Raw genomic sequence first — 56851 nt, 5'->3', positions numbered from 1 at the left:
ACGACGACGTCCCCGTGCTGCCCACCCACGGCTTCGGCAGCTTCTGCTCCTCCGCGCAGGCCGAAGGGCAGACGACCACGATCGGCAAGGAACGCGCCGGCAACGACGCGCTGACTCTGGACGTGGACGCCTTCGTCGCGCGGCTGCTCGCCGGACTGCACGACGTTCCCTCCTACTACACGCACATGGGCCCGGCCAACGCGGCAGGCCCCGCCCCGATCGACCTCACCCCGCCGCGGCTCGCGGACGCCGAGGAGATCGCCGCCCGGCTGGCCGCGGGGGAATGGGTGGTGGACCTGCGCAACCGGGTCGCCTTCGCCCAGGGACACGTCGCGGGGGCGTTCAACTTCGAGGGCGAGGGCCGGCTCGCCACTCACCTGGCGTGGCTCATCCCCTGGGGGAAGCCGGTGACGCTCCTGGCCGAGACGCCCGAGCAGGTCGCCGACGCTCAGCGGGAGCTGGCCAGGGTCGGCATCGACCGCCCCGCGGCGGCCGCCACCGGCGATGCGGCGGGCTGGGTCCGTGAGGGCGAACGGCTCGCCTCGTTCCCGCGCGCACGCTTCGCCGACCTCGCCGAGGAGCGGGCGCGCGGCGAGCGGATCGTGGTGCTGGACGTGCGGCGCGAGACCGAGCGGGCGCGCGGGTTCGTCGACGGCTCCGTCCATATCCCGCTCCACGAGCTGCCCGGCCGTATCGATGAGGTGCCGGGCGGGGTGGTGTGGGTGCACTGCGCCGGCGGCACGCGCGCGGCGATCGCCGCCTCCCTGCTCGATGCGGCCGGACGTGACGTGGTCGCCGTCGACGACGCCTTCGACGCCGCCGCCGAGGCGGGCCTGCCCGTCGTCGACGGCAGCGGCGCCAGGGGCGTGGTGGTGTGAGTGCCCTGCTCCTGGCCCTGATCGCCGGCGCGGTCGTCGGGCTCGCACTGGGCGCACTGGGCGGGGGCGGCAGCGTCCTGGCGGTGCCCGCGCTGATCTACCTGCTCGGCTTCACGCCGGCCGCCGCCACCACCGGGGGCCTGATCATCGTCACCGCCACCTCACTCACCGCCCTGTACGCCCACGCCCGAGCACGGCACGTGCGGTGGAAAGCCGGTGGCCTGTTCGCCGCGGCCGGGCTTCTGCCCGCCGCCGTGGCCGGAACCGTCGCCGCACGGCTGCCGCAGCCCGTGCTGACCGCGGCGTTCGCACTCGTCGCCGCGCTCGCCGCCGTGAGAATGCTCCGCCCCGGTCGGACGAGCGCCGAGCGGACGACGGCGGTGCGGCCGGCGAAGGCGGCGGGAGCCGGCGCGGGACTGGGCGCCCTGACCGGACTGCTCGGGGTGGGCGGAGGCTTTCTCGCCGTCCCCGCCCTCGTCACGGTGCTGGCGTTCGAGATGCAGTCCGCCGTCGGCACCAGTCTGCTGGTCATCTCGGCCAACTCGGTGGCCTCGCTCGCCACCCGCGGCGCCACCACGACCGGTGTCGACTGGGCGGTGATCGCGCCGTTCACCGGGGCGGCGATCCTCGGCGCCTGGGACGGCAGACGCCTGGCCACCAAAGTCACCGGCACCCGGCTGCAGCGGACGTTCGCCGTCGTCCTGCTCGCCGTGGCCGCGTTCATGCTCCTCGACGCACTGACCTGACCACCGCCGGGCCGAGGTGTTCATCATCCGAATCACGCCGGACCGAAGCACAGGTCTCGTCCGACCACCGCCGGACCGAGGCACGGGTCTCGTCCGACCACCGCCGGACCGGGAGCGCGGCGCCCAGCCGCCTCAGGCCAGGGACAGGAACAGCTTCTCCAACCGGGCCCGCATCTGTTCCCGGTCCTCCGGGGCGGCCATGTCCGCATCGGTCAGGCAGTGCTGCAGGCCGGTGGCGATGATGGCGAAACCCGCGCGGTCCAGCGCACGGGAGGCGGCGGCGAGCTGCGTGACCACGTCCTCGCAGTCCCTGCCTTCCTCGATCATCCTGATCACACCGGCGATCTGTCCCTGTGCCCGGCGCAGCCGGTTGACCACCGTCTTCAGTTCCTCGGCCGCCATCGCCAGTTCCACGACCCACACTCCTTCTCGATACCCCTGCGGGTATCGTAGCGAAGGGGCAACCCCTGAAGAGCAAAGGAAGGTCCCCCGTGGCACCCACCACTTCCCTCACCGCCGACGAGGCACACGCCCGTCACCGGGAGCTGACCGTCATCGACGTCCGTACCCCAGGTGAATACGCCTCCGGCCACGTGCCCGGCGCCCACAACATCCCCCTCGACCACCTGGACCGGGCCCTGCCCGCCCTGAGGGCAGCCTCCGGCCGGGCGGATCTGCTCCTCGTGTGCGCCTCGGGCGCCCGGTCCGCGACAGCCGCCCGGCGTCTGGCCCAGGAGGGCATCGCCGCAGCCACCCTCGTCGGCGGCACCACCGCCTGGCAGCAGCTCGGCCACGACCTCGACCGCCCCGCAGGCACCCGCGCCCCCTGGGCCATGGACCGCCAGGTCCGCCTCGCCGCCGGCTCCCTCGTCCTGACCGGGCTGGTCCTCGGACAGCGCCGGCCCAAGGCCCGGCTGCTCTCCGCCGGCATCGCCGCCGGCCTGGTGTTCTCTGCCGTGACCAACACCTGCGGAATGGCCAAGATCCTCGCCGCGCTCCCCTACAACCGGCCCGCGTCCACCGACCTCGACGCCACGCTCGCGGCCCTCACCGGCTGACACCGCGGCCCTCACGGGGCACCGTGCGCGGTGCCCCGTCCGTGGGCCGCGTGTGTGGGTCCCGTGTGTGGGCCCCGTGCGTGGTGCCCCGCGAGCGTCGACGCGACCGTCGGTCCACGTGCGGCCCGTCGTCCGTCCCCGTCCCACGGCGCCTCACTCCGGTACGGGGCACGCGTCTCACTGCTGCCACTCCTGCGAACGGCCCGACTGCTGTCCCCCGCCCGCCCGGGCGTCGTCCAGTCCAGGCGCTCCCGGCACACGAAGGACCCCCTGCGACCTGCCCGACCGGGCGTCTTGCCGTCCAGGCGCTCCCGCCGCACGAAGGGACCCCGCCGGCCGTTCCGCCGCACGGACGGCCACGGTGGCTCCCCACCGATGTGCGCCCTTCGGCTGCGCACCGGGCCAAGGCCTCTCTCGGCGGTGAACGCCCGTGCCGCACGCGCCCCGGACGAGGCCTGTGGCCCGAACGGCCCTTTCGGGTACCCGCCGGGTCGGCGGAGGGTGAACGTGGCATCGACCGCCCTGCCCCGCCCCCGGTGCACCGGCACGGAAAGGAACCCGGATGTCCCTCGACACGCAGCAGGCGCCCGCCCCGCTGACCGACGACGAGCTGAGGTCGCTGGACGCGCACTGGCGCGCCGCGAACTACCTCGCGGTCGGCCAGATCTATCTCATGGACAACCCGCTGCTGACCGAGCCGCTGCGCCCGGAGCACGTCAAGCCGCGCCTGCTCGGCCACTGGGGCACCTCACCGGGCCTCAACCTGGTCCACACCCACCTCAACCGCCTCATCAAGAGCCGTGATCTGGACGCCCTGTGCGTCTGGGGCCCCGGGCACGGCGGGCCCGCCGTGCTGGCCAACTCCTGGCTGGAGGGCTCGTACACCGAGACCTATCCGGACGTCACGCGCGACGCGGCCGGCATGGCGCGGCTCTTCCGGCAGTTCTCCTTCCCCGGCGGGGTGCCCAGTCACGTGGCCCCCGAGACGCCGGGGTCGATCCACGAGGGCGGCGAACTCGGCTACGCGCTCTCGCACGCCTACGGCGCCGCGCTGGACAACCCCGGCCTGCTGGTGGCCTGGGTGATCGGTGACGGGGAGGCGGAGACCGGACCGCTGGCCGCGTCCTGGCACTCCAACAAGTTCCTCGACCCGGTCCACGACGGGGCGGTGCTGCCGATCCTCCACCTCAACGGGTACAAGATCGCCAACCCGACCGTGCTCGCCCGGCTGCCCGAGGCCGAGCTCGACGACCTCCTCAGGGGCTACGGCCACGACCCGCTGCACGTCACCGGGGACGAACCGGCGGCCGTCCACCGCGCCCTGGCCGCCGCCCTGGACACCGCGGTCGACCGCATCACCGCGATCCGGCGCGCCGCCCGCGAGGACGGCGTCACCGAGCGGCCCCGCTGGCCGATGATCGTGCTGCGCACGCCCAAGGGCTGGACCGGCCCGGCAGAGGTCGACGGCCTGCCCGTGGAAGGCACCTGGCGCGCACACCAGGTGCCGTTGGCCGCCGTGCGGGACAACCCCGAGCACCTGCGGCAGCTGGAGGCGTGGCTGCGCTCGTACCGGCCCGAGGAACTCTTCGACCCGCACGGCGCTCCGCGCCCGGATGTGCTGGCCTGTGTCCCGGCCGGCTCCCGCCGGCTCGGCGCCACCCCGTACGCCAACGGCGGACTGCTGCTGCGCGAGCTGCCGCTGCCGCCGCTGGAGAAGTACGCCGTCGAGGTCGACAAGCCCGGGGCGACGCTGCACGAACCCACCCGCGTTCTCGGCGCGCTGCTTCAGGACGTCATGGCCGCGACCGCCGACCGGCGCGACTTCCGTCTCGTCGGGCCCGACGAGACGGCCTCCAACCGTCTGGAGGCCGTCTACGCGGCCAGCGGCAAGGCCTGGCAGGGCAGGACGCTGGAGGTGGACGAACATCTCGACCGGCACGGCCGGGTCATGGAGATCCTCTCCGAGCACACCTGCCAGGGCTGGCTGGAGGGCTATCTCCTCACCGGGCGGCACGGCCTGTTCTCCTGCTACGAGGCCTTCGTGCACATCGTGGACTCGATGGTCAACCAGCACATCAAGTGGCTGCGCACCACCCGCCGCCTGCCCTGGCGCGCGCCCATCGCCTCCCTGAACTATCTGCTGACCTCCCATGTGTGGCGTCAGGACCACAACGGGTTCTCGCACCAGGACCCCGGGTTCGTCGACCATGTTCTCAACAAGAGCCCCGAGGCGGTCCGCGTGTACTTCCCGCCGGACGCCAACACGCTGTTGTCGGTGGCCGACCACGCGCTGCGCAGCCGCGACTACGTCAACGTGATCGTCGCCGGGAAGCAGCCCTGCTTCGACTGGCTCTCCCTGGAGGACGCGAAGGTGCACTGCGCGCGCGGCGCGAGTGTGTGGGAGTGGGCGGGCACCGAGGACGGCGGCCGGGAACCCGACGTCGTCCTGGCCTGTGCGGGAGATGTGCCCACCCAGGAGGTGCTGGCGGCGGCCCAGCTGCTGCGCCGGCACCTGCCCGAGCTGGCCGTGCGCGTCGTCAACGTCGTGGACATCGCCCGGCTGATGCCCGCCGAGGAACACCCGCACGGCATGAGCGACTTCGAGTACGACGGGCTGTTCACCACCGACAAGCCGGTGATCTTCGCCTATCACGGCTACCCGTGGCTGATCCACCGCCTGGCCTACCGCCGCACCGGCCACCGGCACCTGCACGTGCGCGGTTACAAGGAGATCGGCACCACGACCACTCCGTTCGACATGGTGGTCAGCAATGACCTGGACCGGTACCGCCTCGTCATGGACGTCATCGACCGCGTCCCCGGCCTCGCCGTGCGCGCCGCGGCCGTACGCCAGCGCATGGAAGACGTGCGGCTGCGCCACCACTCCTGGATCCGCGCCCACGGCAAGGACCTGCCGGAGGTCGCCGACTGGTCCTGGGAGAGCTGACCGGCCTTGCCCGGACGGACGACCGGCCGCTCGGCCCGGCCCCCGACGGCCGGCCGGGCCGAAGCGGGTCGGTGTCCGCGACGGCGGCCCGGCTCACCGGTGACGCCCGTCCATCACTCGATCGCCCCCCGGTGGGCGAGGCCCGGCACCTTCATCGGACGGAGCCGGGCCGCGACGGCGCCGTCGCCCCGCGCGGCGCCTCGCGCACCACCTTGACGTGCATCTCGGGGGGCCGCGCCAGTGTGCTGCTCACCGTGCAGTGGGAGATCACCGCGCGCAGCGCGGCAAGACGCTCCTCGGGCAGGGCCGGGGCCTGCACCGTGAGGGAGATTTCGGACACTCGGGCCGGGCGGTCGTCGGCCATGCGGAAGGTTCCCTGGACGCGAAGTCCGTCACGGCTGACGCAGTGCCAGTCGAGGAAGTGGCCCGCGTGCTGGGCCGCGCAGGCGGCGACGGAGGACACGAACAGTTCCACGGGTGTGGGCGCGGTGTCCCCGGCCGCGTCGGAGTGCGGCCGGCCGACCGTGACGACATGACCGCGGACGTGCACCTCGTAGGCGTCGCCGACGACCGGAACCACCTCCACCTGTCCGGATGCGCCGCAGGGCACGGGATCCACGGCGGCCGCCTGGACCAGCAGCAGGGCCGCCAGGCTCCTGGCCTCCTCCGGCGTCATCGACACCCACAGTCCGCCCTCGTCCCGGGGTGTGCAGGCGGTCTCCAGGACGACGCGCCCCATGGAGGCCGGCATCCCTGGCGGGGCGAATCGCGTGACCTCGATGCTCCGCCCGCACCGGGTCTGGATCTTCATGTCGGCTTCCTCCCGACTTCGTCCCGGCTTCCTCCCGGCCGTCGTGCCCGCATCGTCGACGGCCGACCGCACGGCTCTGCCTTGTCAGGGCCGCCTCGACGCGGCAGGCGAGCATGCCCTGCCCGGTGGCGGTTCCCGGTCGCCGTCGCCGGGCTCGGCCCGTCGACCGGGGCTCCTTCGTGTCCGAGGTGCCGGGCCTGTCCGTCCGATCCGAGGCGGACCAGCGTCCTCTCGCCCGTGTCCGACCGGTGCGCGTCGCAGGGCGGCGTGCCGTCGTGCTGCACGAGGATCCGGTGCCCCTGGGGGTGGGGTAGAAACCCACGGTGACTTCGAACTCGGCGACCTCCTGCGCGACGACTCCGACGGCAGCGTGGCCGTGACCGGACCCGGCTCGGTGCCGCCCACGACGGCCCGGAGCCGGTCGAGCACGGCCACCGGACACCGACCCGCCTGCGCGCCGAACACGACACCGACCCGCCTGGGGGGAGAATTTTCATGAACCGCGACACGACACCCGCACCGACCGCCGGGGCGCCGGGCACCGGGCGACCACCGGTGGCCCGCGTGGCGACGCCCGCAGACGCCGAGGGCATCGTGCGGATGCACTCCGCGTACGTCCTGTCCGAGCCGTTGAGCGAGGAGTGGATCCGGCGGTGCACCACCCAGCTGGCACCCCGGCTGACCACGACGGGGGATGCGCGGGCGTACGTCATCGACGCGCCGAACGGCTCGATGGCCGCCTGCGCCCTGGGCCTGATCCACTCGATGCTCCCGGCGCCGGCCTACCCCGAGGGGCTGGCCGCGCGCGTGCACGTCGTCGCCACGCGCCCCGGGTTCCGGCGCCGCGGGTACGCCCGGGCGGTGGTGACCGCCCTCCTCGCGCGACTGCGCACCGAGCACGTCACGCTGTTCGAGCTGCACGCCAGCGAGGAGGCCGCACCGCTGTACCGCGAGCTGGGGTTCGCCGGCAGTGCGGCCCTGATGCGGATGACGCGCCTGGAGGTGCCGGCCACCCTCGGCGAGCAGGCGACCGGACCCGGCCTGCGGGACGGAAGTGAGGGATCCGGTCGGATGCCGACCGAGGTCTACGCCGAGACGGTGCCGAAGGCGACCTGTTTCGCCTGCGTGTACTTCACCGACGAGGAAGACCGGCCCCTGCAGTTGCACTCCGTCTATTCGCCCGCCCGCCCCTGGCAGTTGGCGGGCGGCACGATGGATCCCGGCGAACGCCCCTGGGAGACGGCGGTGCGTGAGTGCCGGGAGGAGACCGGACTGACGGTGCCCGGCCCGCCACGTCTGCTGGCGACGGTGTACGGGCTGCCCGGCGCCGCGTGGCCCTACAGCACGCTCGGCCTGGTCTTCGACGGCGGCCGGCTCACCGCGGAGCAGATCCGCGGCATCGCGTTGGACCCCCGTGAGCACGACGAGGCCCGCGTGCTTCCCCTGGGCGCATGGGAAGCGCTGATGCCGCCTCGGGACTTCGCGCGGCTGCGCGCCCTCGCGGAGGCCCGCCGCAGCGGGGTGGCCGCCTACTTCGACGCCTGGGACTGGGAAACCGAGTGAGCGGCCTGGTACCGACGCCCGAGCAGGAGATATCCGCGATTTCTGCCCCCCCGGATGTGCGGAGGCGAACGGGATGTACGGAGGGCGCCGAACGCCGGGAATGCGGCGGCAGGTGGTGGTGTTGTGAAGGCTGTCTGACATGCCCGAGTCATTCAAGGCTCGGGTGGTCACGGAAGGAGCCTCATGGCACGCAGCACCACACGACCCGTCGTCAAGCTGAAGTCGACGGCGGGCACCGGAGTCACCTATGTGACCCGCAAGAACCGTCTGAACGACCCCGACCGGCTCGTCCTGCGCAAGTACGACCCGGTGGCCGGCGCCCACGTCCTGTTCCGGGAAGAGCGCTGACCTGGGCGAACAGCCCATCCCGTCGTCGCCGTCGAGGCTCGTCGGCAGCCACTCCTTGTGCACCGGCACCTCACGCGTCGTGGACACCGCAGGCCGGATGGAACGCGTCGACACGGCGCCACGGCCGTAGCACCGCCGCCCGTCCGTGACGGCAAGACCCGTCCGCTCACCCCGGAGGAGATCGTGATGAAGGTACGCAAGTCCTTGCGCTCGTTGAAGGCCAAGCCGGGCGCCCAGGTGGTGAGCCGGCGGGGCGTGACCTTCGTGATCAACAGGAAGAACCCCCGGTTCAAGGCCCGTCAGGGCTGACGGACCCACGCCGTACCGCGCACCGCACGGCCCGGCACCGCGCCGACGGTGCCGGGCCGTTCCCGTGCCCGGTCCGAGGCCGCGTGGGCGGCGTGTGTGCCGGCCCCAGCACGGCACGCCACCGGTCAGCGACCCGAGCGGACGAACGTGGCGGCGAGGCCGGAGTCACGCGCCGCGCCTGCTCGCCGGTGACGCCGATCCGGAGACGACCGGCTCGGTTACCGGTCGGCGCACGGAGCCTTGCCCGGAGATGCGCCGCCCGTCCCTGCGTGCACGGTGAGGTCAGAGTCGGTGCACAGAGGTGCAAGGGACGCCGTTCAGCCGGTTCTAGCGTGTCCCTGGACGGCCCGGCGCACCTCCAAATCCTCCCTACCCTCTGGATCCTCCGGATCATCCAGATCTTCTGGATTCTCCGGATCTGGTACGGGCCGCCCCGTCGGCAACACCGTCACGCGCATGAGTCCCAGGAGTCCGTATGTCCCACACGTTCGAGCCGGTTCAGCCGGTGCTGGAGCCGGCGGCGGCCGCTTTCGCAGAGGCCACCGCCAACCCGCCCTATCTGTTCGACCTGCCGCCGGCCGAGGGCCGCAAGGCCGTCGACCAGGTGCAGTCGGGCGACATCGCCAAGCCGGACGTCGACGAGGAGTGGGTCACCGTTTCCGGCGGCCCGACGGGCACTGTGCGCGCCCGTGTCGTCAAGCCCGCCGGGACCGAGGGCACCCTGCCCGTGATCCTGTACATCCACGGCGCCGGCTGGGTCTTCGGCAATGCCCACACCCACGACCGTCTCGTTCGCGAACTCGCCGTCGGGGCGGGCGCCGCCGTGGTCTTCCCCGAGTACGATCTCTCCCCCGAGGCCCGTTACCCGGTCGCCATCGAGCAGAACTACGCCGTAGCCCGCTGGATCGTCACCGACGGCGCCGCGAAGGGGCTGGACGCCGGCCGGATCGCGGTGGCCGGCGACTCCGTCGGCGGCAACATGACCGCCGCGCTCACCTTGATGGCCAAGGAGCGGGGGGACGTACCCCTGGTCCAGCAGGTCCTGTTCTACCCGGTCACCGACGCGTCGTTCGACACCGGCTCCTACCACCGGTTCGCGGAGGGCTACTTCCTGCGCCGCGACGGTATGCAGTGGTTCTGGGACCAGTACACCACCGACGAGAAGCAGCGCGCGGAGATCACCGCCTCCCCGCTGCGCGCCACCACGGACCAGCTCACCGGCCTCCCTCCGGCCCTCGTCATCACCGCCGAGGCGGACGTGCTGCGCGACGAGGGCGAGGCCTACGCCAACAAGCTCCGTGCGGCCGGCGTCCCCGTCACCGCCGTGCGCTACCAGGGTGTCATCCATGACTTCGTGATGCTCAACGCCCTGCGCGAGACCCACGCCGCCGAGGCGGCGATCACCATGGCGGCCGGCACCCTCCGCGCCGCGCTGCACACCCGCTGACGCGGCGCGCCACGACCCGGAGCGACCTGGCTCGTTCACCTGTGCCAGGTGTGCGCCGTCCTGATGACGGGACGGCGCACACCCTCACGCATGGGGGCCTTTGCCTCTCCGGCTCGGGCCACCCGGCGTGCGCTGACGGAGACAGACCATCCTCGTGGCGGCTCACGACACATCCGCCCGCACCGCCGAGCTGGGCGACGAGGGCCGGCGCCCTGGACGTCGTCGACACCACCCCACCCGCGCGGGCCGCCTCGACGGCCGGCGGCCCCAGCATCCCCCCTCTGCCCTCGCGAAGGCCGCCACCGGGCGGTGATCCGCACGGGTTACTGTACAGGTAACCTGTACAGCTCAGCCTGAAGGAATTATCGTCGCGGGTATGAGCGAGAATCCGCCGCTGTCACCTTCGGCACTCCACGCCTCGCAAGCGGTCCGCACGGTCATCGGCCGCCTCAGGCGCCGTATCCGCAGCGCCGCCGACGCCGGCGACCTCACCCTCCCCCAGGCGTCCGTGCTGGCCCGCTTGATCGGCAACGACGGCCTCACGACGAGCGACCTCGCAGCCGTCGAAGGGGCACGGCACCAGTCGATGACGGCGACCGTCGCCTCGCTGGTCGGGCTGGGGCTGGTGGAGCGGCGGCCGGATCCGGACGACCGGCGCCGGCTGCTGATCGCGCTGACCGCCGAAGGACGCCGACGGGCCGAGGACGACCGCCAGGCCCGGCGTGAGTGGCTCGCCGGCCAGTTGCAGGAGAAGTGCACGGAGGAGGAGCGGCAGACCGTGATCGCGGCCATGGCCGTGCTGGGGCGGCTCATCCATGACTGACCAGCGCACAGCCGCCCACGAGCGCACGACGGCCACGGGCTTCGACCGCCGGCTGATCCCGCCGGTCATGCTGGGTTCGGTCCTCAACCCGATCAACTCCACCATCATCGCGGTCGCGCTGGTGCCCATCGGTGCGGCTCTGGGCGCACCGCCTGCGCAGACCGCCTGGCTGGTCTCGGCCCTGTACCTGGCCACCGCCCTCGGGCAGCCGATCGTGGGCCGGCTGATCGACATCTTCGGACCCCGCCGGCTCTTCCTGGTCAGCACGAGCCTCGTCGGCGTCGCCGGCATCGGCGGCGCCCTGGCCCCCGGCCTGGGGACGCTCATCGCGGCACGGGTACTGCTCGGCTTCGGCACCTGCGCCGGGTATCCCGCCGCGATGGCTCTGCTGCGCAGCGAGGCCCGGCGCACGGGGCAGGACAGTCCGGCGGGTGTGCTGACCGCCCTGGCCGTCGCCGGCCAGACCATCGCCGTCGTCGGCCCTCTGCTGGGCGGTGTGCTGATCGGCGTGGGCGGCTGGCGCTCCACCTTCGCGCTCAACGTGCCCCTGGCCGCGGTGGCGGTCGCGCTGGGGCTGCGGCTGCCCAAGCAGCCCCGGAGGCAAGAGTCCGCCCGGCAGGGAAGCCTGGCCGGACGGCTCGACCTGCCGGGCATGGCCCTGTTCGCCGCCATGCTGGTGGCGCTGCTGCTGTTCCTGATGAACCTGCGCCCGGGAAGCTGGTACCTGCTGGTGCTCGCCGTCGTGGCCGCGGCCGGGTTCGCGGTGCGGGAACTCAGGGCCGCGACACCGTTCATCGACCTGCGGGTGCTGGGCGGCAACCCGCCCCTGCTGGCCACCTACGGCCGCGCGCTGGTCGCCTACGTCGTCGCGTACGCCTTTCTCTACGGCTTCACCCAGTGGACCGAGGAGGGGTTCGGACTCTCCGCCTTCCACGCCGGCCTGGTACAGATCCCCATGTTCCTCGTGGCGATCGCCGTCTCGGTCACCACCGGCAGGCGCACCGGGGTGCGCGGCAAGCTCCTGGTCGGGGCCGCCGGGCAGATCGCCGGCTGCCTGCTGATGCTGACGCTCACCACCGCCAGCCCCCTGTGGATGCTCCTCGCCCTCTCACTGGTCTTCGGCATACCGCAGGGGTCGAACAATCTGGCTCTGCAGAACTCCGTCTACCACCAGGCCGATCCGGAGCGCATCGGCTCCTCGGCCGGGCTGCTGCGCACCTTCGCCTACCTGGGGTCGATGATCGCCTCGGCGACGTCCGCCGCGTCCTTCGGTCAGCACGCCGGCACGTCGGGCATGCACCACCTGGCCTGGGTCATGCTCGGCGCCGCCGTCCTGTACCTGCTGCTCACCGTCTTCGACCGCGGCCTGCGACACCTCGGGCAGCAACCGACCGAGCCGCCCGGAGCCAAATGACCACCCGCCCCCTACGGGGCAACGTGCCCCGCCGCCAGGACCTCGCCCTGGTCGGCCCCCAGCCCTCGCAGAGACCGTGGCCGGCTACCGGGTGCGGGGCGAGCCTGTGGACCCGGGCCTTTCCGACCACGCCGCGGTCGGCACGACCACGCTCCCGATGCCGGTGGCGGCAGGTCGTACTTCGCCCCCTGCTCCCGCGCTCGCATCGCGTACCCTGCGTTTTCATCGACCGGGGCCCGGATCACCGGGGCCGGGAAACCCAGAGCCGTAGAGAGGGACACCGTGGAGAACGGGTACGACGTGATCGTCGTCGGCCTCGGAGGCATGGGCAGTGCCGCAGCCCACCATCTGGCCCGGCGGGGCCGACGGGTGCTGGGGCTGGAGCGGTTCGGTCCCGCGCACGCCCAGGGCTCCAGCCACGGCGGCTCCCGCATCTACCGGCAGGCCTACGCGGAGGACCCCGCGTATGTGCCGCTGCTGCTCAGGGCGCGCGAGCTGTGGGAGGAGGCGGCCGCGAACAGCGGGCAGGACCTGTTCACCGCGACCGGAGGTCTCGTGATCGGCCGCCCGGACGCCGAGCCGGTCGCCGGAACGCTGCGCAGTGCCCGCGAGTGGGGGCTGCCCCACGAGGTGCTGGACGCGGCCGAAGTGCGTCGGCGTTTTCCCACCCTCACGCCGTCCGAGGCGGAAGTGGCGGTCCACGAGGACGCCGCGGGCGTGGTCCGTCCCGAACTCGCCGTACGCGCCCACCTGGACCTCGCGGCCGCCGGCGGCGCCGACCTGCGTTTCCAGGAGCCGGTCGTCACCTGGGAGGCCCTGCCCTCGGGCGGGGTGGCGGTGACGACGCCACGGGCGCGGTACCACGCGGACCGGCTCGTCGTGGCCCCCGGGGCCTGGGCACCCGGCCTGCTTCCCGGACTGGTGCCCCTGCGGGTCGAACGCCGCGTCATGTACTGGTTCGCTCCTCGCTCCGGTGTCCAGGACTTCGCCCCCGACCGGCATCCGGTGTACATCTGGGGCGGTGAGGTGGAGGGGGACGAGATGTACGGGTTCCCCGCACTGGACGGCCCGGACGGCGGTGTGAAGGTCGCCTTTCACAGCAGGGGCGGGCCGGCCGACCCGGACAGCCTGGACCGGACGGTGCACGCCACCGAGGTCGACGCGATGCGCCGCCACCTCGGCACCCGTATCCCCGCGTTGGCGGGCGAGCTCGTCAGGGGCGCCGTCTGCATGTACGTGAACACGGCGGACGAGCACTTCGTGGTCTGCCGGCATCCCGACCACGAGGACGTCGTCGTGGCCTGCGGCTTCTCGGGTCACGGTTTCAAGTTCGTGCCGGTGATCGGCGAAGTCCTGGCCGATCTCGCACTCGAGGGCGCCACCCGCCATCCCATCGGCTTGTTCGACCCGGCCCGGCTCCGGCAGAGTCCCTCCGCGTGATGCCGGACGTGCCGGACCGGAAACGCCCTCGCGCCCGGGTGCCGCTGCCCGCCCGGTCACGGCAACCCGGCGGGGTTCGCCCGTAGGCGCTGCGAAGGTCGCCGGGCCGCCGGGGCGCCGGGGATCTGCAGGCGGTCCGTTCGGTCCGGCACCGTGTTCCCGCCCCGGAAGAAGGCCGCGGGCGGGCACCCGGCCGGTGCGGCACCGTGCAACCGTCCGGAGGGGGCACCGCCATGCAGCCGTCCGGAGGGTGCGCCACCGTGCCATCACGGTCCCGGATGCGCGGGAGGTTCAGTACCGCTGGGCCTTGACCAGCCGGGGTGTCAGCTTGGGCTCGGCGGGCCGGCGGCTGAAGACGATCGGCTGCTCCTTCTTGCCGGGTTCCAGGTTCTCCGCGCCGGTGTAGCGGGTCTCCACCACCTTGCCGTGCGGGTCCTCGAAGTCGACCTGGACGGCGTAGGACGCCTTGCGGTCCGTCTTGTTGGTGATGGTGAGCATGACGGCGAGCACACCTCCGGTCTGCGCGGTAGGCAGGCCGGTCATCCCCACCTCCGACACCGCGTTGCCACGCCCCTTGACCCCCTTGAGCGCCTTCTCGGCCTCTGCGGACCGCCGCGCGGACTGCGCCGACACCGACGCCTCGAACTCGGAGGCGCGCGCGGAGGCGGAGGAGGCCGCGGCCGACGCCGAGGCCTGCACGGAGGAGATGGCCGCCGACGCCGAGGACGCGATCGCGGAAGGAAGCGGCTGGGCGGAGAACGTCCCGGTCTGCGGCGCGGTCGGCGTCCCGGTCGCAGCGGAACCGCCGCCACCGCCACCACCGCACCCGGCCAGTGCCCCGGCCACGAAAGCCGAGGCCACCACGGCCGAGGCACGGGGGAGGACTCGGCGTCCGGGGCGACGAACGCGGGATGGGGGACACACTTGATGTGCCGTCGACTGAAGTCGCATGGACCCATCGTCCGTACGGCCCGCTCCGCCCGCCACCGGGCCGGTCCTGACGGGTGGCCGCCGGCGGCCGGGCGGCGGCCACGGCTGAAGCGCCGGCCGCCCGCATCCGCCTCGGTGGTGTCGTCCGCCACGGCGTGGAGCGGCACCGACGGTGACCCCGCGCTCATGGTGGAACTGCCTGTGCGACCGCGCAGCCACTGCGGGTGGGTGGTACGCAAACCGTGGGGAAACGACGGTGCTCCGGCCGCGGGTGTGAGAGCCTGGCGGCGGCTTCGCCCCCAGGGACATGCCGGCCACGAACGGCCGTGCGACAGCAAAGGACGGCGATCATGGACCCGCAGCAGATCGCACAGGAGTTGGCCGACGCCCACGAGCTGCTGAGCCGGGCCTCGATGGCGCGGCTGGCGTACAACGGACCCGACGGGCGGCCCCGCGTCGTCCCGATCGGGATCTTCTGGACCGGCGAGGAGATCGTCATGTCCACCGCGGCCACGGCGCCGAAGGTGAAGGCACTGTCCGTCCGCCCCGAGATCGCCCTGACCATCGACGCCGGCGACAGCCCCGGCTCGGCCAGGACCCTGTCGGTGCGCGGTGTGGCGCACCTGACCATCGTCGACGGGGTGGTCCCGGAGTACCTCGCGGCTGCGCGGAAGAATTTCGACGCCGAGTACGCGGCCGAGTTCGAGCGGAACTGCCGGGCCCTGTACGACCAGATGGCGCGGATCGCCGTCGAGCCGCAGTGGGCGCGCTACTACGACTTCGGCGCCGGCCGCATTCCGCGGTTCCTCGCCGAACTCGCCAAGAAGTCGGGCTGACCGCACCCCACGGCAAGCGGCGGTTCCGAGCGAAGCCCGGCGGCGCGGCCCGTCCCGTGCCGGGCAGAGACGAAACGGACCACAGACACCCGGCACCGACGTGCCGCTCCCCGACACGCAGAACACGACCGGCGACACGGATGCCTCACCACGCCCGCAGGCGGTCGCCCCGACGCGGCTTGGCTACTCGCTCACGACTCCTTGGGCTTGTGCGCGAGGAAGAAGGCTTGCCGGCCTTGTCGGGGCGGTCCAGGCAGCGTTCGGCCGGTGCTCGGGATCAGGTGGCGATGGTGGCCAGTCCGGCGATGCCCAAGAGATAGATGACCACCACGGCGATGCTGTCGACACCCATGCGGGCGTACTGGCGTCGCGGGCGGAAGATCAGCCCGGCCATGTAGATCACCGTCAGGATGATTCCGAGGGCGGTGAGGTAGATATCGGTGTCGTGCGCGGCCGGCAGGGCGGGCTTGCCGGAGAGGACGGTGGCGAGCAGGAACAGCACCGGCAGGAAGGCGTTGCCCCCGAAGATGTCGCTGACGGCGAGCTGGTAGTCGCCGAGCTTGGTGGAGGTCAGGCCGGTGCTGACCTCGGGCAGCGAGGTGGCCGCGGCCAGTACGGTGGCGCCGAACAGCACACCGCTCAGGCCCTGCCGGGCGAAGAACTCCTCACCACTGCGCTCGATCAGGACACCGGCCACGAGCGTGGCCAGCGCGGACGCGCCGAACACCAGCCCCGCGCGGGCGGTGCTCACGCCCTTGTCGGTGGCGGCTTTCTCCTTCTTGCCCTTGGAGTGGCCACGCGGCTCGGGCTGACTGTCCGGGGCGTCGCCGCCCTCCCGCCACGGCAGGCCTCGCCCGGCCCGGTTGAGCAGGACCAGGCCGATCACCCACAGGACGGCGATCGCCACCGAAGCGGGGGCCAGGCGGGCGGCGTGCAGGCCCGAGGGCAGCTGGGTGCCCATCACCACCACGGCCAGGACGGCCACCACCATGGCGCCTTCCAGGACCAACTGCAGGCTGGCCGCGAGCCGGGTCAGCGGGGCGCGCGGGCGGACCCCGGCTCCGTCCAGAATCGCCAGGACGACGGTCTGGAGGGCGATGCCGCCCAGGATGTTGCCGACCGCGACGTCGAGCTGACCGGCCATCGCCGCACTCGCCGTGATCGCGATCTCGGGCAGGTTCGTCGCGATCGCCAGCAGGATCAGACCACCCAGCGCGCTGCCGAGGTGGAGCCGTTCGGCGAGTACGTCGGTGGTGTCCGACAGCTTGATACCCGCGATCCAGATGACGGCCGCACTGGCCACGAACAACAGCAGCAACACCAGCGAACCCAAAGATCCCATGCCGCTGTGGGTACCCGCCGGTCCAGGACAGAACCAGCGGGTACGCCGGACGTCAGCCACCGCAGCGGCATCCGAGGCGAGGTCACGCCCGCATGACGGGCCGCCAGCGCACGAACCCGGCTCCGCCCATCAGGCCATCTCGGAATCGTCATCCAGGAAACCTGGAGCTGCTCTACCGGCGCACCGCCGAGATCAGTCCACCCGGCCCCTCCTCGTGCTGCGGCGGGGTGCTGATCGGGCGGCCGTACGCGGCAGCGCGTTCGCGCAGGGTGTGGCAGCTGGCCTCCCAGCCGTGCCCGGCCAGCCAGCCCACCGGGGCGTCGGGCATCTCCGAGACCCCCATGGACGCCGCCGATCCCGGCACCGCGTCCGCGCCGAAGCGCTCGATCGCACCGCGCGAGCCCAACGTCAGCCCCATCCGGCTGCCTGCCGCCGACTGCGCGCTGATCCGGGCCAGCAGCAGGTCCACCGCGTCCCCGGGCAGATAGATCAGCAGTCCTTCGGCGATCCACACGGTCGGCATCGTCGGGTCGTGCCCCGCGGCGGTCAGCGTGCGCGGCCAGTCCTCCCGCAGATCCACCGCGACGGCGATCCGCTCGCAGCGTGCGACCGCCCGTTCCTGGCGCAGTACCGAAGCCTTGAAGTCCAGTGGCGCGGCGGTGTCGACCTCGAACAGCCGGGTGCCCTCGGGCCAGTCCATCCGGAAGGCCCGGCTGTCCATGCCGGCGCCGAGCAGCACGATCTGCCGGACACCGGACGCGGAGGCCTGCTGCAACAGGTCGTCGAGGAACTTCGTCCTGATGACGATGGAGAACGTCACGGCCAGCCGGCGGCGGCGTGCCGCCTCGTCGTCGGGCAGTGGCGGCGAGGAGGGCCACAGGCCGCCGGCGGCGGCGAAGGCCCGTGCCAGTGGGTCGCGGAACAGCGCGTTCTCCCGCTCGCTCTCCAGCGCCCGCCCCCTGGCCACTCCCACCGCCGTGGCCCACACTCCCGACGGCTGCGCCCGCTCCTGTTCGTCAGTCACCACGTCAGCCTAAGCGTTCCGGCAACCACCGGTGGGGGATGAGCCCGGCACGCGGCACAACTCCTCTCGCAGGCAGGTGCCGAGCAGCCGCGGGCCCTCTGTCGTCAGTCAGCGGCCAGAGCAGGCAGATGTGCTCGACGACCCGCACGGCGTCGGGCGGGCAGGCCCGGTAGCCGTGGGACGAGCACTTGGGGTGCGGCAGCCGTGAGGGCTCGCGGCCGGCGGGCGCGGTGCCGGTGGCCGCGGCCGTCACCGGCCCCCCGCCTCCTCGGCAGCGTTGGGGACGCCTTCCACGTCGGCGGCCGGGGCAGCCCGGCGCTCGCCAGGGCACGAGGGCCGGGCGGGGCAACGGCCCGGGGTGCTGCCCCCGCCGTCCACGCTCACCATCTGACCGGGGATGAATCCGGCTTCCTCGCCGAGCAGGAACGCGATCGTGGCCGCCACCTCTTCGGGGCGGCCGAGCCGTCCGGCCGGGATCGATCGCATCACCCGGGCCTCCTCCTCGCTGCCCACCGGATGCGAGGCCCGGAACAGCTCCGTCTCCACCGGCCCCGGCGCCACCGCGTTCACAGTGATCCCGTCACCGGCCAGTTCCAGGGCCCAGGTCCGGGTCAGGCCCACCAGCGCGCTCTTCGCGGCCGCGTGGCTGCTGCGCCGCCGAGCGCCGAACACCGACCGGCTGGTGACGTTCACGATCCGGCCCCAGCCGCGCTCGCGCATTCCGCCGACGAACGCCTGGGTGACCTGGACCGCAGCGCGGACGTTCAGGTCGTACACCGACCGCAGACTGTCCAGCCTGACCTCTCCCAGTGGCTCGGGCAGGGCCACGCCGACGTTGTTGACGACCGCGTCCACCCGATGCTCGCCGGCGATCCGCGCCAGTACCCGGTCCGTGCCCTCCGCGTCGGCGAGGTCGCACCGGTACAGCACCCCGGGGAAGTCCCCCTCCCCACCGGACCGTGCGATGCCGAGAACCATGTCCCCCTGCTCCTGGAGACGCCGCGCGGTCGCTCGTCCGATCCCCTTCGACGCGCCCGTGATCAGCACCGTCCTGCCCGGCATACGACCAGATCCCTCCACTCGTCCGACAGATCGTCCCGGTCATCCCATCACAGCCCACGGCCAGGTCATGGCCGTGCGGGCCGGGCACGGCCTACGCGTCCGGCGACGGCCTCCTGCTCCTCGTCCCCGCCCATACTTCCCGCGCACGGCCGGGGGCCTGAAGCCTGAAGGAGGCACTTCCACGAAGACCGGGCGTCACCGTCGCGCCGCCCCGACACGACGGACACGTCGCCCGCTCCCCTGTACGCTCGGTGCCGTTCCGCGTCCGCGCCGCCCATTCGGCCGGGTCGCGCTGCAGATCCTCGTCCGGCCGACCCTCCGCCCTTGCATACGGCCGGTGTTCGGTAGCGTCCGTCTCCATGACCGACCTCGATGCGCTCGTCCGCCTCTGTCCGCCGCCCACCGATCCGCCACCCCCGGTGGACTGGCCGGAAGCCGAGCGCACCCTGGGCACAGCGGTGCCCGCCGACTACAAGCAGCTCGTCGAGACATACGGCGACGGCCTCTTCGACGAGACGATCTGGCTGCTCGTCCCCGACTCCGCCTACGACGACTGCGACCTGCACGCGCAGGCGGCGCAGCGGGAGGAGATCCTGGCCGACCTGTGGGAGTCCGAGGACAAACCCGCCGCCCTGCAGGAGGCGGGGGCGAAAGTCCTGCCCTGGGCCTTCGAAGAGGGCACGGGGGCTTTCCTGTACTGGCTGGCGCGGCCCGGTCGGCATCCCGACGAGTGGACCGTCCTCTACAACGAGGGGCGCGGCCCTCTGTGGGAGCACCATGACATGGGATGCCTCGCCTTCCTGCTGGCAGTGCTCACCGGGACGGCGGACACCGCATACTTCGGCCACCTCGACGAAGGACGCGAATCGGCCGAGCACAGCTTCACGACGGCGGACCAGGTCTTCGCGACGACCGGGGAGTAACGCGGTCGGCCACGCCCGGCGTTCCGGCGAACCGTGCTGATTGTCAGCCTCCCAGAGCCCGGCACGGGGGTGCGCGCGTCCCTCCTGCGCGCACCGGCGCACCACCGTGCCCCGGTGGATCCGGGACCCCTCCCTGAAGGGCAGGGGTAGAAACCTCCAGCCGGATGAAAGAACGGCTCGGCTCCTGAGGAGACAACTGATGAACGCGTTCCGGAGCAGGGCGGTCGTGGCGGTTGCCGCGACGCTCGTCGTGGCAGTGCTCGGCGGCTGCGGGACGGTCGTGCGCCATCACGAGGGCGCGGACGCTTCCGTACCGTCGGCGTCCTCCGCCTCGGCGGTCGCCGCCCCTACGACCGTCCCCTCGCCCGTGCACGGCGCAGAGACGACCGAGTCGCCCTCCGGCGCGGCCGACGCGACCGGGCCCTCGTCCCCGGCCCCGCCGGGGCCCGGCTGCCGCGAGGGCCACTGCACCGTCACCGTCATCCCGGGCGAGGTACTCGCCATGGACGTGGCCAAGTTCGGCTTCGGCCGGCTCACGGCCACGGGGATCTCCGCCGACGCGGTGACCGTGGAGGCGACCGGGCCGGGCATCTCCCTGTCCTCGACCACCCCGGCCGGCCACAGCTCGCTGCTCAACCATCTCGACATCCTGGTCAGGTCCGTCACCGGTCACAGCGCGGTCCTCGTCCTCAGCGTCCACTGACCCCGCCGTCACCGCGCGCCGGCCCGGTATCGGAGCGGCGGCGGAACCGGTTCTCCGCCGCAGACGAGGCCGACGACGGCACCGACGGTGACGTGCGGCACGAGCCCGTTCCTCACGGCTCGTTCCCGGAGTGCCGTGTAGGCGCGCCGGAACCCGCCTCGGTGACCCGGCCGGCGAAGTCACCGCCCCCGCCACGGGAAAGCCGACGCGGGCGACCGTGCGGAGCCGGCCCGAATCGACGTTGCACCCGACCCGACCCGGCCCGCCGACGCCGTGAGCGCATCGGTCCGATCGGTCGCCCGCACGCGAGTCGACCGGCGCGAGGGCCGCCCGGCACAGCGGGTCGGCACCCGCGCCGCGACCACCGGAACCCGAGTTTCGGCATCGTTGTCAGTGCCGGGCCCTACCTTGGTCGTGTGACTTTCGAAAAGCTACGCGAGCGACTGACCCGTTTCCGCGACGCGGCGGTCCAACTGGACATCCCTGCCGACGAAGTCGACCGCTGGATCGACATGGTGCGGCCCTGCGCGGTGCTGTCGACGCGCGAGGACGGCCCGGCCGCCGCCCGGTTCGGCGGCCCCGTGCTGCTGCCGGTCGGCACCCCGCACCCGCCGTTCCCCTACGTCGCCTCCATCGACCTCACGGCGCTGCCGCCGGCCTCGACGGACCTGCCCCTGCCGTCCGACGGACACCTGCTCCTCTTCGCCTGGCCGCGCGACAGGGGTGACCTCGGCAACCACGGTGCGGTCGTGCACGTCCCCGCCGGGGCTGCCACGGAGGAACACGACACGTACGCCTGGGATCCCCACGGCATTCCGGAGGAGCGGGAGGTGGCCGACGCCTTCCCGCAGGGCGAGTTGCGGGTGCGGACCGAGCCGTCACTGCCGTACCACTACGAGATCGAACTGCCCGATGGCGACCTGGAGCCCCTGCCCGGCTTCCCCCACGCCGAGGAACTGGCCGAGGAGTGGGAGATGGCGTGCCGCTACCTCGACCTCCGGGGCCCCCTGCACATAGGCGGCTACGCCGACGAGGAGATGGTTCATCTCGACCCGCTGGCAGGCCTGGTGGAGTGCGCGGTGGAGCAGGCGTCGACGGGCGAGTGGGGCGGTGGGGAGCCGGTGTCGGAGAACGTCGAGGACTGGGTGCTGCTCGCGAGCTGGAGCCCCGAGCTCGGCGATGTGGCGGCCGGGTCCAGCGTCCACTGGGCGATCCAGCGCAAGGACCTGGAGGCCGGGCGCTTCGACCGGACGTTCACCGACGTGTACTGGAACCCCTGAGCCGACCGGTTCGCGCCGCACGTGTCGGCCCGGCGGGTGAGGGCGCGCGCAGCGCTGGCGGGAGGCCCCCGGCCGACCGCACGGCGCGCGGCGCGAGGGATGCTCGGCCCCAGGCCGAACGCGTCGTCCACGCCCTGGTCGGGCTGACGCCGACGGCGGCCAGGGGGTCAGTGGTGGTGGGCGCGGTGGCCGCCGGCGGGTGGTGTCCTCGCTCTTCCCAGCACGGCGTGGTTGCGCGTGGCCGGCCACCGTCCTCGCTGGGCCGCGTGGACAACGGGGCTTCGTCCTCGGGTACCGACGGCCGTACACAGACGCGTTGAAGTCGGCAGGTGTCGGTGGAACTTCGGCGGCTCGATGACCGAAGCCTCGGCGGCGGCGTGCCCGAACCGCTACTCCGAGACCCTGCTGTGGAGGCGTCCGGTGGCGCCGGCGAGTGTGCGAGCGGCTTCGATCACTGTCTCGCGGCGGCGGGCGAAGGCGGCCTGGTAGGTGTCCTCGTCCAGGACCACGCGGACCATCCTGGGCACCGCGAAGTTCCACGCGATCAGTCCCATGATGGTGAACAGCAGGTCCTGGGCGGCGCGGACGCGCGCGTCCTCGGGGAGATCCCGGCCCACACCTCCGTCCACGAGATGGTGGACCTTCTCACGGAAACCGTCGCGGCGCTCCCGCTCGCTCTCCTCGGGTTCGTCGCCCGCCTCCAGCGCCTCCCACAGCAGCAGCCTGATCAGCTCCGGGTGTTCCTGGTACCAGTCGAAGAGTTGCCCCACCGACTCGGCCACCGCGTCGGGATCGATGGAGACGGAGGCGCGGACCTCCTCCAGCTTCGCCCGCAGGACGGCGGCGAACAGCTTCTCCTTGCTCCCGTAATACAGGTAGATGGCCTGCTTGTTGGCCTTGGCGGCCGTCGCGATCCGGTCCACCCTGGCCCCCGCCAAGCCGTGCTCGGCGAACTCGGCGGTGGCGGCGGCGAAGATGCGCCGTCTGGTGTCTTCCGCGTCATAGGCCATGAGCAGATTAACCCATCCGGTTGACTCCGCTCCGTCCAGGCGGCAGTATCGGGCCAGCGCTAAAACAACCAGTTGGTTTACTTCTCTGGAAGGCTTTCCCGTGAGCACTGCGACTCCCATCCCCGTTCGCTCGCCGCTGCCGAGCGCGCTCTCCGGTTCGACCGCCGTTCTCATCGGCGGAAGCTCGGGCATCGGGCTGGCGGCAGCCGTCCTGCTGCGTTCGGTCGGCGCCCGCGTCGTGCTGGTCGGCCGCGATCCGGACCGGCTGAAGGCCGCGGTCTCCCGGGTGCGAGGCGCAAGCCCGGCCGAGGATCGCGACGACGCCGTGCTGGCCGTTGCCGGCGACGGCGGCGACGAGCAGACCCTCGCCGAGGCATGCGACAGGGCAGGTCGCGTCGACCATGTGTTCGTCACCGCGGGAGGCATCAGCGGCGCCGGCCCCCTGACCGGGCTGTCAGCCGACGACATCCGCACCACCTTGGACTCCCGCCTCCAGGCGGCCTTCACCGCGGCCCGCGCGGCGGCGACCCGGCTTCCAGCGGGAGGCTCGCTCACGTTCAGCTCAGGGATTCTCGTGGTCCGCCCCGCTCCCGGGATGTCCGCCCCGCTGTCGGTCGTCGGTGCCGTGGAGACCCTCACCAGGGCCCTCGCCGTGGAACTCGCGCCCGCACGGCTGCGCGTGAACGCCGTCCGCTTCGGCCGGATCGACACACCGCTCCTGCGCTCGGCACCGGGGCTGGACTCCGACGACGCGATCGCCGCCGCCGGATCGACCGCTCCCCTCGGCCGCTTCGGCACCGCCGAGGAAGCCGCCGCCTCGGCCCTCTTCCTCATGGCGAACAACTACGTCACCGGCCAGGTCATCACCGTAGATGGCGGCGAAACCCTCGCCTGACCGCGCCCCGCATCCGATGAGCCCCAGAAGATGACGCAGAGGCCAGGGGATCGCGGGATCGCGGGATCGCGGGATCGCGGGATCGCGTTGACGATCTCAGGCATCCCGTACGCGCCCCGACGGCCACTGCCCGAACGGTGCCGGTCCTTCACGCCGCGAGACCCGAACGGCGATCCGGGCGGGAGACCCACGCGGTGAAGACCAGCCCGGTCGCGACGCCACTGCTCGTCCGACCCCTCACTCGGCTACGACAGTGGGCAACGACGGCTCACCACCTGCCGCAAGGCGCCCCGCTCAGCGATCCAGCGCGGGCAAGCGGGCCAGGCCGGTGTCGAGCATGATGCGGTCAATGGTCTCCCGCAGAGTGCTGTCCGCTCCGATGACGGTCTCGACGCCACCGGGGAGCAGATCGCGCGGCCGGTACCAGTCGCGCAGTTGCGTCGCGTCGACGTCGTCGGCGATCGGCTTGGTGGCATGCCGGGCGAGGGTCTCCTCGAACGGCACGTCCAGGTAGTAGGCGTGGGTCGGGCCCCGGTGGTCGGCACGCAGCCGGGCGAGCATGTCGCCGTAGTGGTCGGCGTAGAGGATGCCCTCGACCACGACGTGATAGCCCGCGTCCAGGGCGTAGCGGGCCGTCAGGTCGATCAGGCCGATGTTGGCCGCGCCGGGCCGGTCCCGTTCGCGCAGCACGATGCGGCGGAGGTTGTCCTGCCCGACCAGGGCCAGGCCACGGCCGAACCTCTCGCGCAGGCCGGCCGCCACGGACGACTTGCCCGAGGCACTGTTGCCGCGGAGCACGACCAGCCGGGTTTCTTCAGTACCCACCATCACGGCGTTCACGTTATCGGCCGCCGGTGACACCCGGGGCGTTCAGCCGCCGTGGTTGCGGCACCGCTCGGCCTTCCTGGGACGAAGCGCAGCCCTCAGAAAGGCCCCGTTCATGTGAATGAAGCGGAAGCACCAACTCCATAACTGCACAGAACCTTGTCGCCTCTCCCGCGTCACCCTAACCTCCCTGTCGGAAAGCGCTTTCACGCCCGAGGGAGCCGCGCAGACGGGCATCCGCTCATCGACATCGACTCCCGCAAGGGTTGACGTACGTTCCGCCGTACCGTTCATCACTTCGATGGACATTCAGCCTTGTGAACAAGGTGAACGGATCGGCACCGCGTTCGACGACGAAAGGACAGGGCGAGGATGAGACGACCAAGAGCCACGCGAGTCCACGCGGCGCTGGCCACGATGGCCCTCGCGGCCGCCGCCGCGACCGGCGTGGCGCTGTCGGGGCCCGAGGCATCGGCGGCGACCGACGACGCCGGCGGCTACGCCACCCAGAACGGCGGCACCACCGGCGGGACGGGCGGACAGACGGTCCGGGCCACCACGGGAACGCAGATCCACCAGGCCCTGTGCAACCGGGCCGACAGCAGCACCCCCCTCGTCATCGAGGTCGAGGGGACCATCGATCACGGCAACACCAGCAAGGTCTCGGGCGACAGCTGCGACACCGCCGACGACAGGATCGAGTTGAAGGGCGTCAGCAACGTCACGCTCATCGGGGTGGGCAGCGGGGCCGTGTTCGACCAACTGGGCATCCACGTCCGCGACTCCAGCAACATCATCATCCGGAACGTGACGGTCCGGAACGTCAAGAAGTCGGGCTCACCCACCTCCAACGGCGGCGACGCCATCGGCATGGAGACCGATGTCCACAACGTCTGGGTCGACCACGTCACTCTGGAAGCCTCGGGCGGCGAGGACGAGGGCTACGACAGCCTCTTCGACCTGAAGGACAACACCCGGTACGTGACGCTGTCCTACAGCATCCTGCGCAACTCCGGCCGGGGCGGCCTCGTCGGGCACAGCGACACCGACGTCTCCAGCAGCTTCGTCACCTACCACCACAACCTGTACGAGAACATCGACTCCCGCGCGCCCCTGCTGCGCGGCGGCACGGCCCACACCTACGACAACTACTTCGTGAGCCTGAACAAGTCCGGCATCAACTCCCGGGTCGGGGCGCACGTCAAGGTGGAGAACAACTACTTCAAGGACTCCAAGGACGTCCTCGGCACCTTCTACACCGACAAACTCGGTTACTGGCAGGTCAGCGGCAACATCTACGACAACGTGACCTGGTCCGCCGAGGGCACGGAGAACCATCCCGCGGGCCCGGACCCCACGTCCAACACCACGGTCAGCATCCCGTACTCCTACCGTCTCGACCCGGCCGCCTGCGTGCCGGATGTCGTCACCGCCACGGCGGGCGCGAACAAGGGTCTGCGGGTGTCGGACGGCAGTTGCTCCCCGCAGACTCCCGGGCCGACACCCACACCGACGCCGTCGGGCCCCGCGCCGACCTCCCCCACGCCGACCCCGCCCAGCGGGGCGAACCTCAGTATCGGGGCGGGTTCCGACGGCTCCAGCAAGGCATCCGGCACGAGCTACGGCAACGTGCGGGACGGTGACCTGGGCACCTACTGGTCGCCGGCCGGCCCGACCGGCTCCATCTCGATCAAGTGGGGCTCCCCCACCTCGGTGTCGCGCATCGACATCCGCGAGACCGCCGGCACCGTGGGAACCATCACGTCCTGGCGGGTCGTGAACGGGGACACCGGGGTCGTCCTGGCCTCCGGCAGCGGCGCGGGCGCGGTCACCTTCCCGCAGACCTCGCTGCGCAAGATCACCTACGAGATCACCGGTGCGTCCGGCACCCCGCAGGTCGCCGAGTTCGAGACCTACGCCTGACGGTGATGTCACTCCCCGCTGTCCGGGACGCCGGCTCCCGGCCGCCCCGGACAGCCGCGTGCCACGCCCGACGCCACGTCTCCGGCCGGCGTCGGCGGCTTCCCCGCCGGCCGGCGGACCGGCTCGACCCGTCCGGGCCGTCACAGGCACCAGTACGGCCACCCGCCAGGACCTGGCGCTCCTCCGGACCCGGGCCCCCGAGTGCGGCTGGCGGCCGCACCTCATCGCCTGCTCCCGCAGGTTGGCCAAGGGCAGGGGCAGCCCGGAACACGGCACGACTACGAACTCACCGTCGTCACCCCGGGAAGGGCGGAGGGGCTCGCCGGCGGCGGGGGCCTCGTGCCGGCCTGATCCCGGGCGAGGGCCTTGACCGACCCCGCCCCGGGCGGCCACCACCGCCTGCGAACCGGACAGGTTCAGTCCGGCTGACGAGGCCCGGGGGCAGAGGCCGTCACCTGCCGCCGTTCGAGCTTGTCCAGGACACGGTCACGGAGAAGTTCGTACTCCTCTCTGAGCCTGCGCCATTCGGTCACCGGCGGGCGGGGGATCACGATGCCTCCGACGACGGTCTCTTCCGGGCCGAACTGCTCACGGGTGAGGTCGATCTCGACGCCCATGCCGAGGCGGTTCCACCAGTGGTAGTCCACACGCTTCCCCTCGACGTGGACCTCCCCTCGGATCAGTTCGCCTCCCAGCAGGTCATTGAGCACCATGGCGGTCACTCCGCACTGGTCCCGGGCCGGGTTGTCCTCGCTCCAGCGCGATCGGAACTCCGGCGTGCACGTCTCGGCACTCCAACTGCTGCGAACGGCTCGTTCGATGTCGGTGAGAATCAACGGTGTCATGCCGGTGATCCTGCCAGCAGGCACTGACAACGGCCTGACGTCGGCATCGTCCCCCTGAACGTCCGAGGCCCCGGCCGCCGCGGGAGGCCCGCGCCGGGCACTTGCTCGTGTCGCCGGTGCGGGGACCGCCCGGCCCGATCGCCGGTACGGGACGGCCCGGCCACCCGGGCGTCAGCTGGTGGCTCGTGTATAGGTGAGGATCAACGCGCTGCTCTTGAGAACCGTGTGGTCGGTGAGCGTCCAGGTGCGCGGGTCGAAGGCCGCCTTGCGGGAGAACAGAGGGATCCCGTCGCCGATGGTCAGCGGGGCGACCTTGATCCGAGTCCTTTCGTCGGCCCGCTGTCGCGCGGTGCGGCTCGGGGCTGCCGGATGGCGTGCCGCAAGGAGAAGCCGCTCGGCGATCATCATGGCACCGAAACGGCCCGGCCGCGCCGAGTCTGACATCGCCTGACCCGGTGCGATCGGGGCATCGTGTGGCAGCTCACTGGTGGTCAGGCATGGCTCTGTCGTGATGTTCTCGGGGGCCGTGGGCCGCGGACAGCACCCCGCCGAACCCACGTCATCGCGGGGGGCCGGGGGACGCATCGATGCCGCGGCAGAAGAGAGGGGGCCGGACCCCCTTCGCTGTGGCGCGGCTGGTGACCGCCCTGGTGACGGAACTGGGCTGCCGCGAGCCCGCCGTACTCGCCGAGCAGCTCGTGACCCTCGCGGACGGGGCCGCCAGCCGCGCCATGGCGCTGGGCGACGCGGACTACGGCCGACACGCACGGGCGGCCGCAGAGATCCTCCTGGACAACGCTCTGCCCGGCACGCGTTGACGAGGACGACATCCCCGAGAAACCCGAGAAGGACGACGCCCCCCAAGGAGGCGGGACAGCGGTCCGCGGAAAACGGGACAGTGGTCCACGCGCCACACGGTCCGCCCGGTGCCCGGGAGACGTTCCTCAGCAGGGGCGGCCGGTGACCGCTCCCCGCACACCCCGGTCACCGCGCGGCGGCGGCGCGTGGCACGAGGCGGCGACGTGAGGCGCCGGGGACACGCAGGGGTGCCGCCAACACGACGACGGCCGGCGGTGGTTGCGGCAGGCAGCCGGCGAGGTGGGCGCTGCGCCGCTGCCATTCCGCCACGACGATCTCCACCGCGGCGACCGACAACGTGCTGCTGCCGAGGGTTCGGGACACGCTCTCCAGCCAGGCCAGGTGGTCGGCCTGCGCGGCCGGGAACTCCGTCCCGCGCAGGGCTTGGTGCACGCGCAGGAGTGTCACGTCGCTCTTGATCCATCGCCGCAGCCGGCGCTGGTCGGTGAACACCTGCCCCCTTGGGTCCGGCCCACGGTGTCCCTCCGGGCGCGGGGGCCTTCCGCGCTTCATCGGTCCCCGACCGACGAGCGCGCCGTCGGCGGCACTGAAACAGCCGCTGCCCTGCGTGCCCTGACGATGTCCGCCGCCCATACCAGGCACAGCAGGACCGCCAGGGTGGCACCCAGGGTGCACACCCCCTGCCATCCGGCACGGGCGTGGACCAGTCCGGCCAGTGCCGAACCGGCCGCGCCGCCGACGAAGTAGCACGTCATGTAGGCCGAGGTGATCCGTCCGCGTGCCTCGGGCCGCAGGGAGTAGATCAGGGACTGGTTGGTGATGTGCACGCCCTGGTGGGCGAGGTCCAGCACCACGATCCCGATGAGCAGAGCCGTCAGATGGTGGGCTCCCAGGGCCACCGGCCACCACGAGCCGAGCAGGAGCAGCGCGCCGACCGCCGTGGTCAGCGTGGTACGGCCGCGGTCGGCCAGCCGCCCCGCCGCCTGGGCCGCGATCGCACCCGCCGCACCGGCCAGTCCGAGAAGGCCGATCTCGCCGTCCGACCAGCCGTATCCGGGGCCGGACAGCAGGAACGCCAGGGATGTCCACAGCACGCTGAAGCAGGCGAAGGCCAGCATGCCGAGCACCGACCGGACGCGCAGCACCGGCTCCTGGATCAGCAACGCGGCGGTGGAGCGCAGCAGCCGCCCGTAGGACAGACCGGCGTTGGCCCGGTAGCGCGGCAGCACCCGGTGCAGCACCGCGGTCAGGACCAGCATGGCCGCCGCCGCGACCCAGTACACGGTGCGCCACCCGCCGACGGCGGCGAGCGCCCCGGAGGCGGTGCGGGCCAGCAGCATGCCCAGCACCAGACCGCTCATCACCGTGCCCACCGTCCGGCCGCGCCGGTGGGGGGCGGCCAGGCCCGCGGCGAAGGGCACGAGGATCTGCGCCGTCACCGCCAGCAGGCCGGTCAGCGCGGTCCCGGCGAGGAGCAGCGCGGCGTTCGGCGCGCTCGCCGACAGCGCGAGCGAGCACGCCGTGGCCAGGGTGAGGCCGCACACCAGGCGGCGCCGTTCCAGCAGGTCGCCCAGGGGCAGCAGCAGGACGAGTCCCAGCACGTATCCCACTTGGGCGGCCGTCACCACGAGCGCCGCCGACGCGGACGACAGATGCAGGTCGCGGGCGATGGTGTCCAACAGCGGCTGGGCGTAGTAGTTGCCGGCCACGCACAGCCCGACGGCCACGGACATCACCAGGATCGTGCGGGAGCCTGGACCGCCGCCGGTGTCGGTGGCGGGCTGCGCACCGGTGGCGGCGACGCCCGCCTCGGAGGGCGGGGGCAAAGACGCGGAGGACACCACGAGGAACTCCCTTGTGGAGAAGGACGCGGCCGCGGGCGGTGGCGCGGCCCCGGCGGAGCGGATCGGCTCCGGCGCGTCTCATGCTGTCCGTCGTCGTCGGATGAGTCCAACAGATGGTTGTCATCCCAGCGATCTCGGATCACGATGCACGGATGGAACTCCGCCAGCTCGCCTACGTCGTCGCCGTCGCCGAGACCGGCAGCTTCACCCGTGCCGCACACCGCTGCTTCGTCGTCCAGTCCGCCCTGAGCCACCAGATCGCGCGGCTGGAGGAGGAGTTGGGCACCCGCCTGTTCGAGCGCAACAGCCGGCGGGTGCGGATCACCGCAGCCGGTGAGGCGTTCCTCGGGCCGGCTCGGGAGGCCCTGGCCGCCGCGGAACGGGCGCGGGATGAAGTGGCCGCACACGGTGGCGAGGTGCGGGGCACCCTGCACATCGGGACCATCGCCCCGCTGAGCGCGGTGGACCTGCCGGACCTGCTCGCCGCCTACCGGGAACGGCACCCGGCGGTGCGCGTCACCTTGCGCACCCGGCTGGTCCGCGACCTCGTCCAGCAGGTCGGTGACCACACCTGTGATGTCGCGTTCGTCGACACCGACCCGCGGGAGGTCCCGCGCCACCTGACCGTGTGGCGTCTGGCCGAGGAGCAGTTGGTCGCCATCGTGCCGCCTGCCCACCGGCTGGCCGGGGCCGCGCAGGTCGACGTGGTCCGGCTGGCCGAGGAGGACATGGTCGACATGCCGCCGGGCTCCGGCATCCGTCGGCACAATGACGCGGCGTTCTCCGCGGCCGGGGTCGCGCGGACCGTCGCCTTCGAGGCGGACGCCATGCCGCTGCTGGAACACCTCGTGGCCCGCGGCCTCGGGACCGCGCTGGTTTCCGCGGCGACCGCGGCCCACATGCCACAGGTGTGCGCCGTGCCGGTGTCCGGCGTGCCGCCCCGCGTGATCCAGGCCGTGTGGAGCTCCTCGGGGGCCTCGCCCGCGGCCCGCGCCCTCGTCCGGCTCCTGCGCGAACGGTCGCCCGGGTCCGACCTCGACGAGCCCAGGGGCGCGCGGGCGGTGAGCTGACCGCATGCAGCGCCGCGCCTGGCAGCCCTGTCCCGGCGCCCGATTCGAGGCGCCCTAGCCGAGAGAGCCGGTCCGGGACGTCCGATCCGAGAGAGCCGGTCCGGGACGTCCGATCCGAGAGAGCCGGTCCGGGACGTCCGGTCCGGGAGGTCCGATCCGAGAGACCGATCCGAGGGACTGATCCGAGGGACTGATCCGAGACGTCCGATGCAGGGCGTCCGATCCGGGGCAGGTGCCTGATTCTGTTGTGTGACCCTTCCGCCCAGGCGGGGTATCCGACGATCACATGCGAGATGTCGATCAGGAAGGAGGCCGGGACCAGTGGTGAGCAAGGGCAAGCAGATCACCGGTGCGGCACGCGAGGAACTCGCGCGGACGATGAGGGAGCAGTACGAGCGCGGCATGTCCATTCGCTCCATCGCCGAGACCCATGGACGCTCCTACGGCTTCGTCCACAGGGTGCTGACCGAGACGGACACTCCTCTGCGCGCCCGGGGCGGGAACCACCTGCACAAGCAGCTCCAAGACGCCGGGCGCGCACGAGGCTGACCACGCCCTGTCCTGCTGGGCGCCGAACGGTCCCGCAGGCCCCCGCGGGACAGGGCCGTGCTGAGGACTCAGGACGCCGGGGACGGCGACTCGGCGGGAACGCCGACCGGGGGGCGTCGGCGGGTCAGCGTGTGCCGGCGGCGGGGACGGGTGAGAGGCGGAAGGCATCCCCATGGGTGACGACGCGGCCGGCGGTGGGCGGCGCGAAGTGGGTGCCCAGGAGGAGCGTGTCCGTGTCGGCGAGCGAGCCGAGCAGTTCCCGGCGCGTGGCTTCGGACCGTTCGGGGTCGATGTCGACGCAGGCGCAGAGGGCGGGGTGGGCGAGCTGGACGGGGTGGTGGATGCAGTCACCGGTGATCAGGGCCGTCTCGCCGCGGCTGGTCAGTTCGACGGCCACGTGGCCGGGGGTGTGTCCTGGGGTGGGGACCAGGCGTAGGCCCGGGGCGATCTTCGCGCCGCCGGCGGGGACTTCGACGAGGTCGAGCAGCCCTGCCTCCTCGACCGGGAGCACGGAGTCGCGGAACATCTGCCGGCGCGGCTCGTCCATGGCGTACCCGGCCCAGAACTCCCGCTCGGCGCGGGAGGGGAGGTAGCGGGCGCCGGGGAAGGTGGGGGCCCACTCGCCGCCGGTCCGGCGGGTGTTCCAGCCGACGTGGTCGGCGTGCAGGTGGGTGAGGATCACCAGGTCGACCGAGTCCGGGGGGAATCCGGCGGCGGCCAGCCGCCGCAGGTAGTCGGTGTCGAGGTCGTGCCAGGCGGGGTTGGCCCGCTCCTTGCCGTTGCCGATGCCGGTGTCGACCAGGATGCGCTGCCCTGCGAGCGTGAACGCGAAGCTGTGGCTGTGGATGCGCAGGATGCCCTCGTCGTCGGCGAAGTGGGGGCGCAGCCAGTCCTGCCCGGCGACGACCTCCGAGGTGGCCTCGGGCAGCAGCCACGGTCCGGTGGCGGGGGGCAGAAGCATCTCGTCGATGCGGGGGACGGTGACGGCGCCCACGGTCCAGGGGGGGGGGGCGGTCGGGTCGAGGGCTGGTGGCCGCGTGTTCATGATCGGTCCTTTTCCGGTGTGTCGTTGTCCCGCCACGTGTCTCGTGACGGCGGGCCTGGGGTTCGGGGCCCCTCGAGGGCTAAACGCAATGCGTTTGCTTTAAGGCACAGTAGGCTCTAGAGTCCACTAACGCAAACTCTTAGCTTTTGTCGCCATTGGTGTGTGCCGCCGCTCGCGCCACAGCTCCAGCCCCGAGGAAGAGAAGTTCCATGTCCTGCCCCAAACTCACCGCGCCCGAAGCGGCCCGCTGGGCCGCCCGCGCCGGGCTGCCGCTGCCGCCCGACCGCCACGGCGCGGTCGCAGCCGTCGCCCATCACATCCACACCGTCGTCGCGGTCCTGCGGGAGCTGGACTTCGGGGACGCCCCGCTCGCCCCCGCCTACCGCGCCGACCAGGAGATGCCCGATGCAGCCGTATGAACTGTCCCTGACCCGGGCGGCCGACGCGATACGCAACCGGCAGCTGTCCCCCGTCGAGCTGGTGGACTCCGTCCTGCAGCGCGTCGAACAGGTCGAGCCGCGCCTGCACGCCTACGTCACCGTCACCGCCGAGCACGCCCGCCGGGCCGCGCGGGAAGCCGAGAAGGACATCGCGGCCGGCCGCCACCGCGGCCCGCTGCACGGCATACCGATGGGCCTCAAGGACCTGATCGACGTCGCCGACATGGCGACGTCGGCCGGCTCCCGGGTCAGGGCCGGCCACCGCGCGCAGGCCGACAGCACGGTTGCCGCACGCCTTACCGCGGCCGGAGCCGTACTGATCGGCAAGACCCACACCCATGAGTTCGCGTACGGGCTGATCACCCCGCAGACCCGCAACGCCTGGGACGCCGACCGGGTCGCCGGCGGCTCCAGCGGCGGATCCGCCGTCGCGGTCGCCGCGGGCACGGCCACCTTCGCCCTCGGCACCGACACCGGCGGTTCGATCCGGGTGCCCGCCGCGCTCAACGGCGTCGTCGGCCTCAAGCCGACCTACGGCCTCGTACCCCGGCACGGCGTGACGTCCCTGTCCTGGTCACTGGACCACGTCGGCCCCCTCACCCGCACCGTCGAGGACGCCGCCCTGGTCCTGTCCGCCCTGGCCGGACACGACCCGCGCGACCCGGCCTCCCTGACCGCACCGGCCACGGACTACCGGCCGGGAGCGGACGCCGACCTGACGGGCCTGCGGGTGGGCGTGCCGCGCAGCTACTACTTCGACCACGTCGAGCCCGAGGTCGAAGCCGCCGTCCGGAGGGCCGTGGACCGGCTCGCGGGCCTCGGCGCGCGTCTCGTGGACGTCGAGATCCCCATGACCCGCTACATCCAGGCCACCCAGTGGGGTCTGATGGTGCCCGAGGCCACCACCTACCACGAAGGCACCCTGCGCACCGTCCCCGACCTCTACCAGGCCGACGTCCGCGTCCTCCTCGAAGCCGGTGCCCTGATGCCCGCCGGGGACTACCTGCGCGCCCAGCGCTCCCGCACTCTCATGCGCCAGGAATGGGCACGCGTCTTCCAAGAGGTCGACCTGATCGCCGCACCCACCGTCCCGGTGACCGCGGTGAGGGCCGGCCAGGAGACGATCACCTGGGCCGACGGCACCGTCGAGGCCGTCTCCGACGCCTACGTACGCCTGTCGGCTCCCGCCAACATCACCGGGATTCCGTCCCTGTCGATCCCCGTCGGCCACGACACGGCGGGCCTGCCGATCGGCATGCAGCTTCTGGGACGCCCGCTCGGCGAGGACGTGCTCCTGCGGGCCGGTCACGCCTACCAGCAGACGCACCCCGCACCCGCGCGCACGCTCACACCCACAGCCTGAGGACGGCGGCGGTACGGCCGGGTGGCCCGAACCCGCCGCCGGGGTGAGGCCGCCCCGGCTCTCGCACGCTCGGCACCCGAGCCGTCGGCCGTACGGGGCGGCCACGCCCGACCCCGCCAGACGCAATGATTTCGCTTTAAGATGGCGGGATGAGCAGGCAGATGGTGCGCCCCGGCGGCCGCAGCGCGCGGGTCCAGGCAGCCGTGCACGCCGCCGTGCGCGATCTCGCGTCGGAGGTGGGCCGCGACGCCCTGACGGTACCGCTGGTCGCCCAGCGCGCGGGCGTGACACCGTCGACGATCTACCGCCGCTGGGGGGACCTGCAGGAGCTGCTGTCGGACGTCGCCGTCGAGCGCCTGCGGCCCGACACCGCCCCGCAGGACCACGGGTCCCTCGGCGCGGACCTGACGGCCTGGGCCGAGCAGTTCCTCGACGAGATGGCCTCCCCCACCGGCCGTGCCTACATCCGGGACGCCCTGCTCGGCGACCCCGACGGCAGCAACGCCGGTCAGTGCTCCGCCTACGCCGCCGACCAGATCGACGTCATCCTCACCCGCGCGGCCGAACGCGGCGAGGACGCCCCCGACGTCGAGACCGTCGTCGACGCCGTCGTCGCCCCGCTGATGTACCGCATCCTCTTCCGCCCCGACGGACTCGACACCGCCCACGCGCGCCGCCTGGTCGCGGGAGTCCTCGGCACGACCGGTCCCTGAACCGTGGCGGGTCAGCGCGTCTTCGACAGGTGGGCGGCCAGGGCGGGCTGCAGGGTTTCGCGGCAGGCGGCAATGTCGTCGGCGGCCCAGCAGACGTAGCCGTCGGGGCGGAAGAGCAGGGCGGCGGCGCCCACCTCCTCGGTGCACGTCGCACGGACCAGGTCGACGCGTTCGGGCAGTCGCAGGCCGGACGGCACGACTCCGCCCAGATCGAGCAGGACGGCGTGCCCCGCGCCGAAGAGCGCCGACAGCCGGGTGGGCCCTGACGCGGTGGCCAGGTCGAGGTCCGGCACTCGTCCTCCGGCGAGCGGATGCCCGCCGGAGGCCGGGTAGCGCAGCGACAGGCCGGACAGCAGTCCGGCGAGGTGGCGGTTGGCGTCGGGCAGGCGCAGCAGGTCGGTGAAGATGTCGCGCAGGGCGGCCACGTCCTCGCTGGGGTCCGGAAGGGCCAGGACCCGTTGGGCCGAGGTGTGGTGCAGCACCTGGGCCGCGACAGGGTGCCGTTCGGCGTGGTAGCTGTCCAGGAGGCCGTCGGGTGCCCGGTCCTGGAGGGTCGCGGCCAGTTTCCAGCCGAGGTTGAAGGCGTCCTGGACGCCGAGGTTCAGGCCCTGCCCGCCCAGCGGCGGATGGATGTGCGCGGCGTCGCCCGCGAACAGGACGCGGCCGACTCGGTACTGCTCCAGCTGGCGCGTGGCGTCGCCGAACCGCGAGGAGTTGTCCACCGCGCCGAGCACGGTCCGCGCGCCGTACACCGCGTGCAGCGCGGCCGTGATCTCCTCGGGCGTGACGGGGGTGTCCCGGGGGATGTCCGCCTGGTCCGCGCGACCGAAGGTGAACCGGTACCGGTCGTCGCCGAGGGGCACCAGCATGGCCCAGTAGCCGCCGCCCTGACGGGTCAGGGTGCTCATGTGCCCCATCCGCCGCGGCACCAGCGGCGACACGGCGGACAGGCGGATGTCGGCCAGCACCGCCTGATGGGTGCCCGGCCTGCCCGGGAAGGGCAGTCCGAGCAGTTTGCGCACCGTGCTGTGGCCGCCGTCGCACGCCACCAGGTGGCGCGCTCGCACCCGCAGACCGTCCGCGGTCACCGTGACGCCGTGGGCGTCCGGCTCGACTCCCGAGACGGCGGCGCCGCGCACGATCCGCGCGGTGGCAGGCACGCCGGTGCGTTCCGCGCCCGCCTTCCACCCGCTGCGCGGCGACGACGCTCTGACGCGCTATCCGTTCCTGGCTCCGGGACAGCCGCTGCGGGACGCCGCCGAGTGGCGCGGCGCGCTCGTCGGCAAGGCGCTGCCCGGCGGCACCGTGACCGCGGCGGCCTTCGCCGAACTCGTCGACGACCTGGTGGCGCGGCTCGCCGCGATGCCGCACGTGGACGGGCTCTGGTACGACATCCACGGCGCGATGGCGGTCGAGGGCATGGACGACGCCGAGGCCGTGCTGCTGGCCCGTATCCGCGAGGTCCTCGGACCCGACGTCGTCGTGTCGACCTCCATGGACCTGCACGGCAACGTCTCACGCGAACTGGCACACCTGAGCGACCTCATCACCTGCTACCGGATGGCCCCGCACGAGGACTACCTGGACACAAGGAGCGCGCCGTCCGCAACCTGCTGGACCTGCTGCGCACCGGTGCGCCGCGGCCGGTCAAGGCGTGGGTGCCGGTGCCGGTGCTGCTGGCCGGCGAGCAGACCTCCACCCGTATCGAACCCGCGAAGAGCGTCTACGCGGCGGTCGAGGAGGTCGAGGCGGCGCCCGGGGTGACGGACGCGGCGATCTGGGCGCGCCCGCGCGGCGCGGCGGCGCGTGGGTGCCGCTGGGCGCGGCGGGTTCCTCCGCCACGGCCGACACCCACTACGTGACGGATCCGGACCTCGTGGCGGCGGCGCGCGCGGCGACCGGCCGCGGCCGGTCAGGTCACCCGCCGACCAACGACGTACTGCCCGGGCGGGCTTGAGGTTCCGTCGCGCCGTGTGGTGGGATGACGGCAGCATCGCGTGCTGGTGGCGGGTTGCGTCAGGCATGGAGGTGCGGAATCGAAAGGGCCGCCACTCGTGGCTTCCCGTGACGGCGACCGTGCGGTCGCCCTCAGTCAGCAGCTCGCGCAGGCTCATCAAGAACTGCGCCGTCGGATCCATCGGATCAGAACCGATCTCGGTCGGCGCCGATCGAGCGACGATGTACTTCTCACCCACTGTCTGGCGTTCTGCGCCGCGTTGTCCGCGCACCACGAGGGGGAGGACGACGGAATGTTCTCCCAACTGCTGCGTGAACGCCCGGACCTCGCCCCGACGGTCGCGAAACTCGTCGAGGACCACGGTCTGATGGCCTCGATCCTGTCCCGGGTGAGCGAACTCGCCGACAGGGCCGCTCGATCGCGGGGCCCCGATCTCGAAGCGATCGGGCGGGAACTCGACGGCCTGGCCGCGATCATGGAGTCACACTTCGGCTACGAGGAGCGGACGATCAGCGAGGCGCTCGACGAGCGCACACCTGACACCGACTGGCCCGACATGGTGTTCGGGTTCGACGGAGCACGACGCTCCTGATCAGTCGTGCTCTCGACCGCTTGTCAACTCGGTCACGCGGCGACCTTGCCACGGCAACCCCGCGCCGGCCGGCGGGTTTCGCTCTCAGCCGGTCGGCGCGGGAGTCGTAGCGGGGCGGTGCGTCTACCGGTGCCTGCGGACGCTGAACTCGTTGCCGTCGGGGTCGAGCATCATCGTCCGGCCGCTGTCGCCCTCGCCGGCGTCGGTGCGTGTCGCGCCGAGCGCGAGCAGGCGGTCCAGCTCCGCTTCCCCCTCGGCGTCGGCGGGGAGCACCAGCTCGAAGTACAGCCGGTTCGTGCCCGTCTTCGGCGCCACCGGAGGGCCGCCCCAGGTGATCTTCGTGCCGCCGTCGGGCGATTGGATCGCGGTCTCCTGGTCCTGGTCCCAGACCAGCGGCCAGCGCAGCGCCTTGCTCCAGAAGTAGCCGACCTCCTGCGTGCCGTCGCAGGCCAGCGCTCCGATGACGCCGGTGTCGGCGAGGAAGGTGTTGCCCGGCTCGATGACGCAGAACTCGTTGCCGTCCGGATCGGCGAGCACCACGTGCTTGTCTTCCGGGAGTTGGCCCACGTCGATGTGTGTCCCGCCGAGTTCCAGCGCCCTGGCCACGATCTGCCGCTGGTCCTCCAGGGAGGTGCTGGTCAGGTCGAAGTGGGCCCGGTTCTGGCCGACCTTGGGCTCCTGGCTCGGCAGGAAGCGGATGCGGAACCCGGCGGTGTCGGGGGACGCGATCGTGATGCCGTCCTCCGGGTCGTCGGCGGGCTTCCAGCCCAGGACGCCGGACCAGAACCGCGCCAGGTCCGCGGGCCGGGTCGCGTGGCAGCAGATCGCGAAGAGGTGACTGGTCATACCCGTGCATCTCCCATCCGCCGGCGTCGCTGCGCCGCCCGGCTCACCCGTGAGCGCAGCCTAGGGGTCACCGCGCGGTCCCCGCACCCGGGTTTCCGGCATTGAGGAGACACCGAGGGGCGCCGGGCGGGCCCGTGGCGGGCCGTGTTCCGTGGGCGCCGCCGCGTCCGCCGCGGGCGCGGACGGTGCCGCGCGCCACGCCGGTGACCGAGGCGTTCACCGCGGCCGGAAACCATCTCAGACGGTGCCTTCGGGCTGAGCGCCGGGCTCCCCCGCTGCCGCCGGGAGGCCGTCCTGGCGGCGGGCCACCGCCACGCCGACGACCCCGACGGTCAGCAGGAGGGCGACGGTGCCGAGGGTGAAGGTCTCGAACGCGGCCCGGGAGACACCCCAGACGTCGTGGAAGACGTAGTCGATGCCGAAGAGTTGTTCCAGGACTCCGGGGAAGAGCGCGGACCAGGACCCGATGAGGATCCACGCGTAGACGAGCGCCGCGCAGCACAGGAAGCCGCGGGTGCCGAAGGGGACGCGGTAGGGCCGCGGGACGTCCGGCCGGCGCAGCCGCAGCAGGACCAGGGCGGGGACGACGACGAGGTAGGACAGCAGCAGCGTGGTGACGGCGACGGTGAGCACCACGGCGAACACGTCGGCCGCGTCGCCGTGCGCCAACCGCATGGCGGCGAGCATGAACACCGTGGCCACGGCCCCGGACAGCAGGTTGGTGCGCACCGGCGTGCCGAGCCGCGGGTGGAAGGTGCCGAGGGCGCGGGTGAAGAAGCCCCCGTCGGCGGCGGCCATGGCCTGCATGCGGTCGCTGACGATCATCCAGGCGCTGCCCTGGGTGAGCAGCGCGAAGACGAACATGACGGCGGTGATCTTCAGCAGGGGGCCCGCAGCGGCGCCGTAGACGCCGAAGACGAGGCGAGCGCCTTCCATGAAGCCGCCGATGCCGGTGACCTGGTGGGCGGGGACGACGGCGAGGAGGGCCAGGACCGGCAGCAGGTAGCAGCAGGCGGCGACGGTCGCGGAACGTCCGAGCGCGGCGGGCACGTCGCGCTGGGGGTCGTGCATCTCCTCACCGGCGGCGTTCGGTGCCTCGAAGCCGACGTAGGCGAACAGCAGGATCGGCACGAGGGCGAGGAAGCCGGTGGTGGTCGGGGCGAAGCTGGTGCCGGCCAGACCGTGGAAGCCGTGCCGCACGCCGTAGATCACGGCCGTGAGGGTGAACACGGCCAGCGCCAGGACCTTCGCCGCCGCGCCCACCGTGGTGATCCATTTGCCGCGGCGCAGGGAGACGACGGCCGTGAGGATGGCGATCCAGACGAACAGCAGTTTGAAGGTGTAGTCGGCCACCGTGCCCGAGCCCAGGTGGAAGACGAAGCCGTCCCAGGTCTGCGCGGCGAGGAAGACCAGGGAACCGCCCAGCCAGATGGGGTTGGTGACCCAGTACATGAGGGTCGTCAGGGCGGCCGCCGGCCGGCCGAGGGCGAGTTTGACCCACACGTACGGGCCGCCTTCCTGGGGGAACGCGGCGCCGGTCTCGGCGAACAGCAGGGCGTAGGGGACGAGGAAGAACAGGGCGATGGCGGCCGTCCAGGTGGCGGCCTCGCCGCCGCCGGTGGCGATCTGGCCGACGGTGTCGAAGGAGATCACCGCGGCGACGGCCATGGCGGTGATGTCGAACCGCTTCAGGCTGCGTTGCAGGGTGCCGGCCGCGGGCTGGGAGGCGCGTGGCTCGGTCGTCGAGAGGTTGGAGGACACGGGCAGTTCCTAGGGAGGGGAGAGGAGCAACTGCTGAGGGGGCGCGTGCGGTGCGCCGCTACGGTGTGGGGTCCGTGTCAGGTGGTGCTGGGCGGATCCTGGCCGGAAGGTCAGGAAGGTCCGGGAGGTCCGGGAGGTCCGGCAGGTCCGGCAGGTTCCAGGAGGCCGGGTCGGGAGGTCCGGGAGGCCCGGTCGAAGCCGTTCGGGCCCGGTCAGCCCGGGAGGCCCGGTCGGGGCCGGGCCTCCCGCAAGCGGCGTCAGGCGGCCCGGAAGCGGCGTCCGACGGCCAGGAGCGGCGTCAGGCGGCCCGGATCTCGCCGGTGGGTTCGGTGCGTTCCAGGACGCTGCGCAGCGCCGACGCCGCTTCCTGGGCCTCCGCCTGGGTCATGATCAGCGGCGGGGACAGCACCAGGCTGTGCGCGGAGTCGCGCACGATCACGCCGGTCTCGCGGCGGATGACGTCGTGCGGCATCCGGTCGGGACGCAGCGGCAGGGGTGCACGGGTGGCGCGGTCGGCGACGAGTTCGACGGCGAGCATCATGCCGACCGAGCGGATCTCGCCGACGATCGGCAACTGACCCAGCTTTTCCTGGAGTTGGGCGTGCAGGAAGGCTCCGATGCTGCTCGCGCGGGCGAGGAGGCCCTCCTTCTCGATGATGTCCAGGTTGGCGCCGGCCACCGCGGTGGCGACGGGGTGGCCGTTGTAGGTGTAGCCCATGGGGAAGCCGTGGTCGCGCAGCAGGACCTCGGCGACGTGGTCGCCGACCAGGAGGGCGCCGAGGGGGACGTAGCCGGAGGTGATGCCCTTGGCGGTGACGATGATGTCCGGGGTGACGCCGAAGTACTGGGCGGCGAACCACTCGCCGACGCGGCCGTAGGCGGTGACGACCTCGTCGAAGATCAGCAGGATGCCGTGCCGGTCGAGGACCTCGCGCACCCGGGGCCAGTAGTCGGCCGGCGGGACGAGCATGCCGCCGACGCCCATGATGGGTTCGCCGATCATCGCGGCGATGTTCTGCGGACCGATCTCGGCGATCCGCTCCTCCAGTTCACGGACGAGGAAGTCGGTGACCTGTTCGGGGGTCAGCGGCCGGCCGCCGTAGAGGTCGCTGCGGTACGGCCACGGCGGGGTGAGGTGGGAGACGTGCGGCATCATCGGGGCGAAGCCCTCGTGGTACAGGGGGAAGCCGGTGGCCGAACCGCCGCCGTAGCCGATGCCGTGGTAGGCCTTGCTGCGCGCCAGGATCCAGGTCCGGCTGCTCTCGCCGCGCCGGTGGTGGTAGTAGCGGGCCATCTTGATGGCGGCCTCGTTGCCCTCGGAGCCGCCGGAGGTGAAGTAGACGTGGTTCAGGCCCTCGGGGGCGAGGGAGGCCAGGCGGGCGGCGAGTTCGATGGCGCGCTCGTTGGAGAACTCCCAGAAGCTGGTGAAGTACTCCAGCTTCTTCATCTGCTCGTGGGCGACGTCGGCCAGTTCGGTGCGGCCGTGGCCGATCTGGGCGAGCCAGAGGCCGCCGGTGGCGTCGAGGTAGCTGCGGCCCTCGGTGTCGGTGAGCCGGCAACCGGAGCCGGAGGTCATGACCACGCGCTCGGTGGCGCTGCCCGGCAGGTAGGGGTGGATGATGTGGGCGCGGTCCAGCCGGGTGAGGTCTGCGGCGTCGAGGGTCATCGGTGGTGCGTCCTTTGTTCGGTAGGGGTTCGGTAGCTGTTCGGTGGTGGGGTTCGTGGCCGGAAGGGCCGGTGTCGCCGAGGCGGTGCGGGAGGGCTGGTGTCGGGCCTGGTCCGGAAGAGACGGTGTCGGCGGCGCGGTCCGGAAGAGACGGTGTCGGCGGTGTGGTCCGGAAGGGACGGTGCCGCCGGCGTGGTCCGGAAGAGCTGGTGCCGCCGGTGCGGTCAGGAGTGTGCGATCCAGGTCGTCTTCAGGCCGGTGTACTTGTCGAAGGAGTGCAGGGAGAGGTCGCGGCCGTGGCCGGACTGCTTGAAGCCGCCGAAGGGAGTGAACGGGCTGAGCGCGTCGACGGTGTTGACCGAGACCGTGCCCACCTGCAGGGCGTCGGCGACGCGGTGGGCCCGTCCGAGGTCCCGGGTCCACACCGAGGCGGCCAGTCCGTAGCTGGAATCGTTGGCGAGGCGCACCGCCTCGGCCTCGTCGCGGAAGGGCAGCACGGTCAGCACGGGGCCGAACAGTTCCTCCCGCACGAGCGGGGCGTCGGGTCCGAGGCCGGTGACGACGGTGGGGTCGAGGTAGGCGCCGTCCCGGTCGGGGCGTGTGCCGCCGCACACGAGTGTGCCGCCCGATGACCGCAGGGCCGCGAGGATGCGGTCCACCTGGGCCTCGTCGACGAGCGGCCCGAGCCGGGTCGCGGGGTCGAGCGGGTCGCCCGGCAGGTATGCGCGGGCGTGTGCGGCGACCGCGGCCGTGAACTCTTCCTCGACGGACGCCTCGACCAGCAGGCGGGTGGTGGCGGAGCACACCTGGCCGCAGTTGTAGACGAAACCCCAGGCGGCGCGTTCCGCGGCGGCCTCCAGGTCGGCGTCGGCGAAGACCACGTCGGGACTCTTGCCACCGGCCTCCGGCCACACCTGCTTCATGTTGGACTCGGCCGCGTAGGCGAGGAACCGCTTGGCCACGGCGGTGGAGCCGGTGAAGACCAGGGTGTCCACGTCCGGGTGGAGGCCGAGCGCCCGCCCGGTCGTCTCCCCCGGGCCGGGGACGACGTTCAGGACGCCGTCGGGCAGGCCGGCCGCCGAGGCCAGTTCGGCCAGCAGCAGGGCCGACAGCGGGGACTGCTCGGCCGGCTTCAGGACGACGCTGTTGCCCGCGGCCAGGGCGGGCGCCAGCTTCCAACTCGCGATGTCCAGGGGGAAGTTCCAGGGCACCACCGCGCCCACGACGCCCAGGGGGACGCGGCGCACCAGGGCGAGGTTGCCGGGCGGGGCGGGGGCGACCTCGTCGTAGAGCTTGTCGACGGCCTCCGCGTACCAGGCGAAGACACCGGCCGCGCCGGGCACGTCGGTGCCGTGGGACTCGGCGATGGGCTTGCCCATGTCCAGGGTGTCGCACAGGGCGAGTTCCTCGCTGTGCTCCTCGATGAGGCGGGCGAGGGCGAGCAGGACCCGCTTGCGCTGCGCGGGCGCGGGGCGCGACCAGCGTCCGTCCTCGAAGGAGGTGCGGGCCGCGGCCACGGCCCGGTCGACGTCGGCGGCCGAGCCGGCCGCCACATGGGCGGTGGTCTTGCCGGTCGCGGGGTTGACGGTGGGGAACCACCGGTCCTCGGCGGGGTCGGTCCACGCTCCGTCGATGAACAGGCGCGTGCGGGGCGTGAGGTCGGCGGCGCGCTGCCGCCAGTGGGCGTACGACTGCATGCGGGTGCCTTCGATGTGCGTCGTGGGACGGGGGCGAACCGGTGCCCGGTCGGGTCGGGTGCGGCCCGGACCGTGGCGGGGATGCCGCTGCGAGGCGGCGGGCGCGGCCGGGCGAGGGGCTCGGCAGCGAACACCCGAGCCGGTTTCTTTGAGTCGAGATTCAAACAATAGGCGAACCGGCCGTCAATGCTTGGGGCGAGAACTTCTTGCGAAGACTGATGCGGGTGACAGAGAATCGATCACCATGGGGAAAGCCGGTAGACCACGCAACCAGACCGCACGCAGGCAGGCCCTCGTCTCCGCCGCGGGGCGGGCCATCGCCGAACGCGGGCTGGAGGGCCTGCGCATCAAGGACATCGCGGACGCGGCGGGTGTCTCGCAGGGCTCGGTGCTGTACTACTACCCCGAGTTGGACGACCTCGTCCTGGAGGTGCACCGGGGTGCCGTCGAGAGCTATCTGGCCTCACGGCAGCGGGCCTACGACGAGGCGCCCGCCGGGGACCCGGCGGCGCGGCTGCGGGCCCTGCTGCACAGCGGTCTGCCGAGCTTGACGGACGATCCGGTCCACGGACTGCTGTACGAGCTGCACCGGCGCGCCGGCCGCAGCCCGGGCCATGCCGAGCTGATGACCTCCCTGTTCGCCCGGGAGGTCGCGCTCTACACCACCGCCCTGGAGGTCGGCGCGGCGACCGGGGTGTTCACGCTCGCCGCGTCCGCGCAGGATCTGGCGCACAGCCTGGTGGCCCTGGAGGACGGCTACGGCCTGCACATCGTCAGCCACAACGCCGCGCTGCGCCCGGACCGGGCACGTGAGCTGATCATGGCCCACGCGCGAGCCGTGACGGGCCGCGCCGACCTGTGAACCTGCCGGGTCCGGCTGCGCATGTGGGGTCCGGTGCACGTGTCGGATCCGTGCACCTGCCGGGTCCGCTGCACCTGCCGGGTCCGGTGCACATGTCGGGTCCGGTGCACATGTCGAATCCGTGCACCTGCCGGTTCGACAGCCACCGCACGCGGGCACACGACGGCCACCGCCCGCAGGCATCCGGCGGCCATCGCCCGCAGGCAGGCTGCCGGCTCAGTCGCCGGCGGCCCCCGCGGCGATCTCCCGCAGCAGGTCCATCACCGCCCGGGCACGGGCGGTCTGGGTCATGCCCCGCACCGTTGCGATCTTGACCTCGAGCGGAGGGCCGCCGTCGCGGAGCTGGAGTTCCGCGATCTCGCCGCCGCCGTAGGTCTGGCTCGTCGCCGGCCGCTGGTTGAGCACGGAGTAGCCCAGCCCCCGGGCCACCAGGGACCGCACGGTCTCATAGCTCTGGGTGCGGTAGCGCACGTCGGGCGCGGTGCCGGTGGCGGCCACCAGTGAGCGGAAGTAGTCGCGGCTGTGGGGCAGGTCCAGCAGGACGAGCGGTTCCGCGGACAGGTCGGCCAGCTCCACGCTGCCGCGCCCGGCCAGCGGGTGATCGGCCGGGACGATGACATAGGGCGGCGCCAGGGCGATCGTCTCGGTGCGCAGGTCCGTCTCGGCCGACAGCCCGAGGCCGTAGGTGAGCGCGAAGTCGATGCGGCCCGTCGTCAGGGCGTGCAGGAGCTGGTCCGTCTCCCCCTCCACCACGTCGATCTCGATGCCCGGGTGGCGTCGGGTGCACTCGCTGAACAGGGGCGGCAGGTAGGACGGGGCCAGGGTGACGAAGCAGCCGACGGCGACGGGACCGGTGATGGTCTCGCCGTCCCCCCGGGCCTCCCGTTCCACCTCACGGGCGCGGGCCAGCAGGTCCCGTGCCTGCTGGCGCAGCCGTTCCCCGGCGGGTGTGAGGGTCAGCCCCCGCCCGCGGCGGCGGATGAACAGCTGCACCTGGAGGTCCCGCTCCAGGTTGTGGATGGCCGCGGACACGGCGGACTGGGCGATGTGCAACTCCGCGGACGCCTCCGTCATCGATCCGCGTTCGGCGGCGACGAGGAAGTAGCGGAGCTGAACGAGTGTGAAACCCACCGGTGACGTCATGCGTGACCCTCGTGCCGGGTGATCGTGTCCGCGCCGACCTTATACGGCGTCCTTGTACGGCGTCCTTGTACGGCGTCCTTGTACGGCGTCCTTGTACGGCGTCTTTGTACGGCGTCCTTGTACGGCGTCGGCCGGGACGCGTGTGCGCGCCCGCACGCCTGCGTGCGGCGTACGGGCGCGCGGGCCAGGGGGACATCGGGCTCCCGCCGCTCGCGGCAGCGCTTCGGGGAGCCGTGCCGAGGTGTCGCAGCAGCGGGCATCGACGGCCGACGCCTCGCCTAGTCGGCGTCGGTGGCCGTGGTGTCGGGCGGGACGTCCTCCGGGCGCAGCAGGGCGGAACCGGCGGTCTCCCGCAAGGACAGTGCGGCGACCAGGCCGCACAGGGCGAACACCATCAGGTACGGGCCGGGCACCAGGGTGCTGCCGGTGGCGGAGATGAGCACGGTCATCAGGTACGGCACGGTGCCGGCGAACAGGGCGGCGGTGATGTTGTAGGCGATGGACAGGCCGCTCTGCCGTGTCCGGGTGGGGAACGTCTCCGCCGACCACACCGCGTACGTGCCGAGGATCGCGGCCAGGATCGCCCCGAGCAGCAGGCCGGCGATCCACGTCCCGGCGAGCCCGGTCCGCATCAGGAGGAAGGCCGGGGTGGAGACGACCAGCAGGGCCGCCGTCGCGCCGACGAACACCGGCTTGCGTCCCACCCGGTCGGACAGCAGGCCGAACAGCGGCACGAGCACCAATCCCAGCAGCGAGATCACCGTGGACAGCAGGGCGGCGCTGCCGGCCGAGTGCCCCAGGTGGTCGGTCTCGTAGGTGACGAGGTAGGTCAGCACCGCGTAGAAGGGGACGTGCATGGCCGCCATCAGGCCGGCCGCCTGGAGCAGTTCCCGCTTGTGGGAGCGCAGCAGCTCCCGCGCGGGGCTGCGCGGGATGGCGTCACCGGCCTGCAGTGCCCGGTACTCCGGGGTGTCCTCGATCTTGCTGCGGATGATGAAACCGATCACGCCCAGCGGCGCGGAGACGAGGAAGGGGATGCGCCAGCCCCAGGAGGTGAGCTGGTGGTCGTCGAGTCCCGCGGACAGCAGCAGGAAGACGAACGAGCCGGCCAGGAAGCCCAGCAGGGAGCCGACCTCCAGCCAGCTGACACCGAATCCGCGCCGGCGCCGGGGCGCGCTCTCCGCGAGGAAGCTCGCCGCGCTGCCGAACTCGCCGCCCGCGGCGAAGCCCTGGACCAGCCGCAGCACCACCAGGAGGATGGGTGCGGCGACCCCGATCGAGGCGTAGCCGGGCAGCAGACCGATCGTCAACGTGGCGCCGGACATCATGAAGATGACCAGTGACAGCGTGCGTTTGCGGCCGATGCGGTCGCCGAGCGGTCCGAACACCAGGGCACCGATCGGCCGGATGCCGAACGACACGGCGAACACCCCGAACACGGCGAGCAGTCCCGTGGTGCTGTTCTCGGCCGGGAAGAAGACGGTGGCGACGGTGCCGGCGAGATAGGCGTAGGCAGCCCAGTCGAACCAGTGCACGAACACGCCGACCGCTCCCGCGGCGACGCTCCTGCGCAGTGCGACCACGTCGGTGGCCACCGACGCTTCGGCCGTCGTGGCGGCGATGTTGCTGGTGCGCATACGCGCCTCCTTGGGGAGAGGGGTGGGCGAGCCGGTGCCGTGGTCCTCAGACCGCGGGCAGGCCGGTCAGGGAGGCGGGAGAGGTCAGGTCGCGCAGTTCCGCCTCGGTGAGCAGCGCGCGCTCGCGGACGAGGTCGAGCGCGGGCCGGCCGGTGTGGTGCGCCTCCAGCGCGATGGCGCAGGCGGTCTCGTAGCCGAGTGCGGGGCCGAGCGCGGTGACCAGTCCGGTGGAGGCGGCGACCGTGTCCGCGAGCCGGCGCCGGTGGGCGGTGATGCCGCGCACACAGTGCTCGGTCAGGACGCCGATCCCCGCGGTGAGGTGGGCGAGGCCCGCGCTCAGACTGCGGTAGATGACCGGTTCGAAGGCGTTGAGCTGGAGCTGGCCGCCCTCGGCGGCGAGCGTGACGGTCACGTCGTTGCCGATGACCTCGAACGCGATCTGGTTGACCGCCTCGGGGATCACCGGGTTGACCTTGCCGGGCATGATCGAGGATCCGGCCTGCCGGGCGGGGAGGGCGATCTCGCCGAGGCCGGCCTGCGGTCCCGAGGACAGCAGGCGCAGGTCGTTGCAGATCTTGGACAGTTTCACGGCTGTCCGCTTGAGCACGCCGGAGAGCTGGACGAAGACGCCGACGTCCTGGGTGGCCTCGACGAGGTCGGGCGAGGACACCAGGGTCGGGATGCCCGTCAGCCGGCGCAGGTGCTCCATCGCGCGTTCCCGGTATCCGGGGCGGGCGTTGAGTCCGGTGCCGATCGCCGTGCCGCCGAGGTTCAGCTCGTGCAGGAGCAGCCACGCTTCCGACAGCCGCTGCTCGTCCTCGGCGAGGGTGGCGGCGAACGCCCCGAACTCCTGGCCGAGCGTCATGGGGACGGCGTCCTGCAGCTGGGTGCGCCCCATCTTGAGCACGTCGGCGAACTCGGCGGCCTTGGCGGCGAAGGCCTCGCGCAGGCCGGCCAGCGCGCCGAGCAGTTCGGCGAGGTGTGCGTGCAGCGCCAGTTTCACCGCGGTCGGATAGACGTCGTTGGTGCTCTGTCCGAGGTTGACGTGGTCGAGGGGGTGCAGGACCGCGTACTCGCCCCGGTGCCGTCCGAGCAGTTCCAGGGCGCGGTTGGCGATGACCTCGTTGGCGTTCATGTTGGTCGACGTGCCCGCGCCGCCCTGGATGAGGTCGACCACGAAGTGCTCCCGCAGCGCCCCGGCGCGGATCTCGGCGCAGGCGTCCGCGATCGCCGAGGCCAGTGCGGGGTCCAAAGCGCCGACCTCGGCGTTGGCGCGGGCCGCGGCGTGCTTGACCGCCGCCAGGGCGCCGATCAGGTGCGGGCGGGCGGCCAGTGTCTCCCCGGTGAGCGGGAAGTTGGCCACCGCGCGGGCGGTGTGCGCGCCGTAGTAGGCGTGAGCCGGCACGTCGATGTCGCCGAGCATGTCGTGCTCCGTGCGGTGCTCGTGCTCGTGCTCGGGCGGGGCGGGGCGCTGGGGATGTCCACGCGGGGGAAGGCGGGCGTGGTCAGGGCCCAGACGGCACAGCCGGGCTGCACCGGGTACAGGCCGAGGGAGGACAGCACCATCCAGGCGGACATGGTGCCCAGGTCGTCGTTGCCGGTCAGTCCGGCCGGCTCGGCGGTGAACAGGGTGAGCGCCGCGTGCACCACGTCGGCGGTCTTCCACGGCTGCCCGGTCCACAGATAGGTGTAGGGGGCGCTCAGGTCCGGTTCGTTGTTCGGGTTGTACCGGTCGCTGCCGTAGTAGGCGTACGGCCCGTGCACCCACTCCTCGCGGGCGGTGCGCGCGGGGTCGGTCAGCAGTCGGTCGTAGGCGAAGAACCGGTCCAGCCGCTCCTCGGCGCGCCGCCGGCCGCCGATCAGCTCGATCAGGCCGGGGACGTCCTGGGGCACCAGCCACTGGTAGTGCCAGGCGGTGCCCTCGTGGAAGCCGGCCCCGTGCGCCGGGTCGGCCGGACCGGTGAAGGCGCCGGTGGTGTCGCGGGCCCGGAAGAAGCCCGTGGCGGGGTCGTAGAGGGTGCGGTAGGCGCGGGAGCGGGCGGCGTACCGGTCGGCGTCCCGACGGTGTCCCAGGGCGCGGGCCATCTGGGCGAGCATCGCGTCGGACAGGGCGTACTCCAGCGTCGCCGACGCGCCGAAGGCGTAGTCGGAGTGGCCGGGCCTGGGGGGCTGGTGGTCCTTCACATAGGGGACGTAGCCGCGGGCGAGGTAGTCGGGGTTGCCGTCGCGGCCCACGGCGGGCGAGGCGGCGGGCGGCACCCCGTCGGCGTTGCGCCGCAGCGCCCGGTAGGCCCGTTCCTCGTACCCGGCGAGCAGGCCCTGCTGGAAGGCGTTGGTCAGAAACGGGGTGACCGGGTCGCCGGTCATCACGTTCGTCTCCACCGTGCCGTAGCCCCACTTGGGCAGCCAGCCGCTCTCCTCGGCGACGTGGACCACGGAGACCGCCATGTCCCGGGCCTCGCGCGGCGCGAGCAGCGACAGCAGCTGGGTCTGGGTGCGGTAGGTGTCCCACAGCGACCAGTTCTGGTAGTAGGTGAAGCCCCGTGCGCGGTGGATCCGGCCGTCCCAGCCGGTGTAGCGGCCGTCGGCGTCGCTGCCGGTGTTCGGCGCGAGGAAGGACCGGTACAGCGCCGAGTAGAACGCCCGGCGGCGGCCGAGGTCGCCGCCGTGAATCCGTACGTCCGCCAGCCTTCTCTCCCAGGCCCGGCGGGCGGCCTGCCGGACGGCGTCGAAGGAGCGGCCGCCCTCGGCGCGCAGGTTGGCCGCCGCGCCGGCCGCGTCGACGTACGACAGCGCGGTGGTCGCCTCGACGGTGCGGTCCTCGGTGGTGTCGAAGCGGACGTAGGCGCCGCCGTGCCCGGTGCGCGCCCCGGGGGTGACGGTGGTGCCGTCCCAGGTGCCGTAGGCGGTGAAGGGCCGGTCGAAGCGGGTGATCGTGTGGACGGTGTACGGCAGGGTGTCCTTGCAGAAGCCGCGGCCGGTGACGGTGGTGCGCACGGTGCGGTCGTCGAGGATCTCCACCTCGGAGGCGACGGTGCGGTGCAGCGCCTGGGCGGCGTTCAGCAGGACGTCGGCCTTGTCGGTGGCGGGGAAGGTGTAGCGCTGCACCCCGGTGCGGGCGCTGGCCGTCAGCTCGGCCTCGATGCCGCTGTCCAGCCCCACCCTGTAGTAGCCGGGACTCGCCCGCTCGTCCTCGTGCCGGAAGCCGGCGGCGTACCGCGCGTCGTCCGTCTGCGTGACGTCCCCGGTGGCCGGCAGCACCGGCAGGTCGCCGCCGAGGCGGCAGCCGACGCCGGAGAGGTGGACCAGGGAGAAGCCGCGGATGCGGCGGTGGGCGTGGTCGTAGCCGGCGTAGTGGCCGGTGTCCGGGGAGAGCTGCACCATGCCGAAGGGCACGGCCGCGCCGGGAAAGGTGTTGCCCTCGTTCGTGGTGCCGATGAACGGGTCGACCAGGTCGGTCGGCCGCTCCTCGGGCGGTGCGGCGGCCCGTGCGCCGGCGGGAGCGGCGGACAGCGCGGACGCTGTCACCGCCCCCGCCAGGCACAGGCGGAGCGCCAGTCGAAGGCGCCGGGTCCCTCTCATGCGGGAAGTCCTCCGGGAAGAGTCGTTGCCTGCATGATCGGGTCTGACGGTCAGCCGGCCGGGCATCCCGCGGGTGTCGCGCGCGACGCGTCGCGGATGAGCGCCTGCTGGGCGGCCCGCACCCGTGCCGCGTCGGGCTTGAGCACCGTGCGGTCATAGGTCAGCAGCCCGTTGAGTTCGCCCTCGACGTCGCTGATCTGGGTGTAGACCGCGCCGTTGCTGCCGCGGCACACCAGTGCGCGCACCTCGTCCAGCTTGGCCAGGTAGTCGTCGGTGTCCGTCGTCGGGTCGACGTCGACGTAGCTCTGCTGCACCGACCAGGCGTGCCCGGGCACGGCAGGGCCGAGCCCGCCGTACTCGCCGCTGACCAGGGCCCGCTTGCCGTCCGGGTGCGGCGGCAGGGCGGGTGAGGGGTAGCCGTGCTCGTCGATGATGTCGCCGGCGCCGCCGTCGGTGCCGAGGTTGATGCCGGACATGCCGTTGACCAGCCGGGTCGCGTCCCAGCTCTTGGCCTGCTCGGCGATGCGGGCCTCGTCGTACTGGCCCCAGCCCTCGTTGAAGGTGACCCACATGACGACCGACGGGCTGCTGATGTGCTCGTCGATCACCTGCTTCATCTCCCGCTCGTACTCGGCGCGGGCGGCGGTGGACGGGTCGACGCCCGCGGTCATCGCCGGCATGTCCTGCCAGACCATCAGGCCCAGCCGGTCCGCCCAGTAGAACCAGCGGTCGGGTTCGACCTTGATGTGCTTGCGCACGGCGTTGAAGCCGAGCTGCTTGTGCACCTTCAGGTCGTAGGCCAGGGCCTCGTCGGTGGGCGCGGTGTACAGGCCGTCGGGCCAGAAGCCCTGGTCGAGGGTGGCCATCATGAAGACCGGTTTGCCGTTGAGGACCGTGCGCGGGACCCCGCCGACGTTCTCCACGGCGATGGAGCGCATGCCGAAGTAGCTGCCGACCTCGTCGGCGCCCACCCGCACCTTCAGTCCGTACAGGAACGGGTCGTCGGGCGACCACAGGTGCGCGTCGCGGATCGTCAGGGTCAGCGGGCCGCCGGTGCGGCCGCGGACCGTGGCGACCTGCCGCTTGCCGTCGTACGCCGTCGCCGTGACCGGTACGCCGGCCCGGACGCCCTGGGCCTCGACGGTCAGCGTGCCGTGGGCGACGTCCGGGGTGAGCTTCAGGGAGCCCACGTGGTCGGGGGCGACCGGCTCCATCCACACCGTCTGCCAGATGCCCGAGGTGGGCGTGTACCAGATGCCGCTCGGGTCCAGGCGCTGCTTGCCCAGCGGCGGGTTCTCCCCGCCGGGGGCGTCGGTCGGGTCGTAGACGCCGACGATCAGCTCCTGGGCGCGGCCGGGCTTGAGGGCGTCGGTGATGTCGGCGCTGAACTTGTCGTAGCCGCCCTGGTGTGCGGCCACCTCGGTGCCGTTGACGTAGACGTCGGCCTTCCAGTCGACCGCGCCGAAGTTCAGCTGCAGCCGCTTGCCGTGGCCGACGTGCCAGCCGGCCGGGACGGTGAAGGTGCGCCGGTACCACATGCGGTCCTCGTGCCGCTCGATGCCGGAGAGCTGCGACTCCACCGGGTAGGGGACGAGGATCCGCTCGGGCAGGGTCTTGCCCACCGGCGGCTGCTCGCCGGCCTGCGCGGCGGCGAACTGCCAGCGGCCGTTGAGGTTCTGCCACTGGGTGCGGGTCAGCTGCGGGCGCGGGTACTCCGGCAGCGCGTTGTCCGGGCCGACCTGGTCGGCCCACCGGGTGCGCAGTTCGTAGGTGGAGTGGTTGGCGCCGCTGCTGAAGAAGGCGCCGACCGCGTGGCCGTCGGCGGAGGCGAGGCCGCCCTGTCCGTCGTAGCGGACGTCCGCGGTGCCGCGGGCCGTGCCCGTCTTGTTGCCGACCACCGGCTCCTTCAGCGCCACCAGCACGGCGCGCGGGTCGGTGGCGTCCAGCCGTGCGCCGCCCAGCGGCCAGGTGGCGCCGCCGATCACCGCGTTCAGGTGGGCGGTGAGGCCGGCGGGCGGGGCGGCGAGCTTCTGCGCGAAGTCGAGTTTGAGGGTGCGGCCGTCGGCGAGGACGGTGGTCGCGATGGCGCCGTCGTAGGCGTAGCCCTCGGGCAGCAGGAACGCCGACTGCGGGACGGGCTCCTTGGTGCCGCCCGGCTCGGTCCAGCGCACGTGGAGGTTGGAGCCGCCGTAGTGCTCGAAGTACTCGACCTTGATGTCGTAGGCCTTCCCGGCGGTCAGCTCCACCGGGGCGGAGGTCTGCTCCTTGTCCCAGTCGTCCACCCAGTGGTCGATGACGAGGGAGCCGCCGACCCACAGGCGGAAGCCGTTGTCGCCGGTGATCGAGAAGGTGTGGGCGCCGGTCTTCTCGGGGACAATCCGGCCGGTCCAGCGGACGCTGACGTCGTCGGAGCGCCCGGTGGCGGCGGCCAGGCGGGGTTCGAGGTTGTCGAAGTCGAGCGCGGGGTCGAACGCGGTGGCCTTCAGCTCGTGGAAGTCGAAGGCGCCGGGGGCGGACTGGGTGTAGTACTCGCCCTTGAGTCCGTGGACCTCGACGGGGTCGTCGCCGACGTCCGCCCGGGCGGTGGGCGCCGCGCCGAACGCGGCGAGACCGAGGGCCGCGGCGAGCAGGAGCGCTAGTCGGTCTCTGAGACGGGTGGTGCGCACGCATCCTCCTGGAGGGAAGGAAACTGGCGGCTCTTGTGCGCTGCCCGGTTGCGGGTTTGTTCGTTCTGGTGTGGAACAACGTTGTCATGGGCAGCAGAGGGATGACAGCACGGAATTCCGCTCACGTCCAGGGACATGACAAAAGCAGGCAGTGACCGGGCGGGGGGAGGGAGATCCAAGTGGACCGGTGGGCCTCCGCGCGCGCACCATGGGGGCGTCACGTCCGTGTGCGTGCCTCCCGCGACGCGCCCCTCACCCGCGGAAGGGAGTGAGCCGGATGCCCAAGGTCTCCCGGGACACCGCCACCCAGGGCGGCGACTACGGCCCGGTCGTCGAGCTGTCCGAGGACCTGGAGCCCTACACGGTCGACTTCCGCAGCTTCCGCGAGGACATCGACCTCACCCCGCTGCTGAAGGAACTGCCGGACGGCCGCTGCCAGTGCCCGCACTGGGGGTACGTCTTCAAGGGCGAGCTGGTGCTGCGCTATCCCGACCACGAGGAGACCTTCCGGGCCGGGGAGGCGTTCTACGCCCCTCCCGGGCACGTCCCCGTGCACACGGCGCCGGGCACCGAGTACGTGCAGTTCAGCCCCACCGAAGAGGTGCGCCGCGCCAGCGCGATCACGCTGAACCGCTTCCCGCCGCTGAACGGCTGAACGCCCGCCCTCCCGCTCCGGGCGCGCTTCCTCACGGCACCCGCTGCCCCTTCCCCAGAGCGATCACCCCGCCCTTGGAGACGGTGTACAGCTCGGCGTCCCGCTCGGGGTTGACGCCGATCGTCGCGCCCGGCGGCACCTCGACGTTCTTGTCCAGGATCGCGCCGCGCACCACCGCGCCCCGGCCGATGTGCACGTTGTCGTGCAGCACCGAGCCCTGCACCACCGCGCCCGGGTCCACCCGCACCCCCGGGGAGAGCACCGAGCGCGTGACCTGCCCGCGGATCAGACAGCCCGCGCTGATGATCGACTCCCCCGCGATGCCACCGGCGTTGAACCGGGCGGGCGAGAGCTGGGTGGAGTGGGTGTAGATCGGCCAGTCGCGGTTGTAGAGGTTGAAGGCGGGCCGCTCGGCGATCAGGTCCATGTGGGCGTCGTAGTAGGCGTCGAGCGTGCCCACGTCCCGCCAGTAGCCCTGGTCGCGGCTGGTCTCCCCGGGCACGTGGTTGGTGCCGAAGTCGTACAGCTGCGCCTCGCCGCGCTCGGTGAGCTGGGGCAGGATCGAGCCGCCCATGTCGTGCACCGAGTGCGGGTCCTCGGCGTCCCGGTGCAGGGCGTCGATGAGCGTCTTGGTGGTGAAGACGTAGTTGCCCATGGACGCGAACACGTGCTCCGGGTCGTCGGGCAGGCCCGGGGGATCGGCCGGTTTCTCCAGGAAGCGTTCGACGCGGCGCCCGTCCGAGGCCGGGGTGATCACCCCGAACGACGACGACTCCGCGCGCGGCACCCGGATGCCGGCGACGGTCACCCCCGCGCCGCTCTCGATGTGCTGCTGGAGCATCTGCCGCGGATCCATGCGGTAGACGTGGTCGGCGCCGAAGACGGCGACGTGGTCGGGCTGTTCGTCGTGGACCAGGTTGAGCGACTGCAGGATCGCGTCCGCGCTGCCGAGGTACCAGCGGGGGCCGAGCCGCTGCTGCGCCGGGACGGGGGTGACGTAGTTGCCGAGCAGGCTCGACATGCGCCAGGTGGTGGTGATGTGCCGGTCCAGCGAGTGGGACTTGTACTGGGTCAGCACGCAGATGCGCAGGATGTCGCCGTTGACAAGGTTGGACAGCACGAAGTCGACGAGGCGATATGTTCCGCCGAAGGTGACCGCGGGTTTGGCGCGGTCCGCGGTCAAGGGCATCAGGCGTTTGCCCTCACCGCCCGCGAGGACGATCCCGAGGACCGAAGGTCCACCACGACGCATGGCCGCTCCCCTCACCCGGATGCACCACTACTGCCCCTCGCCCGAGCGCGCTAAGCCTGCGCGAGGACCTGCTCGTACAGCCGCACCGTGCGCCGCGCGACCGCGTCCCAGCCGAACTCCGCCACCGCGCGCCGCCGTCCCGCCTCGCCCATCCGGCGCGCCGCCGCCGGACCCGCGGCCCCCGTGCCCGGGGCGCGGGCCAGCCCCGCCGCGAAGTCGCCGTCCACGTCGACCAGCAGTCCGGTCCGGCCGTCCTCGACCACCTCCGGGATGCCGCCGACCCGGGAGGCCACCACGGGCGTGCCGCACGCCATGGCCTCCAGGTTGACGATGCCGAGCGGCTCGTACACCGAGGGGCAGACGAAGACGGCGGCGTGCGTGAGCAGCTGGATCACGTCCGGGCGGGGCAGCATCTGCGGGATCCAGTGCACACCGGCCCGCACCCGGCTCAGCTCCTGGTACAGCTCGCGGAACTCCCGGTCGATCTCCGGGGTGTCGGGGGCGCCCGCGCACAGCACGACCTGCGCGGCCGGGTCGATGTCCCGCACCGCGCGCAGCAGATGGGGCACGCCCTTCTGCCGGGTGATGCGGCCGACGAACAGCACGTAGGCGCGGTCCGCGTCCAGGCCGATCCGTTCCAGGGCGTCGGTGCCGTGGTCGGGGCGGTACAGCGCGGTGTCGATGCCGTTGTGGACGACGTGCACGCGGTCGGGGTCCAGGCCCGGGTAGCAGCCGAGGATGTCCTCGCGCATGGCCCCGGAGACGGCGACCACCGCGTCGGCGGCCTCGAACGCGGTCTTCTCCGCCCAGCTCGACAGCGCGTACCCGCCGCCCAGCTGCTCGGCCTTCCACGGCCGCAGCGGCTCCAGCGAGTGCGCGGTGAGCACGTGCGGCACGCCGTGCAGGAGCTTGCCGAGGTGGCCGGCGAGGTTGGCGTACCAGGTGTGGGAGTGGATCAGGTCGCAGCCGGTCAGCGCGGCGGTCATGGCCAGGTCCACGGAGAAGGTGCGCAGGGCGTCGTTGGCGTCGTCCAGCGCCGGCCAGGGGCGGTGGCGGACGACACCGGCGGCCCGCTCCGCCGCGGACGCCTCGCCCCAGCAGTGCACCTCCAGGTCGACCAGCTCGCGCAGTTCCCGGGCCAGGAACTCGACGTGGACCCCCGCACCGCCGTACACGTCCGGCGGGTACTCCCGGGTCAGCAGTCCCACGCGCACCCGCAACCCCCTGGTCTCGGTGGCCGGTCGGCGTGACCGGTCGTCTTCATGGTCACTCGGATACGGCGCGCGGGGAAGAGCGCGGGGGCGGTGGAA

At 72.4% G+C, this 56851-nt stretch carries 50 protein-coding genes and 2 pseudogenes (1 of these 52 running past the window's edge); 27 read left to right on the top strand and 25 right to left on the bottom strand.

The window, feature by feature from the left end:
- Window positions 1–878 carry the 3' portion of an MBL fold metallo-hydrolase gene (locus GV126_RS04040; protein WP_159662749.1) on the top strand. It extends 511 nt beyond the left edge of the window, so only the last 878 of its 1389 coding nucleotides appear in the window; the start codon falls outside the window, past its left edge; it ends in the stop codon at window positions 876–878.
- Window positions 875–1624 carry a sulfite exporter TauE/SafE family protein gene (locus tag GV126_RS04035; protein ID WP_159662747.1) on the top strand — a complete coding sequence of 250 codons (750 nt, stop codon included), beginning with the start codon at window positions 875–877 and terminating at the stop codon, window positions 1622–1624. The genes GV126_RS04040 and GV126_RS04035 overlap by 4 nt, the downstream gene beginning before the upstream one ends.
- Before the next feature lie 132 nt (window positions 1625–1756).
- On the opposite strand, the gene GV126_RS04030 is transcribed toward GV126_RS04035, so the two are convergent.
- The gene (locus GV126_RS04030; RefSeq protein WP_159662745.1) at window positions 1757–2038 is read right to left on the bottom strand and encodes a metal-sensitive transcriptional regulator; all 282 of its coding nucleotides are present in this window, start codon (window positions 2036–2038) and stop codon (window positions 1757–1759) included.
- A 77-nt stretch (window positions 2039–2115) separates the two neighbouring features.
- Here GV126_RS04030 and GV126_RS04025 point away from each other — a divergent pair, with 77 nt between their 5' ends.
- Together GV126_RS04025 and GV126_RS04020 are read left to right on the top strand one after the other, a co-directional pair.
- A complete protein-coding gene (locus GV126_RS04025) occupies window positions 2116–2682 on the top strand; it encodes a rhodanese-like domain-containing protein (RefSeq protein ID WP_159662734.1) in 567 nt (188 codons plus the stop codon).
- A 562-nt stretch (window positions 2683–3244) separates the two neighbouring features.
- Window positions 3245–5629: a phosphoketolase family protein gene (locus GV126_RS04020; RefSeq protein WP_159662732.1), complete on the top strand. Its 2385-nt coding sequence runs from the start codon at window positions 3245–3247 to the stop codon at window positions 5627–5629.
- Between the two features lie 151 nt (window positions 5630–5780).
- Here GV126_RS04020 and GV126_RS04015 read toward each other — a convergent pair whose 3' ends face one another.
- Window positions 5781–6440, bottom strand: a complete 660-nt coding sequence (locus tag GV126_RS04015; RefSeq protein ID WP_236569872.1) for an OsmC family protein — start codon at window positions 6438–6440, stop codon at window positions 5781–5783.
- A gap of 495 nt (window positions 6441–6935) precedes the next feature.
- Between GV126_RS04015 and GV126_RS04010 the strand changes: the two genes are divergently transcribed.
- From GV126_RS04010 to solA, 7 genes are all read left to right on the top strand, one after another.
- On the top strand, window positions 6936–8003 hold the full coding sequence (locus tag GV126_RS04010) for a bifunctional GNAT family N-acetyltransferase/NUDIX hydrolase (protein WP_159662730.1): 1068 nt from the start codon (window positions 6936–6938) through the stop codon (window positions 8001–8003).
- A gap of 183 nt (window positions 8004–8186) precedes the next feature.
- Complete coding sequence (rpmG, locus tag GV126_RS04005; protein ID WP_014669330.1) at window positions 8187–8351, top strand: 50S ribosomal protein L33; 165 nt, start codon at window positions 8187–8189, stop codon at window positions 8349–8351.
- Window positions 8352–8537: 186 nt separating this feature from the next.
- Window positions 8538–8660 (top strand): ribosomal protein bL36, encoded by a 123-nt coding sequence (locus GV126_RS04000; protein WP_159662728.1) that lies wholly within the window; start codon window positions 8538–8540, stop codon window positions 8658–8660.
- 475 nt (window positions 8661–9135) lie between these two features.
- Window positions 9136–10107 carry an alpha/beta hydrolase gene (locus tag GV126_RS03995; RefSeq protein WP_159662726.1) on the top strand — a complete coding sequence of 324 codons (972 nt, stop codon included), beginning with the start codon at window positions 9136–9138 and terminating at the stop codon, window positions 10105–10107.
- Window positions 10108–10483: 376 nt separating this feature from the next.
- On the top strand, window positions 10484–10930 hold the full coding sequence (locus GV126_RS03990) for a MarR family winged helix-turn-helix transcriptional regulator (RefSeq protein ID WP_159662725.1): 447 nt from the start codon (window positions 10484–10486) through the stop codon (window positions 10928–10930).
- Window positions 10923–12344, top strand: coding sequence for an MFS transporter (locus GV126_RS03985; RefSeq protein WP_159662724.1), 1422 nt, complete (start codon window positions 10923–10925; stop codon window positions 12342–12344). The genes GV126_RS03990 and GV126_RS03985 overlap by 8 nt, the downstream gene beginning before the upstream one ends.
- Window positions 12345–12626: 282 nt before the next feature.
- A complete protein-coding gene (gene solA / locus GV126_RS03980; protein ID WP_159662722.1) occupies window positions 12627–13784 on the top strand; it encodes an N-methyl-L-tryptophan oxidase in 1158 nt (385 codons plus the stop codon).
- Window positions 13785–14075: 291 nt separating this feature from the next.
- Here solA and GV126_RS03975 read toward each other — a convergent pair whose 3' ends face one another.
- Window positions 14076–14630 carry a hypothetical protein gene (locus tag GV126_RS03975; protein ID WP_328707326.1) on the bottom strand — a complete coding sequence of 185 codons (555 nt, stop codon included), beginning with the start codon at window positions 14628–14630 and terminating at the stop codon, window positions 14076–14078.
- A gap of 434 nt (window positions 14631–15064) precedes the next feature.
- On the opposite strand from GV126_RS03975, the gene GV126_RS03970 reads away from it, so the two are divergent.
- Window positions 15065–15550 (top strand): pyridoxamine 5'-phosphate oxidase family protein, encoded by a 486-nt coding sequence (locus GV126_RS03970; RefSeq protein WP_159662718.1) that lies wholly within the window; start codon window positions 15065–15067, stop codon window positions 15548–15550.
- A 277-nt stretch (window positions 15551–15827) separates the two neighbouring features.
- Here GV126_RS03970 and GV126_RS03965 read toward each other — a convergent pair whose 3' ends face one another.
- The 3 genes from GV126_RS03965 to GV126_RS03955 all read right to left on the bottom strand — a co-directional run bounded on the left by GV126_RS03965 (window position 15828) and on the right by GV126_RS03955 (window position 18978).
- Window positions 15828–16892, bottom strand: a complete 1065-nt coding sequence (locus GV126_RS03965; RefSeq protein WP_159662716.1) for a sodium:calcium antiporter — start codon at window positions 16890–16892, stop codon at window positions 15828–15830.
- Between the two features lie 172 nt (window positions 16893–17064).
- On the bottom strand, window positions 17065–17916 hold the full coding sequence (locus GV126_RS03960; protein WP_159662714.1) for a class I SAM-dependent methyltransferase: 852 nt from the start codon (window positions 17914–17916) through the stop codon (window positions 17065–17067).
- Between the two features lie 249 nt (window positions 17917–18165).
- A complete protein-coding gene (locus GV126_RS03955) occupies window positions 18166–18978 on the bottom strand; it encodes an SDR family oxidoreductase (RefSeq protein WP_159662712.1) in 813 nt (270 codons plus the stop codon).
- A 359-nt stretch (window positions 18979–19337) separates the two neighbouring features.
- Here GV126_RS03955 and GV126_RS03950 point away from each other — a divergent pair, with 359 nt between their 5' ends.
- From GV126_RS03950 to GV126_RS03940, 3 genes are all read left to right on the top strand, one after another.
- Entirely contained in the window at window positions 19338–19901 is a 564-nt protein-coding gene (locus GV126_RS03950) for an SMI1/KNR4 family protein (protein ID WP_202035841.1), read from the top strand.
- A 199-nt stretch (window positions 19902–20100) separates the two neighbouring features.
- The gene (locus GV126_RS03945) at window positions 20101–20604 is read left to right on the top strand and encodes a hypothetical protein (protein WP_159662710.1); all 504 of its coding nucleotides are present in this window, start codon (window positions 20101–20103) and stop codon (window positions 20602–20604) included.
- A gap of 416 nt (window positions 20605–21020) precedes the next feature.
- A complete protein-coding gene (locus GV126_RS03940; RefSeq protein ID WP_159662708.1) occupies window positions 21021–21884 on the top strand; it encodes a DUF1963 domain-containing protein in 864 nt (287 codons plus the stop codon).
- 389 nt (window positions 21885–22273) lie between these two features.
- Here GV126_RS03940 and GV126_RS03935 read toward each other — a convergent pair whose 3' ends face one another.
- Window positions 22274–22894 (bottom strand): TetR/AcrR family transcriptional regulator, encoded by a 621-nt coding sequence (locus tag GV126_RS03935; protein WP_159662706.1) that lies wholly within the window; start codon window positions 22892–22894, stop codon window positions 22274–22276.
- Between the two features lie 100 nt (window positions 22895–22994).
- On the opposite strand from GV126_RS03935, the gene GV126_RS03930 reads away from it, so the two are divergent.
- On the top strand, window positions 22995–23789 hold the full coding sequence (locus GV126_RS03930) for an SDR family oxidoreductase (RefSeq protein WP_236569870.1): 795 nt from the start codon (window positions 22995–22997) through the stop codon (window positions 23787–23789).
- 294 nt (window positions 23790–24083) lie between these two features.
- Here GV126_RS03930 and GV126_RS03925 read toward each other — a convergent pair whose 3' ends face one another.
- Window positions 24084–24617 carry an AAA family ATPase gene (locus GV126_RS03925; protein ID WP_185947680.1) on the bottom strand — a complete coding sequence of 178 codons (534 nt, stop codon included), beginning with the start codon at window positions 24615–24617 and terminating at the stop codon, window positions 24084–24086.
- Between the two features lie 369 nt (window positions 24618–24986).
- On the opposite strand from GV126_RS03925, the gene GV126_RS03920 reads away from it, so the two are divergent.
- Window positions 24987–26537: a pectate lyase family protein gene (locus tag GV126_RS03920; protein ID WP_159662700.1), complete on the top strand. Its 1551-nt coding sequence runs from the start codon at window positions 24987–24989 to the stop codon at window positions 26535–26537.
- Window positions 26538–26953: 416 nt separating this feature from the next.
- Here GV126_RS03920 and GV126_RS03915 read toward each other — a convergent pair whose 3' ends face one another.
- Window positions 26954–27382 carry a YunG family protein gene (locus GV126_RS03915; protein ID WP_159662698.1) on the bottom strand — a complete coding sequence of 143 codons (429 nt, stop codon included), beginning with the start codon at window positions 27380–27382 and terminating at the stop codon, window positions 26954–26956.
- A 171-nt stretch (window positions 27383–27553) separates the two neighbouring features.
- The gene (locus GV126_RS35645) at window positions 27554–27826 is read right to left on the bottom strand and encodes a dihydrofolate reductase family protein (protein ID WP_185947682.1); all 273 of its coding nucleotides are present in this window, start codon (window positions 27824–27826) and stop codon (window positions 27554–27556) included.
- Between the two features lie 143 nt (window positions 27827–27969).
- Between GV126_RS35645 and GV126_RS03905 the strand changes: the two genes are divergently transcribed.
- Window positions 27970–28200: a hypothetical protein gene (locus GV126_RS03905; protein WP_236569869.1), complete on the top strand. Its 231-nt coding sequence runs from the start codon at window positions 27970–27972 to the stop codon at window positions 28198–28200.
- A 166-nt stretch (window positions 28201–28366) separates the two neighbouring features.
- Here the strand turns inward: GV126_RS03905 and GV126_RS03900 are convergent, their stop codons facing one another.
- Together GV126_RS03900 and GV126_RS03895 are read right to left on the bottom strand one after the other, a co-directional pair.
- On the bottom strand, window positions 28367–28693 hold the full coding sequence (locus GV126_RS03900; protein ID WP_159662696.1) for a hypothetical protein: 327 nt from the start codon (window positions 28691–28693) through the stop codon (window positions 28367–28369).
- Between the two features lie 56 nt (window positions 28694–28749).
- The gene (locus GV126_RS03895; protein ID WP_438947826.1) at window positions 28750–30045 is read right to left on the bottom strand and encodes an MFS transporter; all 1296 of its coding nucleotides are present in this window, start codon (window positions 30043–30045) and stop codon (window positions 28750–28752) included.
- A gap of 152 nt (window positions 30046–30197) precedes the next feature.
- Between GV126_RS03895 and GV126_RS03890 the strand changes: the two genes are divergently transcribed.
- Together GV126_RS03890 and GV126_RS03885 are read left to right on the top strand one after the other, a co-directional pair.
- The gene (locus tag GV126_RS03890) at window positions 30198–31115 is read left to right on the top strand and encodes a LysR family transcriptional regulator (RefSeq protein ID WP_159662694.1); all 918 of its coding nucleotides are present in this window, start codon (window positions 30198–30200) and stop codon (window positions 31113–31115) included.
- Between the two features lie 324 nt (window positions 31116–31439).
- The gene (locus GV126_RS03885) at window positions 31440–31664 is read left to right on the top strand and encodes a helix-turn-helix domain-containing protein (RefSeq protein WP_159662692.1); all 225 of its coding nucleotides are present in this window, start codon (window positions 31440–31442) and stop codon (window positions 31662–31664) included.
- A gap of 124 nt (window positions 31665–31788) precedes the next feature.
- Here GV126_RS03885 and GV126_RS03880 read toward each other — a convergent pair whose 3' ends face one another.
- The gene (locus GV126_RS03880) at window positions 31789–32709 is read right to left on the bottom strand and encodes an MBL fold metallo-hydrolase (protein ID WP_159662690.1); all 921 of its coding nucleotides are present in this window, start codon (window positions 32707–32709) and stop codon (window positions 31789–31791) included.
- A 209-nt stretch (window positions 32710–32918) separates the two neighbouring features.
- On the opposite strand from GV126_RS03880, the gene GV126_RS03875 reads away from it, so the two are divergent.
- The 3 genes from GV126_RS03875 to GV126_RS03865 all read left to right on the top strand — a co-directional run bounded on the left by GV126_RS03875 (window position 32919) and on the right by GV126_RS03865 (window position 35225).
- The gene (locus GV126_RS03875; protein ID WP_159662688.1) at window positions 32919–33128 is read left to right on the top strand and encodes a hypothetical protein; all 210 of its coding nucleotides are present in this window, start codon (window positions 32919–32921) and stop codon (window positions 33126–33128) included.
- Complete coding sequence (locus tag GV126_RS03870) at window positions 33115–34512, top strand: amidase (protein WP_159662686.1); 1398 nt, start codon at window positions 33115–33117, stop codon at window positions 34510–34512. The genes GV126_RS03875 and GV126_RS03870 overlap by 14 nt, the downstream gene beginning before the upstream one ends.
- Window positions 34513–34661: 149 nt before the next feature.
- Window positions 34662–35225: a TetR/AcrR family transcriptional regulator gene (locus GV126_RS03865; RefSeq protein WP_159662684.1), complete on the top strand. Its 564-nt coding sequence runs from the start codon at window positions 34662–34664 to the stop codon at window positions 35223–35225.
- An 11-nt stretch (window positions 35226–35236) separates the two neighbouring features.
- On the opposite strand, the pseudogene GV126_RS03860 reads toward GV126_RS03865, so the two are convergent.
- Window positions 35237–36397: pseudogene (locus tag GV126_RS03860) on the bottom strand (FAD-dependent monooxygenase); the annotation flags it as partial.
- On the opposite strand from GV126_RS03860, the pseudogene GV126_RS03855 reads away from it, so the two are divergent.
- Together GV126_RS03855 and GV126_RS03850 are read left to right on the top strand one after the other, a co-directional pair.
- Window positions 36315–37087, top strand: a pseudogene (locus GV126_RS03855) (M81 family metallopeptidase). The pseudogenes GV126_RS03860 and GV126_RS03855 sit on opposite strands and share 83 nt — an antisense overlap.
- 135 nt (window positions 37088–37222) lie before the next feature.
- On the top strand, window positions 37223–37774 hold the full coding sequence (locus GV126_RS03850; RefSeq protein ID WP_328707325.1) for a hemerythrin domain-containing protein: 552 nt from the start codon (window positions 37223–37225) through the stop codon (window positions 37772–37774).
- 123 nt (window positions 37775–37897) lie between these two features.
- On the opposite strand, the gene GV126_RS03845 is transcribed toward GV126_RS03850, so the two are convergent.
- The 4 genes from GV126_RS03845 to GV126_RS03830 all read right to left on the bottom strand — a co-directional run bounded on the left by GV126_RS03845 (window position 37898) and on the right by GV126_RS03830 (window position 43744).
- On the bottom strand, window positions 37898–38620 hold the full coding sequence (locus GV126_RS03845; RefSeq protein WP_159662680.1) for a VOC family protein: 723 nt from the start codon (window positions 38618–38620) through the stop codon (window positions 37898–37900).
- 237 nt (window positions 38621–38857) lie between these two features.
- Complete coding sequence (locus tag GV126_RS03840; protein ID WP_236569868.1) at window positions 38858–40381, bottom strand: APC family permease; 1524 nt, start codon at window positions 40379–40381, stop codon at window positions 38858–38860.
- A gap of 298 nt (window positions 40382–40679) precedes the next feature.
- Entirely contained in the window at window positions 40680–42047 is a 1368-nt protein-coding gene (locus GV126_RS03835; protein WP_159662678.1) for an aminotransferase family protein, read from the bottom strand.
- Between the two features lie 224 nt (window positions 42048–42271).
- Complete coding sequence (locus GV126_RS03830) at window positions 42272–43744, bottom strand: aldehyde dehydrogenase family protein (protein ID WP_159662676.1); 1473 nt, start codon at window positions 43742–43744, stop codon at window positions 42272–42274.
- 244 nt (window positions 43745–43988) lie between these two features.
- Between GV126_RS03830 and GV126_RS03825 the strand changes: the two genes are divergently transcribed.
- A complete protein-coding gene (locus GV126_RS03825) occupies window positions 43989–44606 on the top strand; it encodes a TetR/AcrR family transcriptional regulator (RefSeq protein ID WP_159662674.1) in 618 nt (205 codons plus the stop codon).
- A gap of 216 nt (window positions 44607–44822) precedes the next feature.
- Here the strand turns inward: GV126_RS03825 and GV126_RS03820 are convergent, their stop codons facing one another.
- The 5 genes from GV126_RS03820 to GV126_RS03800 all read right to left on the bottom strand — a co-directional run bounded on the left by GV126_RS03820 (window position 44823) and on the right by GV126_RS03800 (window position 53634).
- On the bottom strand, window positions 44823–45749 hold the full coding sequence (locus GV126_RS03820; RefSeq protein ID WP_159662672.1) for a LysR family transcriptional regulator: 927 nt from the start codon (window positions 45747–45749) through the stop codon (window positions 44823–44825).
- Between the two features lie 278 nt (window positions 45750–46027).
- Complete coding sequence (locus GV126_RS03815; protein WP_159662670.1) at window positions 46028–47386, bottom strand: MFS transporter; 1359 nt, start codon at window positions 47384–47386, stop codon at window positions 46028–46030.
- 46 nt (window positions 47387–47432) lie between these two features.
- Entirely contained in the window at window positions 47433–48809 is a 1377-nt protein-coding gene (locus tag GV126_RS03810; protein ID WP_159662668.1) for an aspartate ammonia-lyase, read from the bottom strand.
- On the bottom strand, window positions 48698–50968 hold the full coding sequence (locus GV126_RS03805) for a GH92 family glycosyl hydrolase (RefSeq protein WP_159662666.1): 2271 nt from the start codon (window positions 50966–50968) through the stop codon (window positions 48698–48700). Before GV126_RS03805 ends, GV126_RS03810 begins: the two co-directional genes overlap by 112 nt.
- Window positions 50969–51018: 50 nt before the next feature.
- Complete coding sequence (locus GV126_RS03800) at window positions 51019–53634, bottom strand: PA14 domain-containing protein (protein ID WP_159662664.1); 2616 nt, start codon at window positions 53632–53634, stop codon at window positions 51019–51021.
- A 277-nt stretch (window positions 53635–53911) separates the two neighbouring features.
- Between GV126_RS03800 and GV126_RS03795 the strand changes: the two genes are divergently transcribed.
- Window positions 53912–54289 (top strand): cupin domain-containing protein, encoded by a 378-nt coding sequence (locus tag GV126_RS03795; protein WP_159662662.1) that lies wholly within the window; start codon window positions 53912–53914, stop codon window positions 54287–54289.
- A 31-nt stretch (window positions 54290–54320) separates the two neighbouring features.
- On the opposite strand, the gene glgC is transcribed toward GV126_RS03795, so the two are convergent.
- Complete coding sequence (gene glgC / locus GV126_RS03790; protein ID WP_159662660.1) at window positions 54321–55541, bottom strand: glucose-1-phosphate adenylyltransferase; 1221 nt, start codon at window positions 55539–55541, stop codon at window positions 54321–54323.
- A 50-nt stretch (window positions 55542–55591) separates the two neighbouring features.
- Window positions 55592–56755, bottom strand: a complete 1164-nt coding sequence (glgA, locus tag GV126_RS03785; RefSeq protein WP_159662658.1) for a glycogen synthase — start codon at window positions 56753–56755, stop codon at window positions 55592–55594.
- Window positions 56756–56851 lie beyond the last annotated feature (96 nt).

This window comes from Streptomyces mexicanus, from assembly GCF_902506575.1.
GTDB lineage: Bacteria > Actinomycetota > Actinomycetes > Streptomycetales > Streptomycetaceae > Streptomyces > Streptomyces mexicanus.
The sequence above is the reverse complement of the archived record's forward strand: the minus strand, read 5'-3'. Positions and strand labels throughout refer to the sequence as shown.

Bases quoted from the DNA above. Each gene is read 5' to 3' on its own strand.
- GV126_RS04020 (WP_159662732.1), top strand. From the start codon at position 3,245: ATGTCCCTCGACACGCAGCAGGCGCCCGCCCCGCTGACCGACGACGAG.
- GV126_RS04015 (WP_236569872.1), bottom strand. From the start codon at position 6,440: ATGAAGATCCAGACCCGGTGCGGGCGGAGCATCGAGGTCACGCGATTC.
- GV126_RS04010 (WP_159662730.1), top strand. From the start codon at position 6,936: ATGAACCGCGACACGACACCCGCACCGACCGCCGGGGCGCCGGGCACC.
- rpmG (WP_014669330.1), top strand. From the start codon at position 8,187: ATGGCACGCAGCACCACACGACCCGTCGTCAAGCTGAAGTCGACGGCG.
- GV126_RS04000 (WP_159662728.1), top strand. From the start codon at position 8,538: ATGAAGGTACGCAAGTCCTTGCGCTCGTTGAAGGCCAAGCCGGGCGCC.
- GV126_RS03995 (WP_159662726.1), top strand. From the start codon at position 9,136: ATGTCCCACACGTTCGAGCCGGTTCAGCCGGTGCTGGAGCCGGCGGCG.
- GV126_RS03990 (WP_159662725.1), top strand. From the start codon at position 10,484: ATGAGCGAGAATCCGCCGCTGTCACCTTCGGCACTCCACGCCTCGCAA.
- GV126_RS03985 (WP_159662724.1), top strand. From the start codon at position 10,923: ATGACTGACCAGCGCACAGCCGCCCACGAGCGCACGACGGCCACGGGC.
- GV126_RS03970 (WP_159662718.1), top strand. From the start codon at position 15,065: ATGGACCCGCAGCAGATCGCACAGGAGTTGGCCGACGCCCACGAGCTG.
- GV126_RS03965 (WP_159662716.1), bottom strand. From the start codon at position 16,892: ATGGGATCTTTGGGTTCGCTGGTGTTGCTGCTGTTGTTCGTGGCCAGT.
- GV126_RS03955 (WP_159662712.1), bottom strand. From the start codon at position 18,978: ATGCCGGGCAGGACGGTGCTGATCACGGGCGCGTCGAAGGGGATCGGA.
- GV126_RS03950 (WP_202035841.1), top strand. From the start codon at position 19,338: ATGACCGACCTCGATGCGCTCGTCCGCCTCTGTCCGCCGCCCACCGAT.
- GV126_RS03945 (WP_159662710.1), top strand. From the start codon at position 20,101: ATGAACGCGTTCCGGAGCAGGGCGGTCGTGGCGGTTGCCGCGACGCTC.
- GV126_RS03935 (WP_159662706.1), bottom strand. From the start codon at position 22,894: ATGGCCTATGACGCGGAAGACACCAGACGGCGCATCTTCGCCGCCGCC.
- GV126_RS03925 (WP_185947680.1), bottom strand. From the start codon at position 24,617: ATGGTGGGTACTGAAGAAACCCGGCTGGTCGTGCTCCGCGGCAACAGT.
- GV126_RS03920 (WP_159662700.1), top strand. From the start codon at position 24,987: ATGAGACGACCAAGAGCCACGCGAGTCCACGCGGCGCTGGCCACGATG.
- GV126_RS03915 (WP_159662698.1), bottom strand. From the start codon at position 27,382: ATGACACCGTTGATTCTCACCGACATCGAACGAGCCGTTCGCAGCAGT.
- GV126_RS35645 (WP_185947682.1), bottom strand. From the start codon at position 27,826: ATGTCAGACTCGGCGCGGCCGGGCCGTTTCGGTGCCATGATGATCGCC.
- GV126_RS03905 (WP_236569869.1), top strand. From the start codon at position 27,970: ATGCCGCGGCAGAAGAGAGGGGGCCGGACCCCCTTCGCTGTGGCGCGG.
- GV126_RS03890 (WP_159662694.1), top strand. From the start codon at position 30,198: ATGGAACTCCGCCAGCTCGCCTACGTCGTCGCCGTCGCCGAGACCGGC.
- GV126_RS03880 (WP_159662690.1), bottom strand. From the start codon at position 32,709: ATGAACACGCGGCCACCAGCCCTCGACCCGACCGCCCCCCCCCCCTGG.
- GV126_RS03875 (WP_159662688.1), top strand. From the start codon at position 32,919: ATGTCCTGCCCCAAACTCACCGCGCCCGAAGCGGCCCGCTGGGCCGCC.
- GV126_RS03870 (WP_159662686.1), top strand. From the start codon at position 33,115: ATGCAGCCGTATGAACTGTCCCTGACCCGGGCGGCCGACGCGATACGC.
- GV126_RS03865 (WP_159662684.1), top strand. From the start codon at position 34,662: ATGAGCAGGCAGATGGTGCGCCCCGGCGGCCGCAGCGCGCGGGTCCAG.
- GV126_RS03845 (WP_159662680.1), bottom strand. From the start codon at position 38,620: ATGACCAGTCACCTCTTCGCGATCTGCTGCCACGCGACCCGGCCCGCG.
- GV126_RS03835 (WP_159662678.1), bottom strand. From the start codon at position 42,047: ATGACCCTCGACGCCGCAGACCTCACCCGGCTGGACCGCGCCCACATC.
- GV126_RS03830 (WP_159662676.1), bottom strand. From the start codon at position 43,744: ATGCAGTCGTACGCCCACTGGCGGCAGCGCGCCGCCGACCTCACGCCC.
- GV126_RS03825 (WP_159662674.1), top strand. From the start codon at position 43,989: ATGGGGAAAGCCGGTAGACCACGCAACCAGACCGCACGCAGGCAGGCC.
- GV126_RS03820 (WP_159662672.1), bottom strand. From the start codon at position 45,749: ATGACGTCACCGGTGGGTTTCACACTCGTTCAGCTCCGCTACTTCCTC.
- GV126_RS03815 (WP_159662670.1), bottom strand. From the start codon at position 47,386: ATGCGCACCAGCAACATCGCCGCCACGACGGCCGAAGCGTCGGTGGCC.
- GV126_RS03810 (WP_159662668.1), bottom strand. From the start codon at position 48,809: ATGCTCGGCGACATCGACGTGCCGGCTCACGCCTACTACGGCGCGCAC.
- GV126_RS03805 (WP_159662666.1), bottom strand. From the start codon at position 50,968: ATGAGAGGGACCCGGCGCCTTCGACTGGCGCTCCGCCTGTGCCTGGCG.
- GV126_RS03795 (WP_159662662.1), top strand. From the start codon at position 53,912: ATGCCCAAGGTCTCCCGGGACACCGCCACCCAGGGCGGCGACTACGGC.
- glgC (WP_159662660.1), bottom strand. From the start codon at position 55,541: ATGCGTCGTGGTGGACCTTCGGTCCTCGGGATCGTCCTCGCGGGCGGT.